The organism is Pseudomonas donghuensis, assembly GCF_000259195.1.
Classification (GTDB): domain Bacteria; phylum Pseudomonadota; class Gammaproteobacteria; order Pseudomonadales; family Pseudomonadaceae; genus Aquipseudomonas; species Aquipseudomonas donghuensis.
On sequence record NZ_JH650760.1, the window covers coordinates 1,775 to 49,152 of the forward strand.

The window sequence follows — 47,378 nt, forward strand, 5'->3', positions numbered from 1 at the left end:
TCGCGGGGAATGGCGTAGCGGATGTCGCGACCGTTGTTGGCGTTATCGGCGGCCAGCCTTGCATCGAACACCCCGCCCGACCAGCCCAGGACCACGCAGACATTGCCGTTGGCCAGGTCCGAGATAAAGCGCGAAGAGTCGAAGTAGGCGATGTGCGGGCGTATTTTGAGCAGCAGCGCTTCGGCCTTGCGGTAGTCTTCGGGGTTCTTGCTGTTATAGGGCAGGCCCAGGTAGTGCAGGGCGATGGGGATGATCTCGTTGGGCGCATCGAGCATGGCCACGCCGCAGTCGGCCAGCTTGGCGATGTTTTCTTCCTTGAAAATCAGGTCCCAGGAGTTGAGCGGTGCGGCATCGCCCAGGCGCGCCTTGACCTTGTCGACGTCATACCCCAGGCCCGTGGTACCCCATAAATACGGAGCAGCGAAGCGGTTGCCGGGGTCGTTGTTCTGCAGTTTGGCGAGGATCTGTGGGTCCAGGTGCGGCAAGTTGGGCAACTGGCTGCGGTCGAGCTCGGCCAGCACCCCGGCCTTGATCAGGTTGGGCAACAGGTCGCCGCTGGCAAATACCACGTCATAGCCACTGCGCCCGGCCATCAGCTTGCTCTGCATCACATCGCTGTTGTCGAACACGTCATACACCGGGGCGATGCCCGAGGCCTGTTGAAATTCCTTGGTGGTGTTGGGGGCGATGTAGTCGTACCAGTTGTAGATATGCACGCTGGGTGCGCTGCTTTCGGCGGCCTGGGCGACGGCGACGTTGAGCAGCGCGGCGAGTACCAGGGGGATAGGGCGGGTCGACTTCATGGGGCTCTCCGGGCTCTTGTTGTAAGGGATAGCGCTCAGGGGATCAGCAGTTCGCGGCGCCCGTCAGGGTGTTCGATGCGTTGGCCGGGCAGTTGCAGGCGCCGGTCGGCCAGGTAGTCGTAGGCGCGGCGGGCGTGTTCGAGTTGTTGCAGGTCCAGCTCGATGACCTGCTGGCAGGCCTCGCGCCCAGCCTCGAACAGCAGGCGCCCGTGCGGGTCGACCACCGCGCTGGCGCCGGCGAACACCAGGCCGTCATCGCCTGCGCCGACGCGGTTGACCATCAGCGCAAAGGCCTGGTTTTCCTGGGCGCGGGCCATGATCGCGGTGCGATGCACCGGGCCGTAGGGGTCCATGTTGCCGTTGCTGACCACGATCAGGTCGACGCCCAGTTGCGCCAGGGCGCGGCTGCTTTCCGGCAGCTCGATGTCGTAGCAGATCAGCAGGCCGATGCGCAGGCCTTTCCAGGTGGTTGTGGCGTAGCGATCGCCGGGCATGAACAGGCCGCGCTCCGAGGGCCACAGGTGGGTCTTGCGGTAGCGCAGGGCGATGCCCTCGGGGGTCAGCAGCAGCGAGGTGTTGTAGTAGCGGCCGTCGGCCTTTTCGGCCAGACCGATCACCACCGCGACATCGCGTTCACGCACGGCCTGCAGCACGGCCTGGACGCTGGGGCCATCCACGGCTTCAGCGACCTCGGGCAATTGCGCGGCGCTGGCAAAGCCCATCAGCTGGGTTTCCGGGAACACCAGCAAGTCGCTGTCGGCCGCGCAACCGGCGATGGCCTCAAGGGTACGTTGCAGGTTGTAGGCGGTATCGCCGTCGCGGCCGGCGAGTTGTATCAGTTCGATCTTCATCGGGGTTCCTTGCGTAGGGCTGGAACCGAGTATGCGGCGCGACGGCGTGGGCGGTAATCACGTTGATGGAGTAACCCTGAATGGGTAATGGCGCTCAGATCTCCCGTTCAACAAAGGCGAAGTCGCTGTCGATCAACTGCTGCAGGTACTGATCGAAGCTGTCGGCAATCACTTCATAGCTGTCGGGGTCGTGCAGGTAGCGCAGCACCTGGCCGACGGTGCCGCCGGCGGCGGGGTTGAAGTCGATGTACAGCTTCGAGGTGCCGCCATTGTTCATGCAGTGGGAGAAGCACAGGCGCTGGTTCATGCCCAGGTCGATGTCGATGCCCGGGCCGACGGTTTCCGGGTATTCGTCCAGGTAATCGCCGTAGATGCCGCGAATGCTGTCGGTGTAACCCCTGGCGTCTTCGAGGATCTGTGCGGCGGCGCTGAGGAAGTAGGGGTACTCGAACACGTCCGAGCCGAGGATCAGGACGATGACCGTGCCGCCTGGGTAGGCTCGGAAATGGGTCCCGTCGATATGGCCGAGCAGTTCCAGCAGGCTGGCGGGGCATAGCGGGTAACGCTCAGTGAGCGTCTGCAGGCCTTCGGCCGAAGCGCCGTGGGCAAGGTTCAACTGCTCAAGTGACTCGCTTGGCAGCGCCTGACGCAGGCCGGTGAGGTAGGTGGTGACGAGGGACATGAGGGGCGGTTCCTTCCTGAAAGAGCACAGATGATAGCCAGGCTGACGTAAATTCACCGGGATTGCGAGCGCTGCGCGCTCGATCGCGGGCAAGGCCCGCTCCCACAGGGTCGGCGCCGCTCTCAGGGTTTGTGCAAAACCTGTGGGAGCTGGCTTGCCAGCGATGAGGCCGGTTCAGCCAGCATCAGCCGTCGTCTGAGTTACGACGTTCGTGCTCCAGCAACCAGCGCTTGCGTTCAATACCGCCACCATAGCCGGTCAGCGCGCCGTTGCTGCCGACCAGCCGATGGCAGGGGATGGCCAGGCTCACCGGATTCAGCGCATTGGCCAGGCCCACCGCCCGCGCGGCTGCGGGGTTGCCGAGCTGTGCGGCGATCTGCCCGTAGGTGCGGGTGCTGCCCACCGGGATGGCTCGTAACGCCGCCCAGACGCGCTGCTGGAACGGGGTGCCGCCAGCGTCAATGGGCACTGCATCAAACGCCTGCAATTGGCCCGTGCAGTAGGCCTGCACGGCATCGGCGAGCGCCGCCAGCCCCGCGGTTTCACGCAACTGCACGCCTGTGCCGAAGCGGGTGCGCAGCAGCCGCAGCAGGCGTTTTTCGGGCGCATCGAATTCCAGTGCCAACAGTTGCTGGCCGTCACTGACGATCAGCACCTGGCCCATCGGCGCCGGCAAGTGCAGGCGGCGCAGCAGCAATTCGCTCATGGGCAGTCCTCGTTCAGGCGTGTTCGATCAGCATCACGGCCAGGGTGTCGGCGTCCAGCGCGTCGAACAGATGCGGGGTATCGGCCGAATAGCTCATGTAGTCGCCGGCCGCCAGCGTCACCGCCTGCTCGACCGGGCCCACTCGGGCGCGGCCGTGGCACAGGATCACATGCTCAAGGGTACCCGGTGGATGCGGTTTTGACAGCCGTGGCTCACCGGGCTGCACCCGCACCCGGTAAATATCGCGCTGAGCCCCCGCCGGGCAGGCAGCGAGCAAGGTGGCGGCGTAATTGGCCTGCTCGGCGTGGCTGGCGGCGCCTTCATTGGCGCGAATCACCTGCACATGCTGGCGCGGCTGGCCCATCAGCCGGCTGACCGGCACCTGCAGCGCGCCGGCCAGGGCCCAGAGGGTTTCCAGGCTGGGGTTGCCGACCCCGGACTCCAGCTGCGACAGGGTGGACTTGGCCAGGCCTGCGCGCTTGCCCAGTTCGGTCACTGACAGGCCCAGGCGCTCACGCTCGCGGCGGATGGCGCTGGCCAGCAGGAGGATGGGGGAGTGTGCTTCGATCATGTGTTCGCTATACCGGTCAATTGTTCGTCTTGACGAACGGTTTTCATCTGTTCAGCATAACGGACCTTTGTTCGATATGACAGGAGTCAGCCCACCATGCACCTGAAAACACGCGGCACCCTGGAGATGACCGCCGCCATGCTGATCTCCGGCACGGTTGGCTGGTTCGTCCTGGCCGCAGACCAGCCTGCGGCCGCCGTGGTGTTCTGGCGCTGCCTGTTCGGTGCGTTGGCATTACTGCTGGCCTGTGCCGGGCTGGGTTTGCTGCGGCGAGGGAGGATTAGCTGGCGCCAGGCGTTGGCGGCGGCAGTCGGCGGGGTGGCGCTGGTGCTGAACTGGGTGTTGCTGTTCAGCGCCTATGGGCATGCCTCGATCGCTGTGAGCACCGTGGTCTACCACACCCAGCCGTTTATGCTGGTGGGCTTGGGGATGCTGTTGTTCGCCGAGAAGATGACCGCTAACAAAGCCGGCTGGTTGCTGGCGGCGTTCGCGGGGATGCTGCTGATCGTCATGGCCGGATCGAGCGCTGATGCGGTCGCCGGTGACTACCGTCTGGGCGTGTTAATGGCGCTGGGCGCGGCGTTTTTCTATGCGGTTGCCGCCGTGATCACCAAGCGATTGCACGGTGTGGCGCCGCAATTGATCGTGCTGATCCAGATGCTGGTCGGTGTAGGGCTGCTGGCGCCCTTTGCGCAGGTGCCGGGGATGACGCGTGCGCCCGCTACCTGGGCCTGGCTGGCCACCATTGGCATCGTCCACACCGGGCTGATGTCGACCCTGCTGTACAGCGCTATCCAGAAGATCCCCACCAGCCTGGTCGGCGCCTTGTCGTTCATCTACCCGGTGGTGGCGATCCTGGTCGACTGGCTGGCCCTGGGGCACCCGTTGGGCGTGCTGCAACTGGCGGGTTCAGGGTTGATTCTGCTGGCAGCGGCGGGGATGACGTTTGGCTGGATGCTGCGGATCACGACCGCTGCGCGGCCGATCGCTGGCAAGGCCAGCTCCCACAGGGGGCGCTGAGCGTCCTAGGACTATTCCTCAGAACCACCGATCATTACGCTTACGCCCACGGCTTAAGGCCGGCAGGATCAAGCCGGCGAGCAGGCCGGCACCGGCGATGCCGCCGCCGTAGACCATATAGCGCATCAGCACCTGCTTGTTCTCGTCACCCAGGCGCGCCTGGGTGCTGCGCAGTTCCGACTGGGTATCGCCGAGCTCGGCATTCAGCGCCTTGTTGCGCGCTTCCAGCTCGTCGATCAGCGCCTTGCGCGAATCAAGCGTCTCCTGCATGCCTTGCACCCGGGTCTTCCAGCTGTCGTCGATGGTTTTCAACTGCTCGCTGAGCTGGGTCACCTGCCCGGTCAGTTGCGGCAGGCGCTCGGCCTGGCCGGGCACGGTCTGCAGGTCGCTGCTGGTGATCCACACGGTGTCGCCGGACTCGCCGCGCACCTGGCTGTAGTTGCCCTGGGTGGCCAGCAGGGTGACCTTCTGCCCGGACTTGAGGTTGCCGACGATGCGGTGGCCATCGGTGGGGCCGCTGCGCACGTAGGTGGCCAGGCTGTCGCTGACCCAGCGCTCGTTGCTGCTGGCAGCTTCTTCGGCCTGTAGCGGGGTGGCGAGGACCAATAGGGCGCCTATCAGGCTGGCCGTCAGCAGGCGGCGCGCGCCCGGGTTGGAGGAGGAAAACAGCGTGGGCGCCGCAGCAACAGGACGAGAGATAGGCATGATGGTCTTCGCGTGAAATAAACAATAAAAGCCCGATGACTGGGCCGGTGAAGAGGCGGCGTGCGCGCAGGCCGCCAGCTGAAAGACCATATTTCTGCAGGCAGGTTCACTGAGCGGGGTAGGAAAATAGCAGCAAATGTTGCGGGCACAGGCTGTGCCCGCAAACGGGGGAGGGGCTTGAATCAGCTCACGACGCGGTAGCAGGGCACGTATTCGGCACCGCCCGGCAGCTTCATCCGGTGCTGGTCGACGAATGCTTGCAGCAGGTGGCCAAGAGGTTCGAGCACAGCGCTGTCACCCTTGATTTCGTACGGGCCTTTTTCTTCGATGAGGCGGATGCCCTTGTCCTTGACGTTGCCGGCGACAATCCCGGAAAACGCCCGGCGCAGGTTGGCGGCCAGTTCGTGCGGCGGCAGTTCGCGGCTGAGCGCGAGCCCGGTCATGTTTTCGTGGGTCGGGTCGAAGGGACGCTGGAAGCCCTCTTCGATCTTCAGCAGCCAGTTGAAGTGGAAGGCGTCATTGCGCTCGCGGCGGAACTGCTTGACCTCCTTGAGCCCGTCGACCATCTGCCGGGCCACTTCGGCCGGGTCGTCGATGATGATCTGGTAATGCGCCTGCGCCGATTCGCCGAGGGTGGCACGTACGAAGGCATGCAGCTGCTGCAGGTACGGCGCCGCGCTTTTCGGCCCGGTGAGGATCACCGGGAACGGCAGGCCACGGTTGTCCGGGTGCATGAGGATGCCGAGCAGGTAGAGGAACTCTTCGGCAGTACCGGCGCCACCGGGGAAGATGATGATGCCGTGGCCGACACGCACGAAGGCTTCCAGGCGTTTTTCGATATCCGGCAGGATCACCAGCTCGTTGACGATCGGGTTGGGCGCTTCGGCGGCGATGATGCCCGGCTCGGTCAGGCCCAGGTAGCGGCTGCCGCTCATGCGCTGCTTGGCGTGGGCGATGGTCGCGCCCTTCATCGGGCCTTTCATCACGCCCGGGCCGCAGCCGGTGCAGACGTCCAGCTTGCGCAGGCCCAGCTCGTGGCCGACCTTCTTGGTGTACTGGTATTCCTCGGTGCTGATCGAGTGACCGCCCCAGCACACGACCATTTTCGGCTCCACGCCCGGGCGCAGGGTACGGGCGTTGCGCAACAGGTGGAAAACGTAGTCGGTGATGCCCTGGGAGCTTTCCAGATCGATGCGCTGACTGGCCAGTTCGCTTTCGGTGTAGACGATATCGCGCAGGGCGCTGAAGAGCATTTCGCGGGTGCTGGCGATCATTTCGCCATCGACGAAGGCATCAGCCGGCGCGTTCAGCAGCTCCAGGCGCACGCCGCGGTCCTGCTGGTGAATGCGTACCTCGAAGTCCTTGTAGGCCTCGAGGATGGTCTTGGCGTTGTCGACATGCGCGCCGGTGTTGAGGATTGCCAGCGCGCACTGGCGGAACAGGGTGTACAGGCTGCCGGAACCGGCTTCACTCAGTTGCTGTACTTCTCGTTGAGACAGTGTTTCCAGGCTGCCTTTTGGGCTGACAGATGCATTGATGACTTCGCGTTGGGGCATTCTGGGTTTCCTGTGAGCGGGTAAACGTCCATCTTCAGAACACCACCATACCGACAAATTGTCGCAGCAACGAGTGCCTTTCGCTGTCAGGCCTTGTCCGCAGTATCTGGCGCGGCCCGCCAACCCACGGCGTGCAGGGCCTTGAGCAATTGCTCGGGCTTGAGGGCCAGCACCTTGCTGCCATGGGCCTCAAGGTCGGTGGCCGCCAGCAGGGCATTGACGATGGCTTCCTCCACGGCATCGGCCGCCGCGCTGAACAACGCCGAGATATGGTCGTTGTTGACCATCTGCACCGTGCTGGTCGGCGCCCCCGGGTGGCCGAAGTTGGCCGCCGGCAGGCTGTTGCCGGTGGAGAAGGCGATGAAGATGTCGCCGCTGGAGTCTTCGGTGCCGCCGCCGACCCGCGCCAGGCCGACACTGGCCCGTTGCGCCAGGCGCGTGCACTGGTGCGGCAGCAGCGGCGCGTCGGTGGCCAGGGTGATGACGATAGAGCCCATGCCCGGTTCGCCGACAGTGCGCGGTGCGCTAAAGGGTGAATGCACCTCCCCCAGCACCTGGCCGACCGGGTAGCCGGCTACCCGCAAGGCGCCGCGCACACCGTAGTTGGCCTGCACCAGCACGCCGACGGTCCAGCCGCCGGCCGCGCTGTCCAGTACCCGCGAAGAGGTACCGATACCGCCCTTGAATTCGTGGCAGATCATCCCGGTGCCGCCACCGACGCAACCTTCGGCCACCGGCCCCGACTGCGCCGCGCCAAGCGCTGCGTGGACATGCTCGGCAGTCACATGCTGACCCCAGATGTCGTTGAGCACGCCGTCGTAGGTTTCCAGCACCGTGGGCATGCACCAGTAGGTACGGGCCTTGCCCATCTCGCGCTCGGCCGCCACCAGCGCATCGCGGACCACGCCGACGCTGTGGGTGTTGGTGTAGGCAATCGGGGTGGTCAGCAGGCCAGCCTCGCGAATCCACTCAAGGCCAGTGGCATCACCATTGCCATTGAGCACGTGCACGCCGGCAAAGCACGGCTGCAGGCTGGCGGCCCGGGCCCGTGGCTCGATCACCGTGACCCCGGTGTTGACCGCGTTGTCGCCGCTGCCGCGCTGCACGGTGTGATGGCCGACACGCACGCCCGGTACATCGGTGATGGCGTTGAATGCGCCAGGGTTGCCCACGCCGATTCGAATGCCCAGATCACGTACACGCATTGATTCACAGCTCCTGTTGAAAGGTTTGAAGGGCCCGCAATGGCCGTTGCTCGCACAGCATGACAAGTGCTCGAGCAACGGCAATACTGCGTGCCGGTGTGCAGAGTCTAGGAACTCGACCTGCCGCTGGCGATTCCCCCCAATCGTTACCCCCTAGGAGTTACCGGTGAACCTGCTATTCGAAGCCGCCGCCCATCACCATGGCCTGGCCCGGGTCATTGACCAGCTGGGCAGGCCGGGGTTCTGGCACCAGTTGATCGTGCTGCTCGATCAACTGCTGCCTTGCGACACAGCGCTGGCCCTGCTGGTGGAGCGTGAGGGTGCGCCTGTGGTGCTGGAGGAGTTCGACCGTGGTTTTCGCAATGCGCCTGCGGCGGCACCGCTGTACCTGGGCGGCCTGTACCTGCTCGACCCGTTCATCCAGGCCATGCGCGACGGCCTGGCCGATGGCGTGTACCGCATGGAAGAGGTGGCGCCGGACGAGTTTCGCAAGAGCGACTACTTCAACAACTACTTTCGCGCCCTGGTCGGCGAGGACGAGCTGCAGCTGATCCTCAACCTCGACGCGGGCAAGGTCCTGGCCATTTCGTTGGGCGCCAATCAGCGCTACGACACTGCCGCCATCGGCCAGTTGACCCTGCTGGCGCCGTGGCTGCTGGCGCTGATGCGCCAGCACTGGCACCAGCAGCATCCTCAGCAGGTCACAGAGCATTCGACGCCGGTGGAGCGCGCCCTGGAGCATTTTGGCAGCGACACCCTGTCGGCCCGCGAACTGGAAACGGCCCGCCTGGTGCTGCGCGGCAACTCCAGCAAGGCCATCGCCAAGCGCCTGGACATCTCCCAGGAGACGGTCAAGGTGCACCGCCGCAACCTGTACAGCAAGCTTGGGGTGTCGTCCCAATCGGAGCTGTTCAGCCTGTTTTTGCAACACCTGGGACAACACGACCATCAGGAGTGAGTGATGCTACGGATACTCGGCAAGGCTTCATCGATCAACGTGCGCAAGGTGCTGTGGACCTGCGCCGAATTGCAGCTGCCGTTCGAGCGCGAAGACTGGGGCTCGGGCTTTCGCTCGACCGAGGATGAAGCGTTCCTGGCGCTGAACCCCAACGCCATGGTGCCGGTGATCGTCGACGGTGATTTCGTTTTGTGGGAGTCCAACACCATCATCCGCTACCTGGCCGGCCAGTATGGCGGTCAGCAGCTGTACCCGACCGCGCCCAGGGCACGGGCGCGGGTCGATCAATGGATGGACTGGCAGGCCACCGACCTCAACGGTTCATGGAGCTATGCCTTTGTCTCGCTGGTGCGCAAGGCCGCGACCCACCAGGACCCGCAAGCGCTGGCGGCGGGTTGCCGCAACTGGGCGCGCAACATGACCCTCCTTGAGCGTCAGCTGGAGCGTACCGGAGCCTATGTCAGTGGCGCGGATTTCTCCCTGGCTGACATTCCCATCGGCCTGTCGGTCAACCGCTGGCTGCAGACGCCGCTGGAGCGCCCGGCGCTGCCGGCGGTCGAGGCTTACTACGATCGCCTGAGCGAACGTGAAGGCTATCGCTTGCACGGGCGCAACGGGTTGCCGTGAGGTCAACTTTAAGCACTGCGTAGGACCTGTGGGAGCCGGACTTGCCGGCGATCGAGCGCGCAGCGGTCGCAATTCAGGCAACACTGGGTGTGCTGGCTGCACCGGCTTCATCGCTGGCAAGCCAGCTCCCACAGGTCCGGCGTACACAAATCCACTGTGGGAGCGGCGGGGCGACGCCTCGACTTGCCCCGCGATTCTACTTGGCCAGAGCCGTGAGGATCCGATGCGCCACCTTCACCCGCTCGGCAATCGGGTAGTTCTTGTTCGCCAGCAGCACAATGGCGATGCGTTTTGACGGCACGAACGCTACGTAGGCACCAAAACCATCGGTCGAGCCGGTCTTGTTCAACAAGGTGTTGGCCGGCAGTGGCCGCGCCGGTTTAAGCCAGGTCACCGGCTGCGCTTGCAGCACCATGGACGGCGCATTGCCGGCTTGCAGCTGTTCCAGGCTTACCGGGTAGGCATACTGCTCCCAACCCAGGCCCTGGGTCATTTCACCGACCTGGTAGTAGCCGGTCTGCGTCGTGGCGATGGCCCGTTGCAACGGCTTGCTCAGGCTGTGCGGCTGCATGTTCAGGTCCAGGTAGTGCAAGAGGTCCACCGCCGTCACTTTCAAACCGTAGGCTTCGCCATCCAGTGGCCCGGGGCCGACGCGCACCGGCTGGTCCTGCTTGTTGTACCCCTGGGCGTAGTTGCCCATCTGTGCGGCAGGCACCTGCAGGTAGCTGTGCTGCAGGCCCAGTTGCGGCAGCAGCTGTTTCTCCATCAGCTCGGCAAACGGCGTACCCAGGCTTTTGGCCGTCAGGTAGCCAAACAGGCCAAGGCTGGGGTTGGAGTACAGCCGGTGGGTGCCAGGCGCGTAGTCGGCCTTCCAGTGGCCATAGTAGCCGGGCAGGTCGGCCTCGCCCTTGACTTCATCAGGGAACTGCAAGGGCAGGCCGCCAGCACTGTAGGTGCCGAGGTTGAGCAGGGTGATGCCATCGAACGCCGTGCCTTTGAGCGCAGGCCAGTGCTTGCTGGCCGGGTCACCCAGGCTCAGCTTGGCGCTGGCCTCGGCAAAGCCTGCGAGGGTGGCGGTGAAGGTCTTGCTCACCGAACCGATCTCGAACAGGGTGTCGGCGTTCACCGCCTGGCCGCTCTGCGTCGACGCTACTCCGTAGTTAAAGTAGTGCTGCTGGCCATCGACGCTGATGGCCACGGCCATGCCGGGGATGGCCTGTTGCTGCATCAGCGGGCGCACGGCGGCGTTTACCGTGGATGCCAGCGACGTATCGGCAAGGCTTTGCCCGGTGACCAGGCTAAGGGTCAGGGCGGCCAGAATCCCTGGCTTGAGGTTGGTTTTTTGGTGCATGATCGGCAACCTTTCCATAAGTGGACTGTTGTGAGCCTGGCTGCAGCAGGGAGCGCCAATCTAGGCGTTCTGCGCAGGCTCCACAAACGATGATATTTCGCAGCAGCCATTAGAAAAATTTGGGAGTCTGCATGATCCGACCACACTTGCCCCTGAACGCCCTGCGTGCGTTCGAGGCCTCGGCCCGGCACTTGAGCTTCACCCGCGCGGCTATCGAGCTGTGTGTGACCCAGGCGGCGGTCAGCCATCAGGTCAAGAGCCTCGAAGCCCAGCTCAAAGTCACCCTATTCAAGCGCCTGCCGCGCGGGCTTATGCTCACCAGCGAAGGCGAGACCTTGCTGCCGGTGCTGCGTGAATGCTTCGACCGCATCGCCCAGACGCTCGACTGCTTCGACGGCGGCCATTATCGCGAGGTGCTGACCGTGGGCGCGGTGGGCACCTTTGCCGTCGGCTGGCTGCTGCCGCGCCTGCCCGAGTTCCAGGCCCTGCACCCGTTTATCGATTTGCGCCTGTCGACCAACAACAACCGCGTCGATGTCGCCGCCGAAGGCCTGGACTATGCCATTCGCTTTGGCTCCGGCGCCTGGCATGGCATCGATGCGCAGCCGCTGCTGGAGGCGCCGCTGTCGGTGCTGTGTGTGCCGTCGATTGCGCTGCAGCTGCACACGCCTGCCGATCTGTTGCAACAAACCCTGCTGCGCTCCTACCGCAGCGATGAATGGACCGAATGGTTCCAGGCCGCCGGGCTGTCGGGCGCGGTGCAGCCTTCGCGGACCATGGTCTTCGATTCGTCGCTGGGGATGATGGAAGCGGCCCTGCAAGGCGCCGGCGTGGCCCTGGCACCGCCGCTGATGTTCGAACGGCTGCTGGCCAGCGATGCCATTCGCCAGCCGTTTGCCTTGAGCATCAGCACCGGTAGCTACTGGCTGACGCGCCTGCAGTCGAAGGCCGAGAGCCCGGCGATGGCAGCGTTCAAAAGCTGGTTGTCGAAGGTGGCTACAGGCTGAAGCGTGAAGGCCGGCAGCCTCGCAGCTCGGGCGCAAGCTGGCCATCGATCAGCTCTTGCGCAACCAGGCGACCGACCACCGCTGCCAGGGTCACGCCCGAATGCATCACCGCCAGGTACAGCCCGCTGACAGCGGGCAAGGCCCCGATGATCGGAATGCGATCATCCGGCATGGGCCGCCAGCCAACCTCGGTGCTGATCAGTTCAAGCTCCTGGCCCCGATGCAAACTGTCCCGAATGGTATTCAGCGCCCGCTGGGCAATAGCCTCGGGGCCTTTTTCGCCGTCGGCATCAAGGTAGTCTTCGGCGGCCAGGACCTGCTCGGGCGTCGGTTGGCGGATTTCCAGATCGTTGCTGGCGATCAGGGTGTGCACCAGTCGCTCGTGTGCCCGCAGGCGGATCAGGATCGACGGCGACGGGTGCAGCGGTAATGTCACGCCCAAGGGCTGCAGCAAGGCCTTGCACTCGGTGCCGGCCGCCAGTACCAGGCGCTCGCAGGCAATCAGCCCGCCAGTCGTAACGAGTGCCGCGACGGCGCCGTCAAGGCATTCGATGGCCAGCACCTGGGTGTCGGTCAGCACGTTGGCGCCGTTGGCCTGGGCGCGCTCCAGCAGCAAACGGGTCATCGCTGGCGGGTCGATGGAGCCTTCCTGCGGCGCAAACAGCGCCTGCTGCCGGGGCGCTTTGAAATGCGGCTCAAGCTGTTGTACGCGAGCGGGGTCGATCGGCTCGACGCCGTCAGCAGGCGACAGCGCCTGGTTGAACGACAGCGCGCCGGTCCAGTTGATCGGCGCCGTGCCCAACTCGTTTTGCAGCCGGTGATACTCGGCAATCGCCAGGCCGCGCAGTTGGGCAAATTCGCCGGGCTGTGGCGCCGTTGTGTTGAGCCAGCCAAAGGCCTGTGAGGTGACGCCCAGGCCTGCTTGGCCCTTGTCGATCACCGTCACCTGGGCATGCTTGCTCAGGTGATAGGCAATCGAGGCGCCGACGATACCGGCGCCGATCACTACGACGTTCGGGCGTTGCCGGTCGGTGGTCATTGGCGATTCTCCGGCCAGGTGGCGGTCGGGAAGTAGCTTTCCATACCGGGCTCCTTGTGCTCGACGCCGTTGCGCTGCCAGTAACAGGTCAGGCGCGCGTTGTTATCCAGGTCGCTGTGGGCCAGGCAGGTCGAGTAGTGTCCGGGCCAGGTGAAGCGCAGCACTTTCGCGCGGGCGATGGCCGCGACCTCGACCTTGCCGATGGCCGTCCGGGTCTTGCCGTCGATGGTCTTCGCCAGCACCAGTTGACCGTCCAGATAGCGCAGGGTGGCCCGGCCCGAATACGTGGCGCCGTTGTCCGGTTGTTTGCCGACCAGTGCATAAGGCCCGACCACAAAGCCGTAGAGCGGGTCCGGATAGTCTTCATCATCGGCCACGCAAGCCGTGCCGACCAGCATCAAACCCAGCAGCAACAGCCTCATAGCGGCAGGGCCTGAAGCATGACGGCACCAACAAACAGCAACAGCGCAAGGCTGATGCCGATCAGGGGAATGTTGAACCAGTAGCGCCGCGCCAGCAGCGCCATGCTCGCCAGGAACACAACCCCCAGGCCCAGCAGAAAGCCGTCACGCAGCAGCGCCTGCGGTGCTGCCAGGGCCAGGTAGCCATACACCAGGCCGAACAGCATGGCGCCCAGGCTATGGCTGGCATTGAAACCCACCCAGGCACGCCACACCGTCGTCTGCCGGGAAATCACCGGGGAGATTTTTTGCATCTGTTCGCCCAGCGCCGGGTCACGCGGCTGGAACTTGTTGCTGGCGAAGGTATAGACCAGGTGCACAGTGCCCAGTAGCAGGGCGATGGCGGCGCTGGCACAGATCAGTAGTTGAGCGATCACGGGCAATCCTTTGGCAGGTGAATAAAGCGCCGCCGGCGGGCCAGCGGCGAACAGACAATCTACTTCAAGGCCAGCTGGCGGGTGATGGTCGGGTCGCTGATCTTGTCGTCGTCAATCAACAGCAGGGCCTTGGAGAGGATGATCGACAGCAGGGCGTCGCCCTCGAACGGCAGGTACTGCGGCGTGGTCTGCTGACGCGCCTTGGCGTCGGGGACGATGCACAGGTACTGATCGTTTGGCAGCATGAGGATGTTGCCCGAGCCCAGGTGGATCTTGTAGCTGCGCAGCTTGCCGGTGACTTCGAGGAAGCGCCCGTGCAGGGCCCATTTGTCTTTGAGCCGGGTCATGCGCGGCAGCAGTTTTTCCAGCAGCTGCTTGCGCGTTTGCGCGGTGGCGCCCAGTTCGCCGAACGAATGGTTGTGCCAGTAATCGCGGTAGCGGCCGTCCGGCCCGCCGTCGGCCCACAGCGGGTCGTTGGCCAGCGAGGCGACGCCGACGAACAGGTCGACATCGCGCATCACTTCGCTGAGCACCAGCGCCGGGACCTGCTCCAGTGGCAAGGGCGCGGCATCGTCGGCGTTGTCCCAGCGGTTCACGGCATAGCCGCCGCCACCGGCATGGGCGCTGCGTTGCGCGGCATCGATGGCGTAGAAGCGTACCTGGTCGGTGCTCAGACGCAGGAAGGCGCCGGCTTCGTTGGTGTCGACGCCATAGTCGTCACCCACGCCCTCGATCCAGAACTCGGCACGCAAGCCCCAGGCCGGCAGCTCGCGGGTGGCCGGCGGATAGCTGTCGTCGACCATCAGCCGCAGCTTGTTGCGCCAGCCGCGGGCGGCGGCCAGGGCGTGGAACTGGTGCTGACGCAGAATGTGCGCGGCGAAGCGGTTGGAGTAGGTGGCGGTGTTGCGCTCGGCTTCGGTCAGCAGGTAGACCTCGCGGTGGGCCTGCTTGAACGGCTGGGTGATCTGCAGCGCTTCGATACGCTCGCGCCAGGCGAGGACCTCATCCAGCGGGCGGCCGATCGGATGCCAGAGGCGTACTTCGGCCTCGCTGGACGGGGTAACGGTGTTGCCATCGAGGCTTTGCAGTTCGCCCTCGGTGAACACCACGGCGTGCTGCTGGCCGGCTTCGCTGATCACCCAGATCAGCCGCCGCGCCAGGGTGCCGATCAACGGGTGGTCGAGGTAGCGCTCCTGCCATTGGCCGAACGGCCAGTGCTTTTCCAGCAGGAACAGGCTGTCCAGGCGTTCGGCCTGGGCCGGCAACATGGCGCCGATGTCCTTGAGCGCACCTTGCAGCTCCTTGAGCTCTTCCTTGTATTGAGCCTTGACCTTGGCCGGCACCGATTTCTGCGGTGTGCCGTCGGCGCGCAACCAGCTCAGGGTGGCGCTCTTGCCATCGACTTTAAGCTCGGCGACAAGCGCGCCATCATCGAAACTTTCGCGGCGCAGGCCGACCTGTTCCAGGCCGTAGGTCGGCACGCCGAGTTCTTCGATCTGGTCACGCGGCAACTGCAGGGCCTGGGCGGCGCTGGTGAAGGCTTTTTCGATTTCCTTTTGCGCCGTGCCGAACTTGACCCGTACCTTGAGCAGGGCCAGTTGCCCGACCGCTTCGCTGCTGGGGATCGAGGACAGGGCGAACACCGCCGCGTTGCCGACCTTCGGTGCCCGCGGGCCGATGCCGCGCACCTTGCGGTAGGCGCTCAGGGCCAGGCGGGCGATGGCCCGGGTCAGTTCGCTGTCGGCCAGCGGCGCGCTCATCCACAGCAGACCGCGCAGCACCGTGGCGTTGCCATCGTGCATGCGCGCGCGGTCATCGCTGCTTTCCCAGCCAACGTTGAGCAGTGCGCCGCAGCGCCCGGCATCGACCCGCGCAAACCAGCGCAGCAGGGCCTCGCGCAGTGCGCCTTCACCGACCTTGTGCAGCAGCGCCTGGGCGTTCTTCAGCCACTTCGCCGACGGTCGCGCCGAGGTCGCCGCAGCGGCCTGACGCAACAGCGCCAACCAGTCTTCGCGCACCTCGGGGCTGAATTGCTCGAGGTCTTCCAGGGCCAATTGAGTCCAGTGTTCGCAGGGCGCCAGTACCTGCCAGGCGCCGTTGCCCAGCAGCGGGTCGAGCTTGGCCATCAGCTGTTCGCCAAAGTTGCCGTAGTGACCGAGGTCAGCGCACTGGCTGCGCAGCATGATCAGCAGATCGCGCAGGTTGTCGGGTATGTGCTTGAAGTGCTGCTCGATGACCCAGTCAGTCACGGTCAAGGTCGGCAGGGTGCCGTAATAGGCAAAGCGGTAGCTGGTAAACCATTGCAGCACCGGCTCGGCCAGTTGCCCGACATCGGCGCCGTTCTCCATCAGCCAGGTCATCAACGCTGGCAGTACGCCGTAGTCGAAGACATGGGAAAAGGCATGGCCTGCACTGGCCGTGCTCAGTTCACCGTTGTAGGCCACCACCCGTTCGATCAGCGCCAGCACCAGGCGCGTGCGAAACGCCGGGTCGGGGCTCAGGGCCATGACTGCCGGCAGTTTGCTCAAGGCAAAGACCATGGCATCGGGGCGACCGTGGATCTTCTGCAGCAGCGGCAGCAACTCGCCGATCAGCTCATGCTCGTGGCGCAGTTCGGAGCTGGCCAGCAGCGGGTAGCCGTCCGGGCCGATGTGTTCGACCGGGCCCAGCTCGGTTTGCGGGCGATCGTGGCGAAACGCCTGAAGTTGTTCCAGGGCCATGGTTCAGCCTCCTACCAGCGGGGTCAGTTTGATGAAATTGACCACGCTGTCGTGGCGGATGGTCAGGACTTCGTCGAGGCTTTCGGCCTGACGTTCGTCGAGGAGGATGAAAAAGCCATTGCGCGCGAAGGCGTCGCAGGCGATGTCGACCTGCTTGCGCCAGTCGATGTTCGCACGCTCGATGGGAGGCTCACCGTTGAGCGCGGCTTCCAGCGGCTCGGGGCTGACCAGGCGCTGGCGCCGGCTGTGGCCGGTGTCGTTGTTGCGCAGCTGGACTTCCTGGTGAACCCGCTCGCGGATCAACTGGCGCACGGTGATGGTGTCGGTGGCAAAGTGCAGGGCGAAATCGTCGAAGACTTCGCCCGAAACCGACTCGTCGCGGACGGTGAGCGTTGCCATGGGAACTCCTTTTCTGGCAAGAGGCAAAACGGATGGGCGCAAGGGTATCAGGCTGGCTCGGGGATTTCGATGCGCAGGCGCTTAGTGTTCGCTGCTGCTGATTCGCGCGCGAAAGAACTCACCCGGCGGCAGGCCGAACTGCTTGCCGAAGGCGGCGATAAACGCCGATAGCGACTCATAGCCGCAGGCCAGGGCCACGTCGGTGACCCGCTCGCCGCGCTCAAGGGCGGGCAGGGCGCTGAGCAGGCGCATGCGCTGGCGCCAGAGGCGAAAGCTCAAGCCGGTTTCACGTTGAAAGCGCCGGCTCAGGGTTTTCTCCGACACGCCGGCCTGCTGCGCCCAGGCGGTCAGCCCGGTAGGCGAATCGGGATGTGCCTGCAGGTGGCGGCACAGTGCGCGCAGGTCATGGTCAAGCGGCAGCGGCAGCATCAATTGTTGTTGTTCGGCGTGCTCCAGTTGATCGAGCAGCACCTGCGCCAGGCGCCCGTCCGGGCCCGCAGTGTCGTATTCCACCGGCAGTTCGCTGAAGGTCCGGATCAGCTCGCGCAACAGCGGATTGACCGCGATCACCCGGCACTGCGGATCGCTCCAGCCTGCCGGCGCCTGCTCCAGGTAAAGGCTGCGCAGGCAGGTGTCCTCGGCGCAGCTGACCCGGTGCTGGACCTGCGCCGGCACCCACACCGCCCGCTGTGGCGGCACCAGGTAGAAACCCTGGTCGCTGTGCACCTCCAGCACCCCGCGAATGGCATAGGACAACTGCCCCCATGGATGGGCATGGCGGTAGCCGAGCACCACGTTGGGCAGCGCCTGCACATGGCCATACAGCGGGCGCGGCAGTTCGGTCAGCTGCTCCAGTGACGGCGGGGCGACGGCAGGCGGTTGTCCTTTTGGCGACACTGGCGGGGCGCTGGCGTTAGTGAAAGTCGGGCAAAGACCTTAACGTCTGCAGCGCCACAATAACAAGCTGGGAGCGGCCATGAAGTACCTGCGGATGCTGTTCGACAATTTCACCCTGGCGTTGCTCGGGGTCATCCTCATTGCCACCCTGTTGCCCTGCGAAGGCAGTGGCGCCGTGGTGTTCGGCTGGCTGACCAACCTCGCCATCGGCCTGCTGTTCTTTTTGCATGGCGCCAAGTTGTCGCGCGAGGCGGTCGCCGCTGGTGCCGGGCATTGGCGCCTGCACCTGCTGGTATTTGCCTGCACCTTCGTGATGTTCCCGTTGCTGGGCATGCTGTTCAAGCCCTTGTTCCTGCCGCTGGTGGGCGATGAGCTGTACCTGGGCGTGCTGTACCTGTGCGCCTTGCCGGCCACGGTGCAGTCGGCCATCGCCTTTACCTCGCTGGCCCGCGGCAACGTGCCGGCGGCGATCTGCAGCGCGGCCGCGTCGAGCCTGCTGGGCATCGTACTGACGCCGTTGCTGGTGGTGCTGCTGATGGACGTCGAAGGTGACAGCGGCTCGAGCCTGGATGCAGTGCTGAAGATCGTTGCGCAACTGCTGGTGCCGTTCGTGGCCGGGCAACTGGCGCGGCGCTGGATCGGCAGCTGGGTAGCGCGCAATGCACGCTGGTTGAAGCGCGTCGACCAGGGCTCGATTCTGCTGGTGGTCTACACCGCCTTCAGCGATGCGCTGGTCAGCGGCCTGTGGCATGCGGTACCGCCGTCGCGGTTGCTGGGCCTGGCGCTGGTCTGCTGCCTGCTGCTGGCCGTGGTGCTGTGGCTGACCAGCGCGCTGGGGCGCTGGCTGGGCTTCAACCTCGAAGACCGCATCACGATCCTGTTTGCCGGCTCGAAAAAGAGCATGGCCACCGGCGTGCCGATGGCCCAGGTGCTGTTCGTGGGCGGTGGCATTGGCGCGATGATCTTGCCCTTGATGCTGTTTCACCAGCTCCAGTTGATGGTCTGTGCAGTGTTGGCCCAGCGCTATGCCGCGCGCAGCGACGAGCCTGCGCTTACAACAGAACCCCTTTGACCGGTTGCAATTGCGCCGGCGCCGCTGCGCCTTCGAGCTCGCGCACGGCGATTTCCAGGTTGCGACACATGGCATCCAGGGCCAGGTCGTTGGGCTGGGTGTCGAACGGGTCGGCAATCTGGTCGCCCAGGGCATCCAGGCCGAAGAAGGTGTAGGCCAGCACGCACACGGCAAAGGGCGTGAACCAGCCGATGCTGTCGACCAGGCAGAACGGCAGCAAAAAGCAGTAGACGTGGACGATGCGGTGCAACATGAGGATGTAGGGGTAGGGGATGGGCGTGTTCTTGATCCGCTCGCAGCCGCCCAGCACGTACGACAGCCGGTTGAGCTGCTGATCGAGGTTGGCCTGGATCACCTCGCCGGCACCGGCGTCGCGAGCCTGGGCCATGAAGCGCTGACCGAGCACGCCAAGCAGGCGGCTGGCGGGCGCATCGCTGCTGGCCAGGGCAGTGCGTGTCGACGTGTCGAGCAGGCGCTGGCGATCGGCACTGGCCGGGCTGCCGCGCAACTGGTCGCGCAGCACGTAGGCGAAGGCGATCAGCGGGTCAAGCAGGGCGCGGCGCTGGCTGGCGTCGAGGTCGGGCAGCAGGCTGAGGGTCTGGCGGGTCAGGTTGCGGCTGACGATCAGCAGCTCGCCCCACAGCGTGCGCGCTTCCCAGAAGCGCTGGTAGGCCACGGTGTTGCGAAAGCCGAGGAAGATCGCCAGGGTCAGGCCCCAGAGGGTGAAGGGCGTGGCAGTGAGGATTACCTTGTACTCGAACAGGGTACCGTGGGTGGCCACCACCGCCGAGCTGATCAGTACGGTGTACAGCACCTTGCGCCAGATGGCCGGGATGATCGAGCCCTTGAGCGAGAACAGCAGGACGCGGATGGAGGGTTTTTGCGGCTGGATGATCATGCGAGGCAAGCCTTGGCAGTGGCGCGAAAATATCCGCGCCACTGTAAGGCAAAGACGCCTGCGGTAGCTAGGCGCTGCAGAAGGTGAGGAGCCTAGCAACTCACCTGGGCAGGCTAGGCCGTTGTTAAGGTGAAGTTGTCGAGGTAGGCGTAGTCTCGGCAGATGACCACGATCCAGGCAATCTGTTCGCCGTCTGGAGCGTTGTATTTCACCTCATGATCCCTGGGCTCTCCGGTGTATGACAAAGTGGCCAGCAGGTTGCCATGCAGCCCATAGAACTCGACCTCACCAGGAAATTGCTTCCAGGTCCAGAAGAACTTCAGCTCGGAGCAAGGGAGCACAGGAGTGATCTGCAGTTTTTGCGGATTGTTCGGCTGATGGTGCTGTTGGCGTTGAAGTGTGATGGCTGGACCTTCTCGCATTCCGGGTTCTGCGGCTGTCGGTTCGATGAAGGCTTTGATGCCCAGAGGATCTTCGAGGAGCTTGATGGTCATGGTCTTGCGTAGCAGTTGAATTTCCTCACCCTGGGAAATCGTTTGTGCAGGCTGACCATCGAGGTTTTCGGTGATGGTAACTGGGTATATCCGGATATCGTCGAAGCTGAAATCCCCGCCATGGTCACTGCCGTTGCCGGTATCGTCACGACCGATCAGTTCGATAGCGTGGGAATGTTCGCGGGCGCGGAACTGCCAGCGAAGGATCTGCCATTCAGGTGCGGTGACAGCAAACTCGCCCTCGAGGGGGATGCCATCCAGCTCAAATGACAGGTGAGGGGTCTTGGAGCTGTTGCCGTTGCGTTTTACCTGCATCGACAGATGATAGTCAGTGTCGGGCACAAGGCCTGTCAGTTCCTTACTGATCACCCTGCCCAACAGGTTACCGGCAAAGTCTTCGAAGTGCGCCCAGTGGTTGGCGCCGTCGGAGGTCACCGCCAGGGTCTGGCCGTTGGGGCCTTTCTGCCAGCCGTTCCATGGGTTAATGCGGGATTCGAAATCGGTGTGATCGATCAACAGTTCCATACGCCTTGCCTCCGGGGTGGTGCCTGTCGGTCGACAGGCCTCGGTGCATTCGAGCACCGCCAGGGCGTGCTGGCTACTGGCAAAAATACCAGGTACCGCGGCTATTCATGGCAGCAGTGGGGTGGTTGGGCGACGTCTTCGTAACGGTCATGGTGGCGCACCCAGTCCATGGTGCCTTCCTCGTTGCGGCCCTTGGGCATCAGGTCGAGGAAGTTATAGGTGCCGACCAGAATGTCCAGGCCGCGGGCAAAGCTTGAGTAGGTATGAAACAGCATGCCGTCGGCATCGCGGTAGAACACGCTGAGGCCCGGCAGCTCGGTTTCCTCGCCCGAATACGGCGCGTAGTTGTACTGATCGCTGCCCTTGCCGCCGACGCCGAAGTCCTGGTTGAAGCTGCTGGCATGCGACGAGACCCAGGGGAACCTCCAGCCCATGCGTTGCCTGAACGCCTGGAACTGGGCGTACGGTGCACGGGATACTGCCACCAGCGACACATCGTGATGGGCCAGGTGCAGGTTGGCGCCGTCGAAATGGTCGGCCAGGAACGAACAGCCGGGGCAGCCTTCCTCCCAGCCTTCGCCGAACATGAAGTGGTAGACCAGCAGCTGGCTGCGGCCGGCGAACAGCTCGGCGAGGTTCAGGCGGCCCTCGGGGCCTTCGAAGCGGTAGTCCTGTTCGACCCGTACCCAGGGCAGGGCGCGGCGGGCTTTGCTCAGTTCATCGCGTTGGTGGGTCAGGGCCTTTTCATGCAGCAACAGCTGGCGGCGGGCGCTGAGCCATTCGCTGCGCGAGACCACCTGGGGGTTTTGATAGTTGTCCATGGGCACGGCTCCGCTGGGGGAATGTACTCATGGTCGATTGTCGGGTGGGGGATTCGACAGGGGTGAATGCAGGGCTGATGAACGGTGGTGAATTCATCGCGGGTCAAGCCCGCTCCCACAGGTTTTGCATCAACCCTTTGTGGCTGGCTTTAAGCCCCCACAGACCCACTGTGGGAGCGGGCTTGACCCGCGATGAGGCCAGTACAGCCAACTCATCAAGTGGTGCCCGGATTACGACCGCTTCGCGCTCGATCGCGGGGCAAGGCCCGCTCCCACTTTCAGCCAGACATCCGCCCGATCAACGCCCACAAGCGCTCATCCTCAAAATCCTTCACCACCAACTGCGCACCGGCCTCAAGCAAGGCTTCAGGCCGCTGGCTGGTAGACAGCCCGACGGTGAAGATCCCCGCACCACTGGCCGCCTTCACCCCCGGCAGCGAATCCTCGAACGCCAGCGAATGCGCCGCCCGTGCCTGCAGGCGCTCAAGGCCGGTGAGGTAGGGCAGCGGGTCGGGCTTGGCCCGGGCCAGCTCTTCGGCCACCAGTACATGTTCAAAGCGTTCATTCAGGCCCATGGCGCCGAGCATGTGCACGGCGTTGGCCCGCGGCGCGTTGGTGACCACGGCAACGCCGATGCGCCGGTGCTCGGCATGTTCGAGCAGGCGCAGCAGGCCGGCGGTGGGCTGCAAGGTCGGTGACAGGGCGCGAAAACGCGCCTCCTTGCGCTCGGCAAATAGCTGGTGCTCGCTCACCGGCCGGTCCGGGAACAGGTAACGGCACAGGTCGGCATTGGCCCGGCCGCTGACGTGGGCATCGAACTCCGCTTCGGTGAACACCCGGCCTTCTTCGAGCAACAGCTGTTGCATGGCCAGCAGGTGGAGTTTGTCGGTATCGGTCAGGGTACCGTCGAGGTCGAACAACAGGGCATCAAGCATGGTCGGCTTCCGCTGCGGTGGCCGGCCATGATAACCGGATCAGCGGGGCTGGTCAGATACGTAGGAAAAGAGTACAAATGTACTCCATGAATACACTGTCGCCCAAACGCCGCGCTATCCTCGACTTCATTCGTCAGCGCATCGCCGATCAGGCTCAGCCGCCGAGCCTGGCCGACATCGCCACGGCCTTCGGTTTTGCCTCGCGCAGTGTCGCGCGCAAGCATATCCAGGCGCTGACCGAGGCCGGCTTCATCGCGGTCACGCCCAACCAGGCCCGTGGCATTCGCCTGGCCGGCGTCTTGCGCCGCCCCGAGGTGCTGGAGATCCCGGTGCTCGGTCAGGTCGCCGCTGGCCGGCCGATCGGCCCGGACGTGGATATCCACGAGCAACTGATGCTCGATTCACACCTGTTCAGCCGCTCCCCCGACTACCTGCTCAAGGTGCGGGGCGACTCGATGATCGACGACGGCATCCTCGACGGCGACTTGGTCGGCATCAAGCAGCAGGCCGACGCCCGTGACGGGCAGATCATCGTCGCGCGCCTGGACGGCGAGGTGACCATCAAGCGCTTTGAACGCGCCGGCGGGCATTACCGTCTGCTGCCGCGCAACCCGGCGTATGCCCCCATCGAGGTTGGCCCGGAGCACGACTTCGTCATCGAAGGGGTGTTCTGCGGCCTGGTGAGGCGCGGCTGATGGGCGCGGTGGTCAGCCTCGACGGCCTGCTCGACCAGCAACGGGTCTGGAAGGGCCGGCCGCAGGCCTTGCCCCAGGGCCTGCAGCCCACCGGTCATGCCGCCCTGGACGCGGCGCTGCCCGGTGGCGGCTGGCCGGCCGGGGCACTGACCGAACTGCTGCTGGCGGCAGAAGGCTGTGGCGAGCTGCAACTGCTGTGGCCGAGCCTGGCGCGCCTGACCCAGGCCGGCGAGCGGGTGGTACTGATTACCCCGCCGTTCATTCCCTACCCACCGGCCTGGCAGGCGGCAGGGGTCGATCTGCAGTGGTTGGCGGTGGTCCAGGCGGGGCCAAGCGAGGTGCTCTGGGCCGCCGAGCAGTGTTTGCGCTCGGGCAGTTGCGGCGCCGTGCTGTGCTGGCCGCATAAAGCGGATGACCGCGCCTTGCGCCGCTTGCAGGTCGCTGCCGAAAGCGGCCAGACCCTGGCCTTTGCCTGTCGCCCGCAACAGGCTGCGCTCAACCCGTCACCGGCGGCACTGCGCATTGCCGTCGATGCCCTGCCGGCCCAGTGGCGAGTGCTCAAGTGCCGCGGCGGCCTGGCCCCGGCCACGCCGATTGCCTGCCCCGGGCGAGGCTGATGGATCATGCTCTGGGCCTGTATCCTGCTGCCGCAGTTGGCACTCGACGCGGCACTGCGCGCCCGCGACGACGCCGATACGCCGCTGGTGCTGCTCAGCGGCCCGGCCCAGCGCCGGGTCTTGCAGGCGGTCAATCCACCGGCGGCCGCTTTGGGCCTGCGCGCCGGGCAGTCGCTGACCACCGCCCAGGCCCTGGCCGGCAGTTTTACCTGTGTCGAGCACGACCCGGCGGCCATCGAGCAGTTGCAGCAGTTTCTGGCCGCCTGGGCCTACCGCTTCAGCTCCCAGGTCAGCCTGCATTACCCGCGGGTGCTGTTGCTCGAAGTCGAATCCAGCCTTGGCCTGTTCGGGCCCTGGCCGGCCTTTGAGGCACGGCTGCGCGCCGAGCTGCGGGCGTTGGGCTTTCGTCACCGTATTGTCCTGGCCAGCAACCCGGTGGCGGCGCGCATGCTCGCCAATGTTCACGATGGCCTGGCCCTGGAGTGCCCGCAGCAAACCCGCGCGGCGCTGGAGCAGATGCCCATCGACCGTGTCGGCTTGCCCGCCGAGGCCGCCAGCGCCTTTGCCCGCATGGGCCTGCGCCAGCTCGGCCAGGTCCTGGCCTTGCCCCGTGATGCCCTGGCCCGGCGCTTTGCCGCGCCGGTGCAACTGCACCTGGACCGCCTGCTCGGGCGGCGGCCCATGGCCCTGGGATTCTATGTGCCGCCGGACCGTTTCGATGCGCGCCTGGAGCTGAACTTCGATGTCGAATCCCATCAGGCCTTGCTGTTCCCCCTGCGCCGCTTGATCAACGACCTTGCCGCCTTCCTTGCCGGGCGTGACAGTGGCGTGCAGCGTTTTGCCCTGCACCTGGAACATGCCGAAGGGCCCGATACGTGTGTGCCGGTCGGCCTGCTGGCGGCCGAGCGCGACCCTTCGCTGCTGTTCGAACTGGCCCGTGGCCGCCTTGAGCAACTGCAAATTGCCGCGCCGGTGCGCAACCTGCGCCTGCTGGCCGAAGACCTGCCGGCCTTCGTGCCGCAACGTAGCGAATTGTTCGACCCACGCCCGCAGCAGAACCAGCCCTGGGAGCAACTGCGCGAACGCCTGCGTGCACGGCTTGGCGACGAGGCGGTGCGCGGCCTCACGGCCCAGGCCGATCACCGCCCGGAATGCGCCTGGCACAGCGGCAACGGGCCGCGTCAGGCGCCGCCAGTGTCGAGTGCGCCGCGCCCGGGCTGGCTGCTGGTCGAGCCCCAGGCCTTGCCCGGCATCGGCGTGCAGTTGCTGACCGGCGCCGAGCGCATCGAGTCCGGCTGGTGGGACGGCGGCGATGTGCGCCGCGACTACTACCGGGTGCGTACTGCCAGCGGCTTGCAGGGCTGGGCCTACCGCACCCTCGGTGAAGACGGCCCGTTGTGGCTGCAGGGCTGGTTCGCATGAGCACGCCGGGTTATGCCGAGCTGCACTGCCTGTCCAACTTCAGCTTCCAGCGTGGCGCCTCCAGTGCCCAGGAGCTGTTCCAGCGCGCCCGCCAGCATGGCTACCAGGCGCTGGCGATCACCGACGAGTGCACCCTGGCCGGTATCGTCCGCGCCTGGCAGGCGGCCAGGGCGACGGGCCTGGCGCTGATCGTCGGCAGCGAAGTGCGCCTGCACAACGGCCCCAAGCTGGTGCTGCTGGCGGAGAACCTCAGCGGTTACCAGCACCTGTGCAAGCTCATCACCTTGGGCCGGCGACGGGCGAAGAAGGGCGAGTACCAGTTGCTGCGCGAAGATTTCGACAAACCCCTGGAGGGCCTGCTGGCGCTGTGGGTGCCGGACGGCGCCGAGGATGACCTGGCCACCGGCCGCTGGTTGCGCGAAGTGTTCGCCCAGCGGCTGTGGCTGGCGGTCGAGCTGCACCGTGGCCCGGATGACCCGCGGCGCCTGCAACAGCTGCTGGGCCTGGCCGCCAGCCTCGGCATCGCCGCGGTGGCCAGCGGCGATGTGCACATGCATGCCCGTGGCCGCCGCGCCCTGCAGGACAGCATGACTGCCATCCGCCACCACTGCAGCGTTGCCGAGGCCGGGCAGCGCCTGTTCGCCAATGGCGAGCGGCACCTGCGCCCGCTGGCGCAACTGGCCGAGCTGTATCCGCAAGCCCTGCTTGAAGAAAGCCTGCGCATTGCCGCGCGGTGCCGTTTCGACCTTGGCCAGTTGCGCTACCAGTACCCCCGCGAGCTGGTCCCCGAAGGCCAGACGGCCAGCGCCTGGCTGCGTCATCTGTGCGAGCAGGGCCAGCGCTGGCGCTGGCCCGAAGGTATCGGCGACAAGGCTCGCCAGTCCCTTGAACATGAGCTGGAACTGATTGCCGAGCTCAACTACGAAAGCTACTTCCTCACCGTCCATGACATCGTCAACTTCGCCCGGGGCCAGGGCATTCTCTGCCAGGGGCGCGGCTCGGCGGCCAACTCGGTGGTGTGTTACGTGCTCGGCATTACCGAACTGGACCCGTTGAAAAGCCACCTGCTGTTCGAGCGCTTCTTGTCCCGCGAGCGCGACGAGCCGCCGGACATCGACGTCGACTTCGAGCACGAGCGCCGCGAAGAGGTGCTGCAGTATGTGTTCCGCCGCTATGGCCGCCACCGCGCGGCGCTCACCGCGGTGGCCAGCACCTACCATGCCGCCGGTGCGGTGCGCGATATTGCCCGGGTGCTGGGCTTGCCGGCGCAGCAGATCAACGCCCTGGCCGATTGCTGCGGGCGCTGGAGCGACCGCTTGCCGCCGCCCGAGCAACTGCGCGAAGCCGGTTTCGACCCCGACAGCCCGCTGCTGCGCCGGGTATTGGCGTTGACCGGCGAGCTGATCGGCTTTCCCCGCCACCTGTCCCAGCACCCGGGCGGTTTCGTGATTTCCGAGCAGCCGCTGGACAGCCTGGTGCCGGTGGAAAACGCCGCCATGGAAGATCGCACGGTGATCCAGTGGGACAAGGACGACCTCGACCTGGTCGGCCTGCTCAAGGTCGATATCCTCGCCCTGGGCATGCTCAGCGCCTTGCGCCGCTGTTTCGACCTGCTGTATCGCCACCGTGGCCGCCAGCTGACCCTGGCCAGCATTCCGGCCGACTGCACGGCAACCTACGAAATGATCGGCCGCGCCGACACCGTCGGCGTGTTCCAGATCGAGTCGCGGGCGCAGATGGCCATGCTGCCGCGGCTCAAGCCGAAGAACTTCTACGACCTGGTGATCGAGGTGGCGATCGTTCGCCCCGGGCCGATCCAGGGCGACATGGTTCACCCGTACCTGCGCAGGCGCCAGGGCCTTGAGCCGGTGAACTATCCGTCCGAAGCCTTGCAGAAGGTCTTCGAGCGCACCCTCGGCGTGCCGTTGTTCCAAGAGCAGGTGATGGAGCTGGCGATGGTCGCCAGTGGTTACTCGGCGGGCGAGGCCGACCAGTTGCGCCGGGCCATGGCCGCCTGGAAGCGCCACGGTGGCCTTGAGCCGCACCGCGAGCGGTTGACCCGGGGCATGCTCGACAACGGCTACAGCGCAGAGTTTGCCGAGCGTATCTTCGAGCAGATCAAGGGCTTTGGTAGTTATGGCTTTCCTGAATCCCACGCCGCCAGCTTCGCCTTGCTGACCTACGCCAGCTGCTGGCTCAAGTGCCACGAGCCGGCGATCTTTGCCTGCGCGCTGATCAACAGCTGGCCCATGGGCTTCTACAGCCCCGACCAGATCTTGCAGGACGCCCGCCGTCACCGCATCGAGATCCGCCCGGTGGATGTCTGCCACAGCGACTGGGACTGCAGCCTGGAGCCGGGGGCAGGGCAGGCCCTGGCCATTCGCCTGGGCCTGCGCCAGGTGCGCGGCTTTCGTCAGCAGGATGCCCAGCGTATCGAGCAGGCCCGGGCCGAGCGCGGCTGGCGCGATGTCAGTGACCTGTGCCAACGGGCACGCCTGGATGCCCGCGCCCGTGAGCTGCTGGCCGATGCCGGGGCCTTGCGTGGCCTGGCCAGCGACCGCTACCGGGCGCGCTGGAGCGTGGCGGCGGTGCAGGCGCAACTGCCGTTGTTCGCCGGCATAGAGGCACCGCTGGAAGCCCCGGTGGATTTACCGCAGCCGTCGCTGAGCGAGGACATGTTCGCCGACTACGCCAGTGTCGGCACCACCCTCGGCCCGCACCCGCTGACCTTGTTGCGCCGCCGCCTCACGGCCCTGGGCTGTCGCAGTGCGCAGGCGCTGGAGCAGGCCGAACACGGCGACCGGGTCAGCGTGGCGGGGCTGGTGACTGGGCGTCAGCGGCCGGGGACGGCCAGCGGGGTGACTTTCGTCACCCTTGAAGACGAGTTCGGCAACGTCAACGTAGTGGTCTGGCGCGACTTGGCCGAGCGTCAGCGCCGGGTGCTGGTGGGCGCGCAACTGATGCGGGTGACTGGGCGGCTGGAGTGCGAGAGCGGGGTGCGGCATCTGATTGCCCAGCGCCTGGAGGATCTGAGTCCGCTGTTGCAGGGGCTGGATGTGCGGAGCCGGGATTTCCATTGATTGGGGCTGCTACGCAGCCCATCGCCGGCAACGCCCCACAGGGGATCGGTGGGGAGCTGGCTTGCCAGCGATGAGGCCCTCAGAAACGCCTCAAACCATCGACAGATGCTGCTTGCGCGTCGGCGGAGCAAAGGCCCGGTCTATCGCCCGCAAGTCTTCATGGCTGAGTACCAGGTTAGCCGCCGCCGCGTTCAGGCGCACATGCTCAAGGTTCACCGCCTTGGGAATGGCGATCACGCCGTCCTGGCGAATCACCCAGGCCAGGCTCACCTGCGCCGGCGTTGCGCCATGGCGCTCGGCAATCTCGGCCAGGGTCGGGTGCTTGAGCAAGCGACCGGCCTGGGCCAGCGGGCAGTAGGCCATGGTCGGCAGCTGGCGCTTGTGGCTCCAGGGCAGCAGGTCGTATTCGATGCCGCGCTGGGCCGGGTTGTACAGCACCTGGTTGACGGCGCAATCGCGGCTCACCTGATACAGCTCGCGCAGGTCATCGACATCGAAGTTGGACACCCCCCAACGGCCGATCTTGCCCTCGACGCGCAAGCGCTCGAAGGCTTCGACGGTTTCCGTCAGCGGGTACTGGCCGCGCCAGTGCAGCAGGTACAGGTCGATATGATCGGTGCCAAGGCGTTGCAAGCTACGTTCGCAAGCTGCCGGAATACCCTTGAGGCTGGCGTTGTGCGGGTACACCTTGCTGACCAGAAACACGTTGTCGCGGCGCCCGGCAATGGCCTTGCCGACGACCTTTTCCGCACCCCCTTCGGCGTACATCTCGGCCGTGTCGATCAGGCTCAGGCCCAGCTCGATGCCGTGCTGCAAGGCGGCGACTTCGGCGGGCTGCCGGCCCGGGTCCTCGCCCATGTACCAGGTGCCCTGGCCGATGGCCGGGACGTTGTGTTCGGCAAGTTTCACGGTACGCATGTCACCTCCTGTGGGCGGATATGTTCAAGCAATACGTCCAGCAGCGCCTGGGCCGCTGCCGAGAGTTTATGGTCGGCCAACATCGTGACGCCAATGCGCCGTTCGATACTCGGCTCCACCAGCGGCACGCAACGCGCGCCCAGCTCCTGCATCTGGCCGATGCACAGCGCCGGCACGGCACTCACGCCCAAGCCGTTGGCAACCATACGGCCAATGGTCGACAGTTGATGGCTTTCGAACGCCACCGCCAGCTTGCCGTGTTCGGCGGCCAGGTGCTGTTCGAGCAGCAAGCGCACTGCCGAGGGGCGTTGCAGGGCGATGAAGTCTTCGGCCAGCAGTTCGCGCCAGCTCACCTGGGCCTGTTGCGCCAGCGGCGAGTCGGCCGGTACCACGGCGACGAAGCGGTCCAGGTACAGCGGCTTGAAGCGCAGTGGCTCGCTGGCTTCAGGCTCGAAACCGATGCCCAGTTCGACGCGTCGGTGGCGGACCAGCTCCAGCACCTGTTCGTTGATCACATCGTGCACGGTGACGTTGACCCGTGGGTAGCGCTGGCGAAACACCTTCAGCGCCGCTGGCAGCAGGTTACCGGCAAAGGCCGGCATGGCCGCAATCGCCACCCGTCCAAGCTGCAGGGTAAAGCGCTGGCGCAGCAGCTCTTCGGTGTTGTCCCAGTCGGCCAGCAGTTGCCGGGCCAGGGGTAGCAACACTTCGCCCTCCGGGGTCAGGCTGACGCTGCGGGTCGTGCGGCTGAGCAGGGCGCCGCCGAGGTTGTCCTCCAGGGCCTTGATGGTCAGGCTCAAGGCCGGCTGCGACAGGTGCAGGCGTTCGCCCGCCTGGGCAAAGCTCTGGTACTTGGCGACGGTAACGAAAGCGCGCAACTGTTTGACGTTCATCGGACTGGACTATTGTTTTGGAAAATTTATTAAACGATCATAAAAACAAAATTAACAAATAAGTGCCCAGGGGTGAAGATGGCGCAAACGCTCGCCGACACCCCTGTCGGATCAACAACTACAAAAGGCGGATCAGCATGGCCGGACTGGACAAGCGCGTAGCAACCTATGAACAGGCTCTTGAAGGCCTGACCGACAACATGACGGTACTGGCTGGGGGTTTCGGCCTGTGCGGCATCCCGGAAAACCTCATCGGCGAAATCAAGCGCCGTGGTGTCAAGGGCCTGACCGTGGTCTCCAACAACTGCGGTGTCGACGGCTTTGGCCTGGGCGTGCTGCTCGAAGACCACCAGATCCGCAAGATGGTCGCCTCCTACGTGGGCGAGAACGCCGAGTTCGAGCGCCAGCTGCTCAGCGGCGAGCTGGAAGTGGAACTCACCCCGCAAGGCACCCTGGCCGAGAAGATGCGCGCCGGCGGCGCCGGGATCCCGGCCTTCTTCACCGCCACCGGCTACGGCACCCCGGTGGCCGACGGCAAGGAAGTGCGCGAGTTCAACGGCCGCAAGTACATCCTCGAAGAAGCCATCACCGGTGACTTCGCCATCGTCAAGGGCTGGAAGGCCGACCACTACGGCAACGTGGTGTACCGCAACACCGCGCAGAACTTCAATCCGCTGGCCGCCACCGCCGGCAAGATCACCGTGGTCGAGGTCGAAGAGATCGTCGAGCCGGGCGTGCTGTTGCCGAGCGAAATCCATACCCCGGGCATCTATGTCGACCGGGTCATCGTCGGCACGTTCGAGAAGCGTATCGAAAAACGCACCGTCAAAGCCTGACCCGATAGAACAATAAAGAGATCCTGACCATGGCACTTACCCGCGAACAAATGGCACAACGCGTAGCCCGCGAACTCAAGGACGGCTACTACGTCAACCTCGGCATTGGCATCCCGACCCTGGTGGCCAACTACGTCCCGACCGATATGGACGTGATGCTGCAATCGGAAAACGGCTTGCTCGGCATGGGTGAATTCCCAACCGAAGGGCAACTGGACGCCGACATGATCAACGCCGGCAAACAGACCGTGACCGCCCGCACGGGCGCCTCGATCTTCAACTCGGCCGAGTCCTTCGCCATGATCCGCGGCGGTCACGTCGACCTCACCGTGCTCGGCGCCTTTGAAGTGGACGTGGAAGGCAACATCGCCTCGTGGATGATCCCCGGCAAGCTGGTCAAGGGCATGGGCGGGGCGATGGACCTGGTGGCCGGTGCCGACAACATCATCGTCACCATGACCCACGCCTCCAAGGACGGTGAGTCCAAGCTGCTGCCGCGCTGCAGCCTGCCGCTGACCGGTGCCGGTTGCATCCGCAAGGTGCTGACCGACCTGGCTTACCTTGAGATCGAAAACGGCGCCTTCATCCTGCGCGAAACCGCGCCGGGGGTGTCGGTTGAAGAGATCATCGAGAAGACCGCTGGCAAGTTGATTGTGGCGGACGATGTCAAAGAGATGACCTTCTGATTTGAGTTTCGTGTAGACCTTGCTGGCCTCATCGCTGGCAAGCCAGCTCCCACAGGTTCGGTGTAGAGACGACCGTGTGGGGGGTGGTTTGCCAGCGATGGGGCCTTGTGCCGTTTCGATAAAGCCAATAAAAGGAAATTTCCGTGGCCGCTGATATTCAAGACAGCCGCTCCGCCCGCTTTGCCCTGCGTTGTTCGAACTGGGCCGAACGCTGGTTCCCCGACTCCTGGGTGTTCGCCGCGCTGGCCGTGGTGCTGGTAGCGGTCGCCGCCATCGCCATGGGCGCCAAGCCCACCGACACTGCCAAGGCCTTCGGTGACGGCTTCTGGAGCTTGATCCCGTTCACCATGCAAATGGCCTTCGTGGTCATCGGTGGTTATGTGGTGGCCAGTTCGCCGCCTGCGGTCAGGCTCATCGACCGCCTGGCGCGAATTCCCAAGAACGGTCGCTCGGCGGTGTGCTGGGTGGCGCTGATCTCGATGGTCGCGTCCTTGCTCAACTGGGGCCTGTCGCTGGTGTTCGGCGGCCTGCTGGTCCGTGCCCTGGCGCGCCGCAGCGATTTGAACATGGACTACCGTGCTGCCGGTGCAGCCGCCTATCTGGGCCTGGGCGCGGTCTGGGCCCTGGGCTTGTCGTCTTCGGCCGCGCAATTGCAGGCCAACCCGGCCAGCCTGCCGCCATCGATCCTGGCGATCACCGGGGTGATCCCGTTCACCGAAACCATCTTCCTCTGGCAATCGGGGGTGATGCTCGCCGCCCTGGTGGTGGTCTCGCTGGTCGTGGCCTATGCCACCGCACCCGGTCCGGGCAGCGCCCGCAGCGCCGAGGCCTGTGGCGTCGACCCGAGCTTCTCGGCGCCGCCGCCGCCCCAGCGGACCCGCCCGGGCGAGTGGCTGGAATACAGCCCGATCCTGATCCTGTTGCTGGTGGCGCTGGCAGCCGGCTGGCTGTACAACGAATTCTCGAGCAAACCTGCGATCACTGCGATTTCCGGGCTGAACACTTACAACCTGCTGTTCATCATGACCGGCGCCTTGCTGCACTGGCGTCCGCGCAGCTTTCTCGACGCAGTGGCCCGGGCGGTGCCGACCACCACCGGGGTGCTGATCCAGTTCCCGCTGTACGGCTCGATCGCGGCGATCCTGACCCAGGTCCAGGGCGCCGATGCACAAAGCCTGGCGCACCACATCTCGACCTTCTTCGTACAGATCGCCACCCACGATACCTACGCCTTGTTGATGGGCGTGTACTCGGCTGTGCTGGGGTTCTTCATCCCGTCGGGTGGCGGCAAGTGGATCATCGAAGCGCCCTACGTGATGCTGGTGGCCAATGACCTGCAGTACCACCTGGGCTGGGCGGTGCAGATCTACAACGCCGCCGAGGCGCTGCCGAACCTGATCAACCCGTTCTACATGCTGCCGCTGTTGGGCGTGCTGGGGCTCAAGGCCCGCGACCTGATCGGCTTCTCGTTCGTGCAGTTGCTGGTGCACGTGCCGCTGGTGCTGTTCCTGCTGTGGATCCTCGGCACTACCTTGCAGTACACGCCGCCGGTGATGCCGACCCCGGCGGGTTGATTGAGCCCGCTCCCACAGTCTGTGTCCAAACACAGATCAGCTTGGGATCATTGCAAAGCCGACGCCAAAGCGGTTCCAGGCGTTGATGGTGGCGATGGCCAGGGTCAGGTTGACCACTTCGGCTTCGCTGAAGTGCTCGAGCAGGGCGCGGTACTGGTGCTCCGGGGCGCGCTGGTCGGGCAGGCGGGTCAGGCTTTCGACCCAGGCCAGCGCTGCCCGTTCGCGCGGGGTGAAGAATTCGGTCTCGTCCCAGACGCTCAGGGTCTGCAGGCGCGCTTCGCTTTCGCCGCTGTTGCGGGCATCGTTGGCGTGCAGGTTGACGCAGTAGGCGCAGCCGTTGATCTGCGAGGCGCGCAGGCGCACCAGCTCCAGTAGCGAGTTCTCAAGACCCGACTTGCCCAAGGCCATTTCCAGGCCGACCATCGCCTTGTAAGCCTCAGGGGCGTGTTTGGCCCATTCGATACGGTTGCTCATTGTTGCTCTCCGGTAAGGTCCGCGACAGGCGGTGATGGCGCTACCTTAGCGCCTGGCCGGGCCAGCTCGAATAGCCAATTTTGCCCTTTGTCAGGAGGCCAATCAGCCCAGGGCCTCGAGGACGTCGCGCAACCGGTCCAGGGCCGGGTCGATGTCCAGCCGATCAATGGCGCCAAAGCCCAGCAACAAGCCCTGGCGCACCGGTACCCGGGCATGGAAGGGCGCCAGTGAATACAGGCCGACCTCGACCTTGCGTGCCATGCTGATGAGAAATTCCACATCCAGATCCCCCTTGGCCAGGGCGCTCAGGTGATAACCGGCAGTGGCCGGCACCACCTCGAACCACGGCGCCAGGTCGCCGTACAGACGTGCCAGGATGCGTTCGCGGCGCGCGGCATAGACCTCGTGCACACGGCGGATGTGCTTTTGCAACGAGCCTTCGCTGATGAACTGCGCCAGGGCCCATTGGTTGAGGGTCGGGGTATGCCAGTCGGTCAGTTGCTTGGCAATGCAAAGCGCTTCGCGCAGCGCTTGAGGGGCGATGCAGTAACCCAGGCGCAGTTCTGGCAGCAGGGTCTTGGAGAAGGTCCTGACATAGGCCACCAGGCCATGATGGTCGAGGCTTTGCAACGAGTCGGTGGGCCGCCCTTCATAGCGAAACTCGCTGTCGTAGTCGTCCTCGATGATGATCGCGCCAAGCTGTGCCGCGCGCTCCAGCAGGGCCTGGCGCCGCGCCGGGCTCATCGGCATGCCCAGCGGGAACTGGTGTGACGGGGTGACATAGATCAGCCGCGTGCCTTGGGCGATCTGCTCGACGCACATGCCCTCGGCGTCGACCGGCACGCACTGCAGTTCGGCACCCTGGGCCAGAAACAACTGGCGTGCCGGGGTGTAGCCGGGGTCCTCCATGGCCACCTGGCAACCGGGCTCGATCAGCACCCGGGCGATCAGGTCCAGGGCTTGCTGGGCACCGTTGCACACCAGCACATCCTGGCTGCTGCAGCGCACGCCGCGAGCAAAGGCGATATGCCGGGCAATCGCCTCGCGCAACTCTGGCAGGCCCTGATGGGCGCTGTAGCGGGCGCTGCTGTGGCGGATCTGGCGCAGGGCGTACTGGCTGCAGCGGCGCCAGTCATCGAAGGGGAACTGCACCTTGCTTGAGGCGCCGCCGATGAAGTCGTAGCGCAGGGTGGGCAGTTTGAGGTCCGCCAGCGGGTTGGCGCGGGCTCGCCATTTGGCCAGGGTCGCGGCGCTGGCCAGGGGGATGCTGGCGATAGGCGAGGGGCTGCGGGTCGTGGCCGGGGTGATGAAGGTGCCTTTGCCCACCTGGCCGCAGAGCAGGTTGTCATAGGTCAGGCGCGAATAGGCTTCGGCCACGGTCTTGCGTGACACCCCCAGTTGTTCGGCCAGCAGGCGGCTGGGCGGCAGTTGTGTGCCGGCGGCCAGGCGGCCGCTGTCGATGCCGTCGCGCAACTGCTGGTAAAGCTGCTCGGCCAGGCCCTTGCGGCCTTGCAGGCTGATATGGAGTTCCATGGTGGGGGGGGCGTCCGCAGGCGTTTGTCTGCTGCTCAGGTTACCTGATTCGGCGCCGTTGAGCCCCCGGCGCAACGCCAATGCCCGCGGCCAGCAACACAACCTGCAGTACCTGAAACTGGCCCGGGTCTGCACCGACCGCGGTTAATCCCAGGCCGGCGCCAGGCCCTCGGGGCTGGTCAGGCGCAGGCCGCTGTCGAGGGCGGCGATTTTGCCCATGTCCTCATCGCTCAGCTTGAGCTCGCGGGCCTTGAGGTTGCCGGCCAGGTTCTCGCGCCGGGTCGAGGACGGGATCACCGCATAGCCCAGCTGCATGGCCCAGGCCAGGGTCACCTGCGCCGGGGTGGCACGGTGTTGCGCGGCGATCTGCTGGATCACCGGGTCTTGCAGGACCTTGCCGTAGCCCAGGGTCATGTACGAGGTCACGGCAATGCCCTGACTGTGCATGAAGTCCACCAGCGTGCGGTTCTGCAGGTATGGATGCAGCTCGATCTGGTTGGTGGCGATGGCGTCTTTGCCGACCACCTCGATGGCCTGGCGCAGCAGGTCGATGGTGAAGTTGGACACCCCGATCTGCCGGGTCAGGCCCTGTTTTTGAGCTTCGGCCAGGGCGCCCATGAATTCGCTGACGGGCACTGCGCCCTTAGGCGATGGCCAGTGGATCAGGGTCAGGTCCAGGTAGTCGCTGCGCAGCTTGCCCAGGCTGTCCTTGAGGCTGGGGATCAGCTTGTCGGCGGCCAGGTTCTCGGTCCAGATCTTGCTGGTGATGAACAGCTGGTCACGGCCGATGCCGCTGGCGGCCACGGCCTGGCCGACTTCGGCTTCGTTGCCGTAGATCTGCGCGGTATCGACGGCGCGGTAACCGAGCTCCAGGGCGGTGGCCACCGAATCGATTACCACCTGATCCTTGAGACGAAAGGTGCCGAGGCCGAGGGCGGGAATAGTCATTAGCGGGTTCCTTCAGTGCGGGCGTTGATAAACAAGGCGTGCAGTATTGCGACTGTGCACACGCAGAAAAATGCCCATCGCGGCACAACCTTTTTGCCTGCAGCGCACGAATGCCCCGGCAGTGGTAGCCTTGCAGGGTCAGTCGCAGCGGATTCGCCCATGGCCCAGCACAAGCTCAGCATTCGTCAACGCAACGTTGACAACATTCTTCTTGCCGCCGAAAAGGTCTTTGCTGAAAAAGGCTTCGCCGGCACGGCCATGGCCGACATCGCCGAGGCCGCCGACCTGCCGCGCAGCAACGTGCACTATTACTTCAGCACCAAGGCCGAACTGTACCAGGCGGTGCTGTTCGGCCTGCTCGATGTGTGGAAGCAGGATGCCCTGTGCTTCGAGCTGTACGACGATCCACGCATTGTGCTGAGCAGTTACATCCGCGCCAAGATGAACCATTCGCGCACCCGGCCCCATGGCTCCAAGGTCTGGGCCAACGAGATCATCCATGGCGCGCCGAACCTTGGCGCAGCACTGGATGACCCGCTGTACGACTGGGCGAAGATGAAGGAGGCGAAGATCCGCCAGTGGATCGAGGATGGGCGAATCCTGCCGGTGGAGCCATCGGGCTTGCTGTACATGATCTGGGCCTCGACCCAGCACTATGCGGATTTCAGCCACCAGGTGGGGCTGCTCAATGACCACCAGCCCTTGTCGGAGCTGCAGTTCGAGCGGGCGGTGCAGACGGTGACCAGTGTGATCCTCAGGGGTATCGGGTTGGAGCCCTGATCAAAAGCATCGCTGGCAAGCCAGCTCCCACAGGTACTGTGGATGCTGATCTTGTGGGAGCTGGCTTGCCAGCGATAGGGCCCTGACCGTCAGAAGCTGAACTCCAGCTCCTCATACAAGGCTCCCGGTTCCAACCCATCGGTACTGTGCAACTCACTCTCCTTGCCCAGCGCCTCCAGCAACGGCCGCCGCGGCACCTCGGTGCCAGCCTCGGGGTTGCCATGCTTGCCGGGCATGGTCGACAACACACTGGTCAAACGCTGCGCCGTCCCGGCCTTGCCCCGTTTGTTGAAACCGCCCCAGAGGCTTTTTGGCGTGGCATTGAGGCTGCCATGGTGGCCGACCTTGTACAGGTCGACATCCGCCAGCAGCTGGCGAATGTCCGGGTGGCTCAAGGCATAACTCCAGTTCTCGATCTGCGCATCGCCCGGGAACAGCAGCTTCTTGCCCGCCACTTCGAACAGCAGGATCAGGCTGGTGTTGTTCATTTGCTTGTCCAGCGCAGTGACGATCTGCAGCAGTTGCTCGCCACGGGCTTCGCGCACCCGTCGGGCGATCCAGCGGCTGCTCATGGGCAGTTTGCTGCCACGCATCGCCGGGTAGTCGGCAAAGGGCCCCGGATCGTCGTCCGGCGGGTTGACCTGGGCATCGAGCAGTTGCCGGTGCAGGTGCCAGAACTCGGCCGGGTCACGGCTGCGCTGCTTGCGGATCGAGGCGCTCTGCTCGACCGTGGGCGGGCCGAGAATGTGCGTGCGCACGCCGGGCAGCAGCTCGGCCAGGACGTCCTCACTGCCGAAAAACGCATAAGCGTTGCGGGTGCCCATGCTCGCCAGGTTGTTGACCGCGCTGGCGTTGGAGATGTTGTCTTCGCCGATAAACCCCAGGCGCCGGGTCAGCTCCTCGGACAGCCCGTGCTTGCCCTGATCGAGCAGCTTGACCACGGCGCTGGCCAGGGCATTCATGCTCTTGAGGGTCTGGGCCATGCTGCGTGCGCCGAGCAGGCCGGGTTGTTCGGGGGCGCTGGCGTCTTCAGCCAGCTCAAGCTGTTCGGTCCAGGGTTGCAGCACCAGCTCCGGCGCCAGGCTGCGGATCACATCACCGCTGGCGGTGCCGGCGCGGTTGGTGGCAAAGCCGCTGATATGGTCGGCATGCCGGTGAGTCGCGACCACCGCATCGAGCTTGCCCGCGCACTTGGCTTTGATGTCCTCGGCAATGGCCAGCAGGCGCTGGCCCTGGGCGACACCCTTGGGCATGCCCATGGAACCGAAGTCGATCAGCACATGGCGGCGCACTGCGCCGGGGTAGTTGAAGCGCAGCAGGAAGCAGTCGCCAAAACCAACCTGATAGGCATAGAGGGTCAGGCTGGTCGGGCTCATGCTTGCTCCTCGCGCAGCGGTCCCACCTGCCAGGCACGCTGGCGGTGCAGTTGGGCCAGCGGGTTGCGCAGGTCCAGCTCGCCGTTGTCCAGGCCCGCCAGGTAGCTCAAGCGGCGCAACTGCCACTGGCCGTCATTGAGGGGGCGCTGGACGTGGTACTTGATGCGCCCGTATTGATCGAAAATCAGCGTGCCGGCGCCGTAGACGGTAAGGGCGTCGGTGGTCTTGATCCAGGCCGGGCGCGGACTGATGTTGCACACGCTCTTGAGCTCGGCGCCAAAGATGTTGGCCTTCATGATGTATTCGCAAACGCTCTCGCGCAGCAGCAGGCCGTCGGTGCCCAGGCGGATGCTCGGGCGCACCGACACCACCTGGGTGTAGGCCCGCTCGTCGATACCCAGCACCGCACGGTTCTCCCAGAGAAAGCGGAACACCTCTTCGTCGTCGCGCAGCATCGAGTCGAAGTGGCTGTTGCGGTACTGCACCTGGCCGTTGTCGGCAAAGCCATGCCAGCAGCCGTCGCTGTCGGTGCGCGCCGCTGGCGGGACAATACCGAAGGCTTCGAAGGTGGTGCGGATGATCAACCGGTAGTCGTAGCGCGAATCATCCGGAGCCACCTGGGCATCGACGGTGAGCAGGGCGGCCAGGTAGTCGCCGAACTCCAGGTCCAGCGGCGGGCAATAGTCCAGGGCGCGGATGGCGATGGTCAGCAACTGGTCGGCGGCCTTGGCGCCTTCCGCGACCACTTCGCGCAGGTTGTACAGGTTGTCGCCAAAATTGCCCAGTTCGCCCAGGCGCGCCACCCACAGGGCGAGCATGCTGCGCAGCATGGCGGCGGCGAAGATTTCGCCACGGTTGTGGGCTTCGGCAAACTGCTCGCCGCTAAGGTAATCGGTCGACGGCGGCAGCATCACCGAGCGGCGCAGGGCATTGGCACGCAGGCCTTCGAGCTGCTGGCCGAACTCTTCGCCGATACCGAACAGCAGCGATTCGGCGAGGTTCTGCGGGCTCAGCTGATCGCCATTGAGCAGGCGCCGGTCGCCCTGCACGGTCAGTTCGATGCGCCCGCCACTGGTCAGGGCGAACTCGATGATTTCACGCAGGGAGAACACCGACAGCAGGGCCACGACATCGGCAAAGCCTTCGTGGAAGGCCGCCTGGTCTGGCCCCGAGGCGTTCATGAAGCCGCCGCGCAAGCCGTCGAGAATCGCGTGGGTGGCTTCGTGGGCGACGATGTCGTGGGACAGGCAGGTGAACACATGCTGGCCGTCCAGGCCCTTGAAGTAACCGAACATCAGCGCCCGGTCAGCCCGTGAGTAAAAGGCGTTGGCTTCGACGAAGGCATGCGGCACCACATGCAACTGATGACCATCGAAGCCCCAGCCAACCCGGCGCCCGAGGGCCATCTCGAAACGCGCCAGGGTGCGCATGACCACCGCATAAACGTGCTGGCAATGGAACGCCGGATTGCCCAGCAGCGCTTCGCCGGGCGGGTCGAAGGGGTCGATCATGCAGCCGCTGGCCGCGTCCTGCTGGTAGGCGTGGGCGTGATACAGCTGGTTGCGCGAGGCATCGAAGTCGACCACCTTCAGGCGGTAGCCGGTGGGCCCCAGGCCGAGGCTTTCCCGCGGCACGCTGACCCGGGCGAACAGCAGCTCGCCGCGGGCATTACGCACTGCAGGATCCTGGGCGAGGATGGTGAAGGTCTGGCTATTGGCTTTCACGACCATGGGCAACGCTCCTGTGCACCAGGCTCAAATCAGCGGAATTGCTATCAGGGCAGCTTCAACGGCTCGTATTCCAACGGCGTTTCATTGCCCTGGCGGTCGATCCGGTAATGCTTGCCGTCGCGTTGGACGATGGCCTGGCCGTCACGGAAAAAACCGGGTCTGTCGTAGAGATAGGGCAGCACCACCTTGCCGCTAAGGTCGACAAACCCCCATTTACCTTCCTTGGCCACGCTCAGCAGGTTGTCGTTGATCAGCCGTCCGCCCCAGGTATTGTAGGCGATGCCGTCGTATTCGAAAGGCAGCACCACTTTGCCGGATGTGTTCATCAGGCCGCTTTTTTTGCTGGCGCTGTCGTTCAGCAGCACATAGCCCTTCTCGGTAATGGGCCGCGAGCTGAAGCGCAGGGGGATCACCTGCTTGCCCTTGCGGTTGATCATGCCGTACAGGTTGCCTTTGGCGACCACCGCCAGGTCGTCCTTGGCTTCATCGAAACTCTCGACCCAGTCATAGTCGAAGGGCACCACGGTGCGGCCCCGGGTATCGATGTAGCCGCATGCGGAAGACGTCAGGCAGACGCCTGCCAGGCCATCGCTGAATGGTCCGGGGCGCTTGTAGAGGGCTGGGATGACCAATTGCCCCTTGCGGTCCATGTAGCCCCATTGGTTGTTGATGCGAACCGCTGCCATGCCTTCGTGGTAGACCGGTTGCAGCTCGATGGACGGCGCAACGATGACCTTGCCGCTGGCGTCTTTGAGGCCATACAGGCCATTTTCCTTAAAACTGACCGGGTCGGCGGGGGTAGTGCTGCACGCTGCCAGGGCAGCGCCCAGGCACAATGACGGGAGGGCGCGAAATAAAGCCTTCAATTCAGTGCATTCCTTGGCAAGGCGAGGGTAGGGCAAGGCATGCACCTTAGCCGATCGCGCCGGCCTTGCCCAGCCACTCAACCGCGGGCGAAGGCCTCAAGGCCGGCGCCTTCGAGGCGGTAGCGGACCCATTCATCCTGGGGCAGGGCACCCAGGGACTTGTAGAACTGGATGGCAGGCTCGTTCCAGTCCAGCACGCTCCACTCCAGGCGCCCGCAGCCGTTCTCGCAGGCTTCGATGGCAATATGGCGCAGCAGCTGTTTGCCGGCGCCGCCACCGCGTTGCTCGGGGGTGATGTACAGGTCTTCGAGGTAGATGCCGTTGCGCCCCAGCCAGGTCGAATAGCTGTAGAAGTACACCGCATAGCCGATGGCCTGGCCGTCGCGCTCGCAGATCAGGCTCAGGGCCTTGGCGCCGTCATCGAACAGGGTGCGCTCGATGTCGGCCACGGAAGCGATCACCTCGTGGCGGGCACGTTCGTAGTCGGCCAGTTCAGTGATGAAGGCGAGGATCTGGGCGGCGTCGTCGCGCCGGGCAGGGCGGATGGTCAGGCTCATGGCAGGCTTCCGGCAAGTGAGGTAATCGCCCATGTTAGCCGGAACTGGCCTTGAGGGTAATCGCTTCGCTGCGTAACCGCTTGAGCACCAGGGCAAAGGCCAGGCTGGCCAGCGCGGTCATGCCCGCCAAGGGCCCGGCACTGCCATCGGACAACTGGCCGATGACCAGGCTGCACAGGGCGGTGAAGGCCATCTGGATGAAGAAGAACAACCCCGAGGCGCTGCCGGCGATGGCCGCATAGGGGTGCAGCACCGCCCATTGGCAGGCCGGAATGGCCAGGCCCACCGAAAGCATGATCAGCAGCATCGGCAGGACGATCGCCAGCAATGCCTCGGGCCACAGGCGGGTGGTGAGCATCAGCAGCAGCGCGCCACCCAGGTTGAGGAACATGGCCTGGCCGAGCAAGGCATCGGCGCTGTAGCGCCCACTGCGCCGGCGAAACAGCTGCGAGCCGGCCAGATAGCCGCCGACGGTGACGGCGAAGACCGCGGCGTACTGCAGCGAACTCAGGCCCAGGCTGCGTTGCAGCAGGGTCGAGGACTCGGCGATGAACGGGAAATAGGTGCAATACACGCAGGCAATCGCCAGTGAATAGCGCATGAAGTAGCCGTCGCCGAGCAGCCGCAGGTAAACCTTCAGCACCGGCTCGTGGCGCTGTCCGGCGGCGTGCGGCGGGCGGGTTTCCGGCAGGCGCAGGGCGATCAGCAGCAGGCTCAGGGCGGCGCTGAGGCTCAGCAGCAGGAAAATCCAGCGCCAGCCAAGGGTGGTTTCGATGAGGCTGCCCAGCAGTGGCGCGATCATTGGCGCCAGCGCCATGCCCATGGACAGGTAACCGAGCAGGTGGCCCTGTTGCTGGCGGTCGAAGTGGTCACGCACCATCACCCGGCCGATGACGGCCCCGCAACAACCGCCCAGGGCCTGCAACAGGCGCGCGGCAATCATCACCTCGACGCTGCTGGCCAGGCTGCAGGCCAGGCTCGCCAGCAGGTAAATAGTGCCGCCGAGAAGCAACAACGGGCGGCGGCCAAAACGGTCGCACAGTGGGCCGCTGATCAGCATGCTCAGGGCGTAGCCGACCATGTACAGGGTCAGCGTCAGTTGCAACTGGGCGTCGCTGGCGTGCAGGGCCGTGGCGATGTCGGGCAGGGCGGGCAGGTAGATATCCAGGGCCACCCGCGGCAGGCAGACAATCATCAGCAGCAACAGCAACCAGGTTCGTGGGCCGGGCGAGGGGGTGGTGCGCATGGAACATTTCCTTGTTGTCGATGCGCCGACCTTAACGGTCAATGTGGTTTAATCGGCAGCACCATTAAGAGCGAATTTGATTGGACCACTATGCGCAACGGCAAAGCCGCCATCGCCCTCGATCTACCACTGCCACCGGCATTGGCCCAGGGTAAGCAGCAAGGCGCCTATGCCGCCTTGCGCGATGCGATACTTGACAAGCGCCTGCCGGCCGGCACCCGCTTGCCCTCGACGCGAACCCTGGCCGAGCGCTGGCAGTTGTCGCGCGGCACCCTGGAGCTGGTGTTCGAGCGCTTGCGCGATGAAGGCTATGTCAGCCGGGTGGCCGGCTCCGGTACACGGGTCTGCGCGGTCGTTCCTGACCTGTTCATCGCTGCCGGCAGCGGCCCGCCACTGGCGCTGGCGCAGCAGCCGCTCAGCGAGCCGACAGCCTCGAGCCTTACCGGTGTGCAGGTGGGGGTGCCGTTTGTCGCGCGCCTGGCCGACCCGGCACTGTTCCCGGTCAAGGCCTGGTCCCAGGCCCTGGGCAGGGCCCTGGCCTGCGCGCCGACAGCCTTGCTCAGTTCGCCAGACCCTGCCGGCCTGCCGGCCCTGCGCGAACGGATTGCCAACTACCTGCGCAGCTATCGCGGCATACGCTGCAATGCCCAGGACCTGATCGTCACCAGCGGCATTCGCCAGTGCATCGACCTCGTGGCGCGCAGCGTGATCTGCCCAGGCGACAAGGCCTGCGTCGAAGACCCCGGCTACCGCACCGCCAGGTCGCTGTTCGAGCGGGCCGGGGCGCAGGTGGTTGCAGTGCCGGTGACGGCCGAGGGTATCGATGACCAGCTGCTCGAGCGCCACCTTGATGCCCGCCTGGCCTGCGTGACCCCCGCGCACCAGTCGCCGCTGGGTGTGACCCTGTCGGTGTCGCGACGGTTGATGTTGCTGGACTGGGCCAAGCGTGCCGACGCCTGGATCGTCGAAGACGACTACGACAGCGAGTTCAACTACAACAATGCGCCGCTGCCGGCGCTCAAGGCCCTGGATCACAGCGATCGGGTGATCTACTGCGGCAGCTTCAACAAGACCCTGTTCGCCGGCCTGCGCGTAGGGTTCATGCTGGTGCCGGCCAGCCTGCGCGAGCCGTTGCTGGCCACCCTGCAGGGCACCGGTGGCGCGGTCGGGGTCACCGAGCAATTGGGCCTGGCCGAGTACATGGCCAATGGCAGTTTCGTGCGCTACCTGAGGCAGGCGCGCCAGGCCTATCAGCAACGCCGTGATCTGTTGCTCGAGTGCCTGGCCGAGCAGGCGCCGAGCGGTTATGAGGTGAGCGGGCAGCAAGCCGGTTTGCACTTTGTCCTGTGGTTGCCAGAGGGGACGGATGAGCAGGACTTTTGCCAGCGCGCGGCCAGTCAAGGCTTGCAGCTACAGCCGATCGGCAGCTTCTGCCAGCAGGTGCAACTGAGACCGGCGGTGATGATTGGCTTCACCGCCCTGACAGCGGCGCAGCTGCGTTTTGCCGGGCGCAAGCTCGCGGCGCTGCTGCGTGAGGTTTCCTAATCGGCGGGTAACCGGCATGCTAGGGCCACGCTCGAATTCCCAAGGCCACTCAAGGAACCTGCGATGACCTGGTCCGCCGCGCAGTACAGCACTTTCGAGAACGAACGCACGCGCCCGGTGCGCGACCTGGTGGCGGCGCTGCCCAACCAGGCGGTGGCCAGCGCCGTGGACCTGGGCTGCGGCCCGGGCAACTCCACGCAAGTGCTTGCCAGGCGCTACCCCGAGGCGCAGGTCACCGGCCTGGACAGCTCTACAGACATGATCGCCGCCGCCCGCCAGCGCTTGCCGCAGCTGGCGTTCGACGTGGGTGATATCGGCAGCTGGAGCGCCGAACAGGGCGTCGATGTGATCCTCGCCAACGCCTCGCTGCAGTGGTTGCCCGACCATGCCCAGCTGTACCCGCACCTGGTGCGCCAGCTGGTGGCCGGTGGCAGCCTGGCCATCCAGACCCCGGACAACCTCGACGAGCCGGCCCATCGGCAGATTCGCGAGATCGCAAGGCGTGGCGCGTGGGCCAGCAAGGTCGCTGACCTGAAGCTGCCGCCACGGCACACCGCTGCCTACTACTACGATGTGCTCAGCCCCCATTGCCGGCGGGTGGACGTGTGGCGCACCACCTACTACCACCCGCTGGCGGGTGGTGCGCCGGCGGTGGTGGAGTGGTTCAAGGGCTCGGCGCTGCGGCCGTATCTGGCGGCGCTGGATGCGCAGGAGCAGGCAGACTTTCTACAGTACTACCTGCAGGCCATGGAGCAGGCTTATCCGCCTGCAGCGGATGGCACGGTGTTGTTACCGTTCCCGCGCCTGTTTATCGTCGCCACACGCTAGGCGATGCGCTGCTGGCGCCGCGCTTGCCATTGGCGCAGGACGCGCAGGTAGACCAGGCCGTTGACCAGTACCACCACCGAGCCGAGCACCAGCTGGATGCCCGGCGTCAGCCCGGCCGGGTAGATGATCGGCCAGATGTAATGCTCGATGAAACCGCCTTCGTAACCGGCCAGGCCCGAGGCCTGGCGCAGGCGGTTTTCCCATTCGGTGAGCGGGCAGGTGAGGTGAAAGAACTCCACGGCGGTCCCCCAGCACACCGCCGGTAAGTGCCACCACATCGCACCGCGCCATTTGAGTACCAGCAAACCGCCAAACAGCACGAACAGGATGAACAACAGGTGAAACAGCACCAGACCATCGGCGCCCAGGCGGTACAGCATGACGATTCCTTCCTCGTGGATATGTTCCTCTAGCCACCATGATATAGGCATTCGCGGGCCGCTACGATTGCCATGATCCGCTTGGCCAAGGCATGCTTGGGCCTTTCTGTCCACGGAGCCTGCCATGCAAGCCTCGACCCTGCTGCTCTACGTTATCGCCGCCAGCGCGGTGATGATCACCCCCGGCCCGGCGATGCTCCTGGCCCTGAACAATGGCGCGTCCCACGGCATGCGCGTGGCCGGTTTCGGCATGGCCGGGGCGATGCTCTCCGACCTGCTGTTGATTGCGGCGGTGGGCTGCGGCCTGGGGGCGTTGCTGCAGGCTTCGGAGCAGCTGTTCAGTGTGGTCAAGTGGGTGGGCGCGGTGTACCTGCTGTACCTGGCCTGGGTGCTCTGGCGGGCGCCGAGCAGCGCCTTGCAACGTAGCGCGGTGAGCGCTGGCGCCACGGGGCGTTCGGCCTTCTTGCGGGCATTGTTGGTCGGCTTGTCCAACCCCAAGGGCTTGCTGTTCTTCTCGGCGTTCCTGCCGCAGTTCATTCGCCCCGAGCAACCGGTGGCCGAGCAGTACCTGGTGCTGGCGATCACCAGCGCGGCGATCGACGGGCTGATGATGGCCGTCTACGCCTATGGCGGGCGGCACGCCATGCGGCGCTTTTCGGCGCGCACCATGCAGTGGATCAACCGCAGTTGCGCCGGCATGCTGGCGGCGCTGGCGGTGGGCTTGAGCCTGTACCGGCGCAGTGATTTGCGCTGAGCGAAAGCCAACGAGGGAGGATCAATGATCCTCCCTCGTTGTTTTACCTCGGCCTCAGGACGCTTCGTGATAGGGGTTGCGCGGGTCATGCTGCCAGTCGAGGAACGGCTTGCCGGTGTCCTGCGGGACCATCTCGATGCAGTCCTGCACCGGGCAGGTGATCTGGCACAGGTTGCAGCCCACGCATTCGGCGTCGATCACCTCGTAACGGTGGCTGCCGTCGGCCTGCTTGAGGTTGGCGATGGCCTGGTGCGAGGTATCTTCGCAGGCGATGTGGCAGCGGCCGCAGTTGATGCACGCCTGCTGGTTGATCTTGGCCACTACCTGGTAGTTGATGTCCAGGTACTTCCAGTCGGTGGTGTGGCCCACGGCGCGCCCCTGGAACTCCTGGAGGCTGCGGTAGCCCTGGCTGTCCATCCAGCGCGAGAGGCCGTCCTTCATCTCGTCGACGATGCGAAAACCATGCAGCATCGCCGCCGTGCACACCTGCACCGCGCCGCAGCCGAGGGCGACGAATTCGGCGGCATCGCGCCAGCTGCCGATACCACCAATGCCACAGATCGGCAGGCCATGAGTGGCCGGGTCGCGGGCAATTTCGGCGACCATGTTCAGGGCGATCGGCTTGACCGCCGAGCCGCAGTAGCCGCCGTGGGTGCTCATGTCGCCGACGATGGGATGGGCGACCATGCGTTCGAGGTCGACGCTGGTGATCGAGTTGATGGTGTTGATCAGCGACACCGCGTCGGCACCGCCGCGATGGGCGGCGCGGGCCGATTGGCGGATGTCGGTGATGTTCGGTGTCAGCTTGACGATCACCGGCAGCGAACCGTGCGTCTTGCACCAGCGGGTGACCTGTTCGACGTACTCCGGCACCTGGCCGACCGCCGCGCCCATGCCGCGTTCGGGCATGCCGTGGGGGCAGCCGAAGTTCAGCTCGATGCCGTCGGCGCCGGGGGGCTC

General features: G+C 65.2%; 47 protein-coding genes. 16 read left to right on the forward strand and 31 right to left on the reverse strand.

The features are described from left to right. From UW3_RS26650 to UW3_RS0107790, 5 genes are all read right to left on the reverse strand, one after another. Positions 1 to 803, reverse strand: an 803-nt coding sequence (locus UW3_RS26650; RefSeq protein WP_010221761.1) for an extracellular solute-binding protein, incomplete at its 3' end; no start/stop codon positions are given. A gap of 35 nt (positions 804 to 838) precedes the next feature. After that, positions 839 to 1,654: a carbon-nitrogen hydrolase family protein gene (locus UW3_RS0107775; RefSeq protein ID WP_010221762.1), complete on the reverse strand. Its 816-nt coding sequence runs from the start codon at positions 1,652 to 1,654 to the stop codon at positions 839 to 841. Positions 1,655 to 1,748: 94 nt separating this feature from the next. After that, entirely contained in the window at positions 1,749 to 2,336 is a 588-nt protein-coding gene (locus UW3_RS0107780; RefSeq protein WP_010221763.1) for an SMI1/KNR4 family protein, read from the reverse strand. Between the two features lie 184 nt (positions 2,337 to 2,520). After that, positions 2,521 to 3,042 carry a methylated-DNA--[protein]-cysteine S-methyltransferase gene (locus UW3_RS30065; RefSeq protein ID WP_010221764.1) on the reverse strand — a complete coding sequence of 174 codons (522 nt, stop codon included), beginning with the start codon at positions 3,040 to 3,042 and terminating at the stop codon, positions 2,521 to 2,523. Positions 3,043 to 3,055: 13 nt separating this feature from the next. Beyond that, positions 3,056 to 3,613 (reverse strand): helix-turn-helix domain-containing protein, encoded by a 558-nt coding sequence (locus tag UW3_RS0107790; protein WP_010221765.1) that lies wholly within the window; start codon positions 3,611 to 3,613, stop codon positions 3,056 to 3,058. A 96-nt stretch (positions 3,614 to 3,709) separates the two neighbouring features. Here UW3_RS0107790 and UW3_RS0107795 point away from each other — a divergent pair, with 96 nt between their 5' ends. Then, positions 3,710 to 4,633, forward strand: a complete 924-nt coding sequence (locus UW3_RS0107795; RefSeq protein WP_010221767.1) for a DMT family transporter — start codon at positions 3,710 to 3,712, stop codon at positions 4,631 to 4,633. Between the two features lie 18 nt (positions 4,634 to 4,651). Here UW3_RS0107795 and UW3_RS0107800 read toward each other — a convergent pair whose 3' ends face one another. The 3 genes from UW3_RS0107800 to UW3_RS0107810 form a co-directional block, all read right to left on the reverse strand. Beyond that, the gene (locus UW3_RS0107800; RefSeq protein ID WP_010221768.1) at positions 4,652 to 5,338 is read right to left on the reverse strand and encodes a TIGR04211 family SH3 domain-containing protein; all 687 of its coding nucleotides are present in this window, start codon (positions 5,336 to 5,338) and stop codon (positions 4,652 to 4,654) included. A gap of 182 nt (positions 5,339 to 5,520) precedes the next feature. Beyond that, a complete protein-coding gene (gene ppnN / locus UW3_RS0107805; RefSeq protein WP_010221769.1) occupies positions 5,521 to 6,894 on the reverse strand; it encodes a nucleotide 5'-monophosphate nucleosidase PpnN in 1,374 nt (457 codons plus the stop codon). Between the two features lie 86 nt (positions 6,895 to 6,980). Beyond that, the gene (locus UW3_RS0107810; RefSeq protein ID WP_010221770.1) at positions 6,981 to 8,099 is read right to left on the reverse strand and encodes a DmpA family aminopeptidase; all 1,119 of its coding nucleotides are present in this window, start codon (positions 8,097 to 8,099) and stop codon (positions 6,981 to 6,983) included. Between the two features lie 166 nt (positions 8,100 to 8,265). On the opposite strand from UW3_RS0107810, the gene UW3_RS0107815 reads away from it, so the two are divergent. Together UW3_RS0107815 and UW3_RS0107820 are read left to right on the forward strand one after the other, a co-directional pair. After that, on the forward strand, positions 8,266 to 9,057 hold the full coding sequence (locus UW3_RS0107815; RefSeq protein WP_010221771.1) for a helix-turn-helix transcriptional regulator: 792 nt from the start codon (positions 8,266 to 8,268) through the stop codon (positions 9,055 to 9,057). Between the two features lie 3 nt (positions 9,058 to 9,060). Then, entirely contained in the window at positions 9,061 to 9,684 is a 624-nt protein-coding gene (locus UW3_RS0107820; RefSeq protein ID WP_010221772.1) for a glutathione S-transferase family protein, read from the forward strand. A gap of 196 nt (positions 9,685 to 9,880) precedes the next feature. Here the strand turns inward: UW3_RS0107820 and ampC are convergent, their stop codons facing one another. Continuing rightward, on the reverse strand, positions 9,881 to 11,035 hold the full coding sequence (ampC, locus tag UW3_RS0107825) for a class C beta-lactamase (RefSeq protein WP_010221773.1): 1,155 nt from the start codon (positions 11,033 to 11,035) through the stop codon (positions 9,881 to 9,883). A 131-nt stretch (positions 11,036 to 11,166) separates the two neighbouring features. On the opposite strand from ampC, the gene UW3_RS0107830 reads away from it, so the two are divergent. Next, entirely contained in the window at positions 11,167 to 12,042 is an 876-nt protein-coding gene (locus UW3_RS0107830; protein ID WP_010221774.1) for a LysR family transcriptional regulator, read from the forward strand. Here the strand turns inward: UW3_RS0107830 and UW3_RS0107835 are convergent. The 6 genes from UW3_RS0107835 to UW3_RS0107860 all read right to left on the reverse strand — a co-directional run bounded on the left by UW3_RS0107835 (position 12,032) and on the right by UW3_RS0107860 (position 17,935). Then, positions 12,032 to 13,081, reverse strand: a complete 1,050-nt coding sequence (locus UW3_RS0107835; RefSeq protein WP_010221775.1) for an NAD(P)/FAD-dependent oxidoreductase — start codon at positions 13,079 to 13,081, stop codon at positions 12,032 to 12,034. The genes UW3_RS0107830 and UW3_RS0107835 overlap by 11 nt on opposite strands. Then, a complete protein-coding gene (locus tag UW3_RS0107840) occupies positions 13,078 to 13,503 on the reverse strand; it encodes a hypothetical protein (RefSeq protein ID WP_010221776.1) in 426 nt (141 codons plus the stop codon). Before UW3_RS0107840 ends, UW3_RS0107835 begins: the two co-directional genes overlap by 4 nt. Next, positions 13,500 to 13,919, reverse strand: a complete 420-nt coding sequence (locus UW3_RS0107845) for an LIC_13387 family protein (RefSeq protein WP_010221778.1) — start codon at positions 13,917 to 13,919, stop codon at positions 13,500 to 13,502. Before UW3_RS0107845 ends, UW3_RS0107840 begins: the two co-directional genes overlap by 4 nt. Before the next feature lie 59 nt (positions 13,920 to 13,978). Then, on the reverse strand, positions 13,979 to 16,639 hold the full coding sequence (locus UW3_RS26655) for a DUF4132 domain-containing protein (protein ID WP_010221780.1): 2,661 nt from the start codon (positions 16,637 to 16,639) through the stop codon (positions 13,979 to 13,981). A gap of 3 nt (positions 16,640 to 16,642) precedes the next feature. After that, positions 16,643 to 17,038, reverse strand: a complete 396-nt coding sequence (locus tag UW3_RS0107855; protein ID WP_010221781.1) for a hypothetical protein — start codon at positions 17,036 to 17,038, stop codon at positions 16,643 to 16,645. An 81-nt stretch (positions 17,039 to 17,119) separates the two neighbouring features. Then, positions 17,120 to 17,935, reverse strand: a complete 816-nt coding sequence (locus UW3_RS0107860; RefSeq protein ID WP_010221782.1) for an AraC family transcriptional regulator — start codon at positions 17,933 to 17,935, stop codon at positions 17,120 to 17,122. A 79-nt stretch (positions 17,936 to 18,014) separates the two neighbouring features. Here UW3_RS0107860 and UW3_RS0107865 point away from each other — a divergent pair, with 79 nt between their 5' ends. Further along, positions 18,015 to 19,007: a bile acid:sodium symporter family protein gene (locus tag UW3_RS0107865; RefSeq protein WP_010221783.1), complete on the forward strand. Its 993-nt coding sequence runs from the start codon at positions 18,015 to 18,017 to the stop codon at positions 19,005 to 19,007. Here UW3_RS0107865 and UW3_RS0107870 read toward each other — a convergent pair. From UW3_RS0107870 to UW3_RS0107885, 4 genes are all read right to left on the reverse strand, one after another. Next, positions 18,988 to 19,905 carry a bestrophin family protein gene (locus UW3_RS0107870; protein ID WP_010221784.1) on the reverse strand — a complete coding sequence of 306 codons (918 nt, stop codon included), beginning with the start codon at positions 19,903 to 19,905 and terminating at the stop codon, positions 18,988 to 18,990. The genes UW3_RS0107865 and UW3_RS0107870 overlap by 20 nt on opposite strands. Positions 19,906 to 20,018: 113 nt before the next feature. Beyond that, positions 20,019 to 20,924, reverse strand: a complete 906-nt coding sequence (locus tag UW3_RS0107875) for a hypothetical protein (protein ID WP_010221785.1) — start codon at positions 20,922 to 20,924, stop codon at positions 20,019 to 20,021. A 101-nt stretch (positions 20,925 to 21,025) separates the two neighbouring features. Next, positions 21,026 to 21,745: a DUF899 domain-containing protein gene (locus tag UW3_RS0107880; RefSeq protein WP_010221786.1), complete on the reverse strand. Its 720-nt coding sequence runs from the start codon at positions 21,743 to 21,745 to the stop codon at positions 21,026 to 21,028. 278 nt (positions 21,746 to 22,023) lie between these two features. Beyond that, entirely contained in the window at positions 22,024 to 22,680 is a 657-nt protein-coding gene (locus UW3_RS0107885; RefSeq protein ID WP_010221787.1) for an HAD family hydrolase, read from the reverse strand. Positions 22,681 to 22,757: 77 nt separating this feature from the next. Here UW3_RS0107885 and lexA point away from each other — a divergent pair, with 77 nt between their 5' ends. Genes lexA through UW3_RS0107905 form a run of 4 tightly spaced genes read left to right on the forward strand, consistent with a single transcriptional unit; the run spans position 22,758 to position 28,494 of the window. Beyond that, on the forward strand, positions 22,758 to 23,375 hold the full coding sequence (gene lexA / locus UW3_RS0107890) for a transcriptional repressor LexA (RefSeq protein WP_026001228.1): 618 nt from the start codon (positions 22,758 to 22,760) through the stop codon (positions 23,373 to 23,375). Beyond that, on the forward strand, positions 23,375 to 23,992 hold the full coding sequence (imuA, locus tag UW3_RS0107895; protein WP_010221789.1) for a translesion DNA synthesis-associated protein ImuA: 618 nt from the start codon (positions 23,375 to 23,377) through the stop codon (positions 23,990 to 23,992). The genes lexA and imuA overlap by 1 nt, the downstream gene beginning before the upstream one ends. 6 nt (positions 23,993 to 23,998) lie before the next feature. Further along, positions 23,999 to 25,414, forward strand: a complete 1,416-nt coding sequence (locus UW3_RS0107900) for a Y-family DNA polymerase (RefSeq protein ID WP_010221790.1) — start codon at positions 23,999 to 24,001, stop codon at positions 25,412 to 25,414. Next, entirely contained in the window at positions 25,390 to 28,494 is a 3,105-nt protein-coding gene (locus UW3_RS0107905) for an error-prone DNA polymerase (protein WP_202802426.1), read from the forward strand. Before UW3_RS0107900 ends, UW3_RS0107905 begins: the two co-directional genes overlap by 25 nt. Positions 28,495 to 28,584: 90 nt before the next feature. On the opposite strand, the gene UW3_RS0107910 is transcribed toward UW3_RS0107905, so the two are convergent. Further along, positions 28,585 to 29,412 (reverse strand): aldo/keto reductase, encoded by an 828-nt coding sequence (locus UW3_RS0107910; RefSeq protein WP_010221792.1) that lies wholly within the window; start codon positions 29,410 to 29,412, stop codon positions 28,585 to 28,587. Beyond that, positions 29,400 to 30,305 (reverse strand): LysR family transcriptional regulator, encoded by a 906-nt coding sequence (locus UW3_RS0107915; RefSeq protein WP_010221793.1) that lies wholly within the window; start codon positions 30,303 to 30,305, stop codon positions 29,400 to 29,402. Before UW3_RS0107915 ends, UW3_RS0107910 begins: the two co-directional genes overlap by 13 nt. 137 nt (positions 30,306 to 30,442) lie before the next feature. On the opposite strand from UW3_RS0107915, the gene UW3_RS0107920 reads away from it, so the two are divergent. From UW3_RS0107920 to UW3_RS0107930, 3 genes are all read left to right on the forward strand, one after another. Continuing rightward, complete coding sequence (locus tag UW3_RS0107920; RefSeq protein ID WP_010221794.1) at positions 30,443 to 31,141, forward strand: CoA transferase subunit A; 699 nt, start codon at positions 30,443 to 30,445, stop codon at positions 31,139 to 31,141. 29 nt (positions 31,142 to 31,170) lie between these two features. Further along, positions 31,171 to 31,827, forward strand: a complete 657-nt coding sequence (locus UW3_RS0107925; protein ID WP_010221795.1) for a CoA transferase subunit B — start codon at positions 31,171 to 31,173, stop codon at positions 31,825 to 31,827. Positions 31,828 to 31,970: 143 nt separating this feature from the next. Further along, positions 31,971 to 33,401, forward strand: coding sequence for a short-chain fatty acid transporter (locus tag UW3_RS0107930; RefSeq protein WP_010221796.1), 1,431 nt, complete (start codon positions 31,971 to 31,973; stop codon positions 33,399 to 33,401). A 36-nt stretch (positions 33,402 to 33,437) separates the two neighbouring features. Here UW3_RS0107930 and UW3_RS0107935 read toward each other — a convergent pair whose 3' ends face one another. The 3 genes from UW3_RS0107935 to dkgB all read right to left on the reverse strand — a co-directional run bounded on the left by UW3_RS0107935 (position 33,438) and on the right by dkgB (position 36,356). Next, a complete protein-coding gene (locus tag UW3_RS0107935) occupies positions 33,438 to 33,875 on the reverse strand; it encodes a carboxymuconolactone decarboxylase family protein (RefSeq protein WP_010221797.1) in 438 nt (145 codons plus the stop codon). A gap of 102 nt (positions 33,876 to 33,977) precedes the next feature. Beyond that, positions 33,978 to 35,408, reverse strand: coding sequence for a MocR-like pyridoxine biosynthesis transcription factor PdxR (gene pdxR, locus UW3_RS0107940; protein ID WP_010221798.1), 1,431 nt, complete (start codon positions 35,406 to 35,408; stop codon positions 33,978 to 33,980). 144 nt (positions 35,409 to 35,552) lie between these two features. Then, positions 35,553 to 36,356, reverse strand: coding sequence for a 2,5-didehydrogluconate reductase DkgB (gene dkgB / locus UW3_RS0107950; RefSeq protein WP_010221799.1), 804 nt, complete (start codon positions 36,354 to 36,356; stop codon positions 35,553 to 35,555). A 159-nt stretch (positions 36,357 to 36,515) separates the two neighbouring features. On the opposite strand from dkgB, the gene UW3_RS0107955 reads away from it, so the two are divergent. Further along, a complete protein-coding gene (locus UW3_RS0107955; RefSeq protein ID WP_010221800.1) occupies positions 36,516 to 37,136 on the forward strand; it encodes a TetR/AcrR family transcriptional regulator in 621 nt (206 codons plus the stop codon). 89 nt (positions 37,137 to 37,225) lie between these two features. On the opposite strand, the gene UW3_RS0107960 is transcribed toward UW3_RS0107955, so the two are convergent. The 5 genes from UW3_RS0107960 to UW3_RS0107980 all read right to left on the reverse strand — a co-directional run bounded on the left by UW3_RS0107960 (position 37,226) and on the right by UW3_RS0107980 (position 42,911). Continuing rightward, positions 37,226 to 38,512 carry a ComEC/Rec2 family competence protein gene (locus UW3_RS0107960; protein WP_010221801.1) on the reverse strand — a complete coding sequence of 429 codons (1,287 nt, stop codon included), beginning with the start codon at positions 38,510 to 38,512 and terminating at the stop codon, positions 37,226 to 37,228. Continuing rightward, positions 38,509 to 40,242 (reverse strand): gluzincin family metallopeptidase, encoded by a 1,734-nt coding sequence (locus tag UW3_RS0107965; RefSeq protein ID WP_010221802.1) that lies wholly within the window; start codon positions 40,240 to 40,242, stop codon positions 38,509 to 38,511. Before UW3_RS0107965 ends, UW3_RS0107960 begins: the two co-directional genes overlap by 4 nt. Positions 40,243 to 40,286: 44 nt before the next feature. Next, positions 40,287 to 41,108, reverse strand: a complete 822-nt coding sequence (locus UW3_RS0107970) for a WG repeat-containing protein (RefSeq protein ID WP_010221803.1) — start codon at positions 41,106 to 41,108, stop codon at positions 40,287 to 40,289. A gap of 77 nt (positions 41,109 to 41,185) precedes the next feature. Then, positions 41,186 to 41,665, reverse strand: coding sequence for a GNAT family N-acetyltransferase (locus UW3_RS0107975; protein WP_010221804.1), 480 nt, complete (start codon positions 41,663 to 41,665; stop codon positions 41,186 to 41,188). Positions 41,666 to 41,699: 34 nt separating this feature from the next. Further along, positions 41,700 to 42,911, reverse strand: coding sequence for a multidrug effflux MFS transporter (locus UW3_RS0107980; RefSeq protein WP_010221805.1), 1,212 nt, complete (start codon positions 42,909 to 42,911; stop codon positions 41,700 to 41,702). Positions 42,912 to 43,001: 90 nt separating this feature from the next. Between UW3_RS0107980 and pdxR (UW3_RS0107985) the strand changes: the two genes are divergently transcribed. Both pdxR (UW3_RS0107985) and tam read left to right on the forward strand, forming a co-directional pair. Continuing rightward, positions 43,002 to 44,456, forward strand: coding sequence for a MocR-like pyridoxine biosynthesis transcription factor PdxR (pdxR, locus tag UW3_RS0107985; RefSeq protein WP_010221806.1), 1,455 nt, complete (start codon positions 43,002 to 43,004; stop codon positions 44,454 to 44,456). 63 nt (positions 44,457 to 44,519) lie between these two features. After that, positions 44,520 to 45,284 carry a trans-aconitate 2-methyltransferase gene (gene tam / locus UW3_RS0107990; protein ID WP_010221807.1) on the forward strand — a complete coding sequence of 255 codons (765 nt, stop codon included), beginning with the start codon at positions 44,520 to 44,522 and terminating at the stop codon, positions 45,282 to 45,284. Here the strand turns inward: tam and UW3_RS0107995 are convergent. Beyond that, on the reverse strand, positions 45,281 to 45,664 hold the full coding sequence (locus tag UW3_RS0107995; protein ID WP_010221808.1) for a DUF2784 domain-containing protein: 384 nt from the start codon (positions 45,662 to 45,664) through the stop codon (positions 45,281 to 45,283). The two genes, tam and UW3_RS0107995, sit on opposite strands and share 4 nt — an antisense overlap. Positions 45,665 to 45,788: 124 nt before the next feature. On the opposite strand from UW3_RS0107995, the gene UW3_RS0108000 reads away from it, so the two are divergent. After that, complete coding sequence (locus tag UW3_RS0108000; RefSeq protein ID WP_010221809.1) at positions 45,789 to 46,418, forward strand: LysE family translocator; 630 nt, start codon at positions 45,789 to 45,791, stop codon at positions 46,416 to 46,418. Between the two features lie 54 nt (positions 46,419 to 46,472). On the opposite strand, the gene preA is transcribed toward UW3_RS0108000, so the two are convergent. Beyond that, on the reverse strand, positions 46,473 to 47,378 hold a 906-nt coding region (gene preA / locus UW3_RS26660), incomplete at its 5' end, for an NAD-dependent dihydropyrimidine dehydrogenase subunit PreA (protein ID WP_010221810.1).

Bases quoted from the DNA above. Each gene is read 5' to 3' on its own strand.
- UW3_RS0107965 (WP_010221802.1), bottom strand. From the start codon at position 40,242: ATGGTCGTGAAAGCCAATAGCCAGACCTTCACCATCCTCGCCCAGGAT.
- UW3_RS0107910 (WP_010221792.1), bottom strand. From the start codon at position 29,412: ATGCGTACCGTGAAACTTGCCGAACACAACGTCCCGGCCATCGGCCAG.
- UW3_RS0107885 (WP_010221787.1), bottom strand. From the start codon at position 22,680: ATGCTTGATGCCCTGTTGTTCGACCTCGACGGTACCCTGACCGATACC.
- UW3_RS0107995 (WP_010221808.1), bottom strand. From the start codon at position 45,664: ATGCTGTACCGCCTGGGCGCCGATGGTCTGGTGCTGTTTCACCTGTTG.
- lexA (WP_026001228.1), top strand. From the start codon at position 22,758: ATGTACTCCATGAATACACTGTCGCCCAAACGCCGCGCTATCCTCGAC.
- UW3_RS0107835 (WP_010221775.1), bottom strand. From the start codon at position 13,081: ATGACCACCGACCGGCAACGCCCGAACGTCGTAGTGATCGGCGCCGGT.
- UW3_RS0107780 (WP_010221763.1), bottom strand. From the start codon at position 2,336: ATGTCCCTCGTCACCACCTACCTCACCGGCCTGCGTCAGGCGCTGCCA.
- UW3_RS0107830 (WP_010221774.1), top strand. From the start codon at position 11,167: ATGATCCGACCACACTTGCCCCTGAACGCCCTGCGTGCGTTCGAGGCC.
- UW3_RS0107840 (WP_010221776.1), bottom strand. From the start codon at position 13,503: ATGAGGCTGTTGCTGCTGGGTTTGATGCTGGTCGGCACGGCTTGCGTG.
- UW3_RS0107810 (WP_010221770.1), bottom strand. From the start codon at position 8,099: ATGCGTGTACGTGATCTGGGCATTCGAATCGGCGTGGGCAACCCTGGC.
- UW3_RS0107955 (WP_010221800.1), top strand. From the start codon at position 36,516: ATGGCCCAGCACAAGCTCAGCATTCGTCAACGCAACGTTGACAACATT.
- UW3_RS0107870 (WP_010221784.1), bottom strand. From the start codon at position 19,905: ATGATCATCCAGCCGCAAAAACCCTCCATCCGCGTCCTGCTGTTCTCG.
- tam (WP_010221807.1), top strand. From the start codon at position 44,520: ATGACCTGGTCCGCCGCGCAGTACAGCACTTTCGAGAACGAACGCACG.
- pdxR (WP_010221806.1), top strand. From the start codon at position 43,002: ATGCGCAACGGCAAAGCCGCCATCGCCCTCGATCTACCACTGCCACCG.
- UW3_RS0108000 (WP_010221809.1), top strand. From the start codon at position 45,789: ATGCAAGCCTCGACCCTGCTGCTCTACGTTATCGCCGCCAGCGCGGTG.
- UW3_RS0107980 (WP_010221805.1), bottom strand. From the start codon at position 42,911: ATGCGCACCACCCCCTCGCCCGGCCCACGAACCTGGTTGCTGTTGCTG.
- UW3_RS0107775 (WP_010221762.1), bottom strand. From the start codon at position 1,654: ATGAAGATCGAACTGATACAACTCGCCGGCCGCGACGGCGATACCGCC.
- UW3_RS30065 (WP_010221764.1), bottom strand. From the start codon at position 3,042: ATGAGCGAATTGCTGCTGCGCCGCCTGCACTTGCCGGCGCCGATGGGC.
- imuA (WP_010221789.1), top strand. From the start codon at position 23,375: ATGGGCGCGGTGGTCAGCCTCGACGGCCTGCTCGACCAGCAACGGGTC.
- UW3_RS0107800 (WP_010221768.1), bottom strand. From the start codon at position 5,338: ATGCCTATCTCTCGTCCTGTTGCTGCGGCGCCCACGCTGTTTTCCTCC.
- UW3_RS0107960 (WP_010221801.1), bottom strand. From the start codon at position 38,512: ATGAGCCCGACCAGCCTGACCCTCTATGCCTATCAGGTTGGTTTTGGC.
- UW3_RS26655 (WP_010221780.1), bottom strand. From the start codon at position 16,639: ATGGCCCTGGAACAACTTCAGGCGTTTCGCCACGATCGCCCGCAAACC.
- UW3_RS0107790 (WP_010221765.1), bottom strand. From the start codon at position 3,613: ATGATCGAAGCACACTCCCCCATCCTCCTGCTGGCCAGCGCCATCCGC.
- UW3_RS0107865 (WP_010221783.1), top strand. From the start codon at position 18,015: ATGAAGTACCTGCGGATGCTGTTCGACAATTTCACCCTGGCGTTGCTC.
- pdxR (WP_010221798.1), bottom strand. From the start codon at position 35,408: ATGGAACTCCATATCAGCCTGCAAGGCCGCAAGGGCCTGGCCGAGCAG.
- UW3_RS0107900 (WP_010221790.1), top strand. From the start codon at position 23,999: ATGCTCTGGGCCTGTATCCTGCTGCCGCAGTTGGCACTCGACGCGGCA.
- UW3_RS0107795 (WP_010221767.1), top strand. From the start codon at position 3,710: ATGCACCTGAAAACACGCGGCACCCTGGAGATGACCGCCGCCATGCTG.
- UW3_RS0107875 (WP_010221785.1), bottom strand. From the start codon at position 20,924: ATGGAACTGTTGATCGATCACACCGATTTCGAATCCCGCATTAACCCA.
- UW3_RS0107855 (WP_010221781.1), bottom strand. From the start codon at position 17,038: ATGGCAACGCTCACCGTCCGCGACGAGTCGGTTTCGGGCGAAGTCTTC.
- UW3_RS0107920 (WP_010221794.1), top strand. From the start codon at position 30,443: ATGGCCGGACTGGACAAGCGCGTAGCAACCTATGAACAGGCTCTTGAA.
- UW3_RS0107925 (WP_010221795.1), top strand. From the start codon at position 31,171: ATGGCACTTACCCGCGAACAAATGGCACAACGCGTAGCCCGCGAACTC.
- dkgB (WP_010221799.1), bottom strand. From the start codon at position 36,356: ATGACTATTCCCGCCCTCGGCCTCGGCACCTTTCGTCTCAAGGATCAG.
- ppnN (WP_010221769.1), bottom strand. From the start codon at position 6,894: ATGCCCCAACGCGAAGTCATCAATGCATCTGTCAGCCCAAAAGGCAGC.
- UW3_RS0107880 (WP_010221786.1), bottom strand. From the start codon at position 21,745: ATGGACAACTATCAAAACCCCCAGGTGGTCTCGCGCAGCGAATGGCTC.
- UW3_RS0107975 (WP_010221804.1), bottom strand. From the start codon at position 41,665: ATGAGCCTGACCATCCGCCCTGCCCGGCGCGACGACGCCGCCCAGATC.
- UW3_RS0107935 (WP_010221797.1), bottom strand. From the start codon at position 33,875: ATGAGCAACCGTATCGAATGGGCCAAACACGCCCCTGAGGCTTACAAG.
- UW3_RS0107915 (WP_010221793.1), bottom strand. From the start codon at position 30,305: ATGAACGTCAAACAGTTGCGCGCTTTCGTTACCGTCGCCAAGTACCAG.
- ampC (WP_010221773.1), bottom strand. From the start codon at position 11,035: ATGCACCAAAAAACCAACCTCAAGCCAGGGATTCTGGCCGCCCTGACC.
- UW3_RS0107820 (WP_010221772.1), top strand. From the start codon at position 9,061: ATGCTACGGATACTCGGCAAGGCTTCATCGATCAACGTGCGCAAGGTG.